The 50,232-nt window shown below is 71.0% G+C and carries 38 protein-coding genes, 1 tRNA gene and 2 pseudogenes; 20 read left to right on the top strand and 21 right to left on the bottom strand.

Features of this window, described 5'->3' with window-relative positions; all coding sequences use genetic code 11:
- Positions 1-2,052: FxSxx-COOH system tetratricopeptide repeat protein (gene fxsT / locus MXD61_RS14345; RefSeq protein ID WP_248813589.1), on the bottom strand; the 2,052-nt coding region annotated here is incomplete at its 3' end.
- 162 nt (positions 2,053-2,214) lie between these two features.
- Here fxsT and MXD61_RS14340 point away from each other — a divergent pair.
- On the top strand, positions 2,215-2,781 hold the full coding sequence (locus MXD61_RS14340) for a Uma2 family endonuclease (protein WP_374628946.1): 567 nt from the start codon (positions 2,215-2,217) through the stop codon (positions 2,779-2,781).
- 69 nt (positions 2,782-2,850) lie between these two features.
- Here MXD61_RS14340 and MXD61_RS14335 read toward each other — a convergent pair whose 3' ends face one another.
- The 4 genes from MXD61_RS14335 to MXD61_RS14320 form a co-directional block, all read right to left on the bottom strand.
- Positions 2,851-3,231 (bottom strand): VOC family protein, encoded by a 381-nt coding sequence (locus MXD61_RS14335; protein ID WP_248813585.1) that lies wholly within the window; start codon positions 3,229-3,231, stop codon positions 2,851-2,853.
- A 197-nt stretch (positions 3,232-3,428) separates the two neighbouring features.
- Positions 3,429-4,151: a YafY family protein gene (locus tag MXD61_RS14330; protein ID WP_248813583.1), complete on the bottom strand. Its 723-nt coding sequence runs from the start codon at positions 4,149-4,151 to the stop codon at positions 3,429-3,431.
- Between the two features lie 124 nt (positions 4,152-4,275).
- Positions 4,276-5,097, bottom strand: a complete 822-nt coding sequence (locus tag MXD61_RS14325; RefSeq protein ID WP_248813582.1) for a hypothetical protein — start codon at positions 5,095-5,097, stop codon at positions 4,276-4,278.
- A 280-nt stretch (positions 5,098-5,377) separates the two neighbouring features.
- On the bottom strand, positions 5,378-6,529 hold the full coding sequence (locus MXD61_RS14320; RefSeq protein ID WP_248813581.1) for an ATP-binding protein: 1,152 nt from the start codon (positions 6,527-6,529) through the stop codon (positions 5,378-5,380).
- 220 nt (positions 6,530-6,749) lie between these two features.
- Here MXD61_RS14320 and MXD61_RS14315 point away from each other — a divergent pair, with 220 nt between their 5' ends.
- From MXD61_RS14315 to MXD61_RS14300, 4 genes are all read left to right on the top strand, one after another.
- Positions 6,750-7,988, top strand: coding sequence for a sensor histidine kinase (locus tag MXD61_RS14315; protein ID WP_248813580.1), 1,239 nt, complete (start codon positions 6,750-6,752; stop codon positions 7,986-7,988).
- Positions 7,985-8,740, top strand: coding sequence for a response regulator transcription factor (locus MXD61_RS14310; protein WP_285223266.1), 756 nt, complete (start codon positions 7,985-7,987; stop codon positions 8,738-8,740). Before MXD61_RS14315 ends, MXD61_RS14310 begins: the two co-directional genes overlap by 4 nt.
- A gap of 78 nt (positions 8,741-8,818) precedes the next feature.
- Entirely contained in the window at positions 8,819-9,754 is a 936-nt protein-coding gene (locus tag MXD61_RS14305) for an ABC transporter ATP-binding protein (RefSeq protein WP_248813579.1), read from the top strand.
- Positions 9,751-10,596 carry an ABC transporter permease gene (locus tag MXD61_RS14300; RefSeq protein WP_248813578.1) on the top strand — a complete coding sequence of 282 codons (846 nt, stop codon included), beginning with the start codon at positions 9,751-9,753 and terminating at the stop codon, positions 10,594-10,596. Before MXD61_RS14305 ends, MXD61_RS14300 begins: the two co-directional genes overlap by 4 nt.
- 850 nt (positions 10,597-11,446) lie before the next feature.
- Here the strand turns inward: MXD61_RS14300 and MXD61_RS14295 are convergent.
- The gene (locus MXD61_RS14295; RefSeq protein WP_248813576.1) at positions 11,447-13,666 is read right to left on the bottom strand and encodes an MMPL family transporter; all 2,220 of its coding nucleotides are present in this window, start codon (positions 13,664-13,666) and stop codon (positions 11,447-11,449) included.
- Between the two features lie 306 nt (positions 13,667-13,972).
- On the opposite strand from MXD61_RS14295, the gene MXD61_RS14290 reads away from it, so the two are divergent.
- The 4 genes from MXD61_RS14290 (at position 13,973) to MXD61_RS14275 (ending at position 17,497) form a co-directional block, all read left to right on the top strand.
- Complete coding sequence (locus tag MXD61_RS14290) at positions 13,973-15,211, top strand: sensor histidine kinase (protein WP_248813574.1); 1,239 nt, start codon at positions 13,973-13,975, stop codon at positions 15,209-15,211.
- On the top strand, positions 15,204-15,890 hold the full coding sequence (locus MXD61_RS14285) for a response regulator transcription factor (protein ID WP_248813572.1): 687 nt from the start codon (positions 15,204-15,206) through the stop codon (positions 15,888-15,890). Before MXD61_RS14290 ends, MXD61_RS14285 begins: the two co-directional genes overlap by 8 nt.
- Positions 15,891-16,056: 166 nt before the next feature.
- A complete protein-coding gene (locus tag MXD61_RS14280) occupies positions 16,057-16,977 on the top strand; it encodes an SDR family NAD(P)-dependent oxidoreductase (RefSeq protein WP_248813570.1) in 921 nt (306 codons plus the stop codon).
- 91 nt (positions 16,978-17,068) lie between these two features.
- Positions 17,069-17,497 (top strand): cupin domain-containing protein, encoded by a 429-nt coding sequence (locus MXD61_RS14275; RefSeq protein WP_372512087.1) that lies wholly within the window; start codon positions 17,069-17,071, stop codon positions 17,495-17,497.
- A 142-nt stretch (positions 17,498-17,639) separates the two neighbouring features.
- Here the strand turns inward: MXD61_RS14275 and MXD61_RS14270 are convergent, their stop codons facing one another.
- From MXD61_RS14270 to MXD61_RS14260, 3 genes are all read right to left on the bottom strand, one after another.
- Positions 17,640-18,599: a hypothetical protein gene (locus MXD61_RS14270; RefSeq protein WP_248813567.1), complete on the bottom strand. Its 960-nt coding sequence runs from the start codon at positions 18,597-18,599 to the stop codon at positions 17,640-17,642.
- 441 nt (positions 18,600-19,040) lie between these two features.
- A complete protein-coding gene (locus tag MXD61_RS14265) occupies positions 19,041-19,541 on the bottom strand; it encodes a response regulator (protein ID WP_308222753.1) in 501 nt (166 codons plus the stop codon).
- A gap of 46 nt (positions 19,542-19,587) precedes the next feature.
- Positions 19,588-21,375, bottom strand: coding sequence for a hypothetical protein (locus tag MXD61_RS14260; protein WP_248813565.1), 1,788 nt, complete (start codon positions 21,373-21,375; stop codon positions 19,588-19,590).
- 282 nt (positions 21,376-21,657) lie between these two features.
- On the opposite strand from MXD61_RS14260, the gene MXD61_RS14255 reads away from it, so the two are divergent.
- Together MXD61_RS14255 and prpB are read left to right on the top strand one after the other, a co-directional pair.
- Positions 21,658-23,166: an MmgE/PrpD family protein gene (locus MXD61_RS14255; RefSeq protein WP_248813563.1), complete on the top strand. Its 1,509-nt coding sequence runs from the start codon at positions 21,658-21,660 to the stop codon at positions 23,164-23,166.
- On the top strand, positions 23,166-24,059 hold the full coding sequence (gene prpB / locus MXD61_RS14250) for a methylisocitrate lyase (RefSeq protein ID WP_248813561.1): 894 nt from the start codon (positions 23,166-23,168) through the stop codon (positions 24,057-24,059). Before MXD61_RS14255 ends, prpB begins: the two co-directional genes overlap by 1 nt.
- A 51-nt stretch (positions 24,060-24,110) precedes the next feature.
- On the opposite strand, the gene MXD61_RS14245 is transcribed toward prpB, so the two are convergent.
- Positions 24,111-25,085, bottom strand: a complete 975-nt coding sequence (locus MXD61_RS14245) for a carbohydrate kinase family protein (protein ID WP_248813559.1) — start codon at positions 25,083-25,085, stop codon at positions 24,111-24,113.
- 938 nt (positions 25,086-26,023) lie between these two features.
- Between MXD61_RS14245 and MXD61_RS14240 the strand changes: the two genes are divergently transcribed.
- Entirely contained in the window at positions 26,024-26,734 is a 711-nt protein-coding gene (locus MXD61_RS14240) for a hypothetical protein (RefSeq protein WP_248813557.1), read from the top strand.
- 91 nt (positions 26,735-26,825) lie between these two features.
- Here the strand turns inward: MXD61_RS14240 and MXD61_RS14235 are convergent, their stop codons facing one another.
- Positions 26,826-27,545, bottom strand: a complete 720-nt coding sequence (locus tag MXD61_RS14235; protein ID WP_248813555.1) for a helix-turn-helix transcriptional regulator — start codon at positions 27,543-27,545, stop codon at positions 26,826-26,828.
- Positions 27,546-28,416: 871 nt separating this feature from the next.
- Here MXD61_RS14235 and MXD61_RS14230 point away from each other — a divergent pair.
- Entirely contained in the window at positions 28,417-29,013 is a 597-nt protein-coding gene (locus MXD61_RS14230; RefSeq protein ID WP_248813553.1) for a hypothetical protein, read from the top strand.
- Here MXD61_RS14230 and MXD61_RS14225 read toward each other — a convergent pair.
- Positions 28,976-31,039, bottom strand: coding sequence for a SpoIIE family protein phosphatase (locus MXD61_RS14225; protein ID WP_248813551.1), 2,064 nt, complete (start codon positions 31,037-31,039; stop codon positions 28,976-28,978). The two genes, MXD61_RS14230 and MXD61_RS14225, sit on opposite strands and share 38 nt — an antisense overlap.
- Before the next feature lie 235 nt (positions 31,040-31,274).
- On the bottom strand, positions 31,275-32,714 hold the full coding sequence (locus MXD61_RS28495) for a glycosyl hydrolase (RefSeq protein WP_248813550.1): 1,440 nt from the start codon (positions 32,712-32,714) through the stop codon (positions 31,275-31,277).
- 857 nt (positions 32,715-33,571) lie between these two features.
- On the opposite strand from MXD61_RS28495, the gene MXD61_RS14215 reads away from it, so the two are divergent.
- On the top strand, positions 33,572-34,258 hold the full coding sequence (locus MXD61_RS14215; protein ID WP_248813549.1) for a hypothetical protein: 687 nt from the start codon (positions 33,572-33,574) through the stop codon (positions 34,256-34,258).
- Between the two features lie 51 nt (positions 34,259-34,309).
- Here MXD61_RS14215 and MXD61_RS14210 read toward each other — a convergent pair whose 3' ends face one another.
- From MXD61_RS14210 to MXD61_RS14190, 5 genes and pseudogenes are all read right to left on the bottom strand, one after another.
- Positions 34,310-35,509 carry an HAF repeat-containing protein gene (locus MXD61_RS14210; RefSeq protein ID WP_248813548.1) on the bottom strand — a complete coding sequence of 400 codons (1,200 nt, stop codon included), beginning with the start codon at positions 35,507-35,509 and terminating at the stop codon, positions 34,310-34,312.
- A 470-nt stretch (positions 35,510-35,979) separates the two neighbouring features.
- A pseudogene (locus tag MXD61_RS14205) lies at positions 35,980-36,490 on the bottom strand (YhjD/YihY/BrkB family envelope integrity protein); the annotation flags it as partial.
- 59 nt (positions 36,491-36,549) lie between these two features.
- Positions 36,550-37,326 (bottom strand): glycosyltransferase family 2 protein, encoded by a 777-nt coding sequence (locus MXD61_RS14200; RefSeq protein ID WP_248813547.1) that lies wholly within the window; start codon positions 37,324-37,326, stop codon positions 36,550-36,552.
- A complete protein-coding gene (locus tag MXD61_RS14195; RefSeq protein WP_374628939.1) occupies positions 37,323-38,000 on the bottom strand; it encodes an SAM-dependent methyltransferase in 678 nt (225 codons plus the stop codon). The genes MXD61_RS14200 and MXD61_RS14195 overlap by 4 nt, the downstream gene beginning before the upstream one ends.
- Positions 37,988-38,980: an acyl-CoA dehydrogenase gene (locus tag MXD61_RS14190; RefSeq protein WP_251079958.1), complete on the bottom strand. Its 993-nt coding sequence runs from the start codon at positions 38,978-38,980 to the stop codon at positions 37,988-37,990. Before MXD61_RS14190 ends, MXD61_RS14195 begins: the two co-directional genes overlap by 13 nt.
- Before the next feature lie 258 nt (positions 38,981-39,238).
- Between MXD61_RS14190 and MXD61_RS14185 the strand changes: the two genes are divergently transcribed.
- The 4 genes from MXD61_RS14185 (at position 39,239) to MXD61_RS14170 (ending at position 46,147) form a co-directional block, all read left to right on the top strand.
- Positions 39,239-39,751 carry a DUF6328 family protein gene (locus MXD61_RS14185; RefSeq protein WP_248813543.1) on the top strand — a complete coding sequence of 171 codons (513 nt, stop codon included), beginning with the start codon at positions 39,239-39,241 and terminating at the stop codon, positions 39,749-39,751.
- Between the two features lie 372 nt (positions 39,752-40,123).
- On the top strand, positions 40,124-43,504 hold the full coding sequence (locus MXD61_RS14180) for an AAA family ATPase (protein WP_248813541.1): 3,381 nt from the start codon (positions 40,124-40,126) through the stop codon (positions 43,502-43,504).
- Between the two features lie 157 nt (positions 43,505-43,661).
- Positions 43,662-45,248 carry an FAD-binding oxidoreductase gene (locus tag MXD61_RS14175; RefSeq protein ID WP_248813539.1) on the top strand — a complete coding sequence of 529 codons (1,587 nt, stop codon included), beginning with the start codon at positions 43,662-43,664 and terminating at the stop codon, positions 45,246-45,248.
- A gap of 5 nt (positions 45,249-45,253) precedes the next feature.
- On the top strand, positions 45,254-46,147 hold the full coding sequence (locus tag MXD61_RS14170; RefSeq protein ID WP_248813537.1) for an NAD(P)H-binding protein: 894 nt from the start codon (positions 45,254-45,256) through the stop codon (positions 46,145-46,147).
- Between the two features lie 58 nt (positions 46,148-46,205).
- Here MXD61_RS14170 and MXD61_RS28875 read toward each other — a convergent pair.
- Positions 46,206-46,271: pseudogene (locus MXD61_RS28875) on the bottom strand (hypothetical protein); the annotation flags it as partial.
- A 433-nt stretch (positions 46,272-46,704) separates the two neighbouring features.
- Positions 46,705-46,777 (bottom strand) — tRNA-Asn (locus tag MXD61_RS14160).
- A 142-nt stretch (positions 46,778-46,919) separates the two neighbouring features.
- Here MXD61_RS14160 and MXD61_RS14155 point away from each other — a divergent pair.
- Both MXD61_RS14155 and MXD61_RS14150 read left to right on the top strand, forming a co-directional pair.
- Positions 46,920-47,201 (top strand): hypothetical protein, encoded by a 282-nt coding sequence (locus tag MXD61_RS14155; protein WP_248813535.1) that lies wholly within the window; start codon positions 46,920-46,922, stop codon positions 47,199-47,201.
- Between the two features lie 433 nt (positions 47,202-47,634).
- Complete coding sequence (locus MXD61_RS14150; protein WP_308222751.1) at positions 47,635-47,961, top strand: winged helix-turn-helix transcriptional regulator; 327 nt, start codon at positions 47,635-47,637, stop codon at positions 47,959-47,961.
- A 678-nt stretch (positions 47,962-48,639) separates the two neighbouring features.
- Here the strand turns inward: MXD61_RS14150 and gltX are convergent.
- A complete protein-coding gene (gltX, locus tag MXD61_RS14145) occupies positions 48,640-50,070 on the bottom strand; it encodes a glutamate--tRNA ligase (protein ID WP_248813531.1) in 1,431 nt (476 codons plus the stop codon).
- Between the last annotated feature and the right edge of the window lie 162 nt (positions 50,071-50,232).

Below are 50,232 nucleotides of genomic sequence, written 5' to 3'. Positions count from 1 at the left end.
GGTCTGTTCGTACAGGCTGGTGGCGTCGGTGAGGCGTCCCGCGGTCTGGTAGGCGCCGGCGAGGTTGTTGCGGGAGGCCAGGGTGTCGGGGTGGTCGGGGCCGAGGATGCGGGTGCTGTCGGTGAGGGTCTGTTCGTACAGGCCGGTGGCGTCGGTGAGGCGTCCCGCGGTCTCGTAGGCGCCGGCGAGGTTGTTGCGGGAGGCCAGGGTGTCGGGGTGGTCGGGGCCGAGGATGCGCTCATTGAGAGCCAGGCTGCGGAGATGGTAGGGAAGCGCGGTGTCGGGTCGGCCGTGATGCTCCAGGTAGGAGCCGATGCGGTCAGCCAGGGAGGACACCAGCTCAAGCGCCTGATCGTCCCGGTCGGAGTCGGCGGTGCCCAGGGTGGACCGGAGATGCGGTAGGAGGGCCTGCCACCGTGGCCAGGTGGCGGGATCCCGGACGTGTGCGGGAAGACCGGCGGTCAGCAGGTCGAGCACGGTGACGTCGGCACTCGTCTGGTCCGCGGGGTCCATGCCCGCCCGGGTCGCCGCGGCGATCAGGCGGTGCACGGTGAGGGTCGGGCCGTCCCGGCGGACGAGGCTGTAGGCGACGAGGGCGCTCACCGTGTCCGCCCACGCCACCGGATCGGTCACCGCGCGGGACAGCGGGCCGTCGGGCGGCTCAGTCGAACGGCCAGCCAGCTCCGTGAGGCCTTCGGTGATCAGATCCAGCGGGATGGGATCGGGCGCGCAGAACGCACATAGTTCCAGCAGTTCGCCGGCGGCGGGTGACTCGTCGCGCAGGCGGGCCATCGACAGATCCCAGAGGTTCGCCACGGTTACTCCGGGTCGGCCGGCCACTGTTCCACGGCCGAGCATGTCGCCCAGACGGCCCTCCAACAGCGTGGCGTACTCGGCCGGTGGCATCCTGCTCTGGCGGAGGTATCCCACGGCCTGCTCGATCGCCAGGGGCAGGTGACCCAGCAGGTCGGCGATCCGCCCGGCGACGGTGGCGTCGATGCCGGCCACTCGCTTCGCCAGCAGCTCGACGGCTTCCGCCGGGCTGAAGTCGCCGACTTCCACGGGGGCGCCCGTGCCGTCCAGGCCGGTCAGGCGGGAGGTGGCCAGCAGCCGCCCACGCGGATCCGAAGGGTGGTAGTGGCTGGTCAGCTGGGGATCGTCGACGTTGTCCAGCACGAGCAGCCAGCGGCGCCGCTGCCGTGCCAGGGCCGCCGCGACGGCCGGCCAGCCCGCCTGCTCCGGCGGCAGGCCGAGTTCGGCACCGAGCGCGCTGATGTGGCCGGCGATCAGCTCCGGGTCCTGCGCGGGCACCCACCAGACGACGTCGTAGCGACCCTTGTGCCGGTGCGCGTACTCCACCGCGAGGGCGGTCTTTCCCACCCCGCCCGAGCCCTGCACGGCGCACACCGCCGCGCTGCCCCGTGCCGCCAGTTCCGTGGCGATCTCGGCCAGCTGCTCCTCCCGGCCGACGAACCGGGCCAACCGCGGCGGCACGTTCCATACCGGTGGCAGATCCAGCGGGAACACCGGTGCCGCGTTCGTCGACCCGGCAACCGCTCCGGCCGAGGTCTCCGGGTGCGGCCTGACGGCCACGCCCGGGAAATCCGGCGGCGTGGCGGGCTTGCGTCGGCTCAGGACGATCGCGTCCAACAGCCGCTCCCGGGCCGCTTCCGCCGAAACGCCGAACAGGTCGACGGACACGATCTGCTTGAGCAATCCTGGTCGTGCGCAGTCCTCCACGCGAAGCACGACCAGCTGGCGCTTCCGGCCGGTCGGATCGGCGACCAACGCGGCCTGCCATTCCAACGCGCCGAACACCGAATCCAGGTAGGCCTGCGACAGCACGACGACGAGGCGCCGTTCCTCCTCGGCCAGCGCCTGCTGCATCCCGGTCATGAAATGCGTACCCGGGCCGAAATCCCAGGCCTGGATCAGCGCCTGATGGCCCTCGGCCTCCAACGTCCACGCGGCCCACTCCGCCCAGCGCACGTCGACAGCCGTGTACGAGACGAAGAACCCCTGCACGGCCGATGCCGCACCCCCGACGGTCATACCACCATCATCCCACCGACAGCACCCGCTCCGACACCTACCGTCGGGGGAGGTGTCGCGTGATGCCAGGGCCCACGTCCGGGAGACATGCTGGCCGTTCGTGGGCCGATATCCTTGGGCCAGCCTGATCGGACCTGTCCGGTCGGCCCGGGGAGGTGCGCCATGGCTGCCGAAAGGGTGGCACCCGCGTGGATGCATGAGCAGATCACGGCGGAGCAGTACGACTCCTGGACGGCGGAGCAGTGTGCGGGCATCGAGATCGTCGATGGGATGGTGGTGGTGAGTCCCAGCGCGTCCAAGCGCCACAACCGACTCGCCCGAATACTCGCCAACGCGCTGGACACCGCCGCGGGGCCGGAATGGAACGCCGACATCGACTTCGATGTCCGGCTACAGGATGTTCCGCTGTCCAACCGTCGCCCGGATGTGGTCGTCTACCGGGCGGAGACGATTGATGTCGCACCGACCAGGCCGCAGCATGTTCTGCTGATCGTGGAAATTGTTTCGCCAGGCTCGGAGACAACCGACCGGATCGTGAAACCTGAGCAGTATGCCAAAGCGGGTATCGCCTTCTACTGGCGGGTGGAGCAGGTCGCGGGCGAGGCCCCGATGGTTCACACCTACCAGCTTGATTCTGCTGGTGGTGTCTACCGGGACGGCGGAGTGTTTGCTGGCGTGGTGACAGTCGCAGCGCCCTTCGCTGTCACCGTCGATCTACGCCAGATCTGATCCGCGAGGAATATGCCTGCTGTGGCCCGGATGTCTGCCGCCCGGGCCACAGCAGGTGGGGCGGGCCGGTCAGCCGGCCGGGGGAGTGAAGACGCCGAAGATGTTGCCGGTGGGGTCGGTGAGTTCGGCGAAGACGAGACCATCCGGGGTGGTGACCGGGGGGACGTGGACCTTCCCGCCCTGCCGCTCCGCTTCGGCGCACACCGCCGGGACGTCCCGGACAAGGACGTTGAAGATCGCGCCCTTCGGATGGCCGCCGTCGGGTGTGGTCAGGCCACCGCTGGGCTTGTCGGCCCCGGCATACCTGATCATTTCGTAGCCGCCGATGGCGTCGTCGGGGGCGAACCGCCAGCCGAACAGATCGCTGTAGAAGGACTTCGCGACGCCCGGAGTGTCGGTGCTGATCTGGAACCAGGCCACGGTGTTGAAGGGCGGTGCCGCGTCGGACATGGGGTCTCCTGCCGGTCGAGGAACGTGATGACCCCACGTTCGCAGCGGCTGGCGACAACCCTGTGTCGGTGTTTCCGAGGCATTTTCTCGGCGCGTTCGGCGGCGCCCCGACCGGCAGCGCCTCCGACCGGTGGCGCCTCGATCGGCGGGGACCCGAGCGGCAGCGGTCCGACCGGTGGTGGCCCGCCTGGTGGACGTCAGGCCAGCAGCGGCGTGGACTGTGGGATCCCGTAGCGGCGGGCCACCTCGTCGGCGGGGATCCGCTCGGGGGCGGGTAGCCCGGTCTCCCGGGCGCCGGCGATCCGGTCCAGCCGGAAAACGCGCAGGTCCGCCCGCAGCCGGCACCACGCGACGAGATACCAGCGCTGTTCGAGGACCGTGAACGTCACGGGTTCGACCTCGCGCGTCGTCGCCTCCCCGGACTTGTCCAGATAGGACAGCTCGAGTACCTGGCGTCCGCGTAGCGCGCGTTCGATCACCCCCGGTATCGCCGTGGCCGTGGGTGGCTGAGCGGGACCGCCCGCGCTGGCCGGCCCGAGGAACCGCACCCTTGCGGCGAGCTGCTGGGTGGGTGCCGCGTCGCCTGGAGCCATCACGGCGAGGATCTTGCGGATCGCCTCCTGGCCGGCGCGGCCGAACGGCCCGAGGTCGGCCTGGCGCAGGGCGACGGCGATCGCCACCGCCTCCGAGGGCGTCAGGTTCAGTGGCGGGAGGGTCATCGCCGGATCGATCGTGTACCCGCCGAGGCGCCCCACGTCGGCGAAGACGGGCACGCCGGCCTGCTGTAGTGCGCTGATGTCCCGTTCGATCGTGCGGACACTGACCTCGTAGTGCGCGGCGAGCTCCCGGGCGGAGCGCCGACGGGGAGCACTGGCCCGCAGCTCCTCCACCAGCGCGTACAGCCGTTCTGTCCGGTTCACCGTCGCATCGTAGGTTTCGCCACCGACATTTTCCGCCGGGCCGGACCTCCCCCGCGGTCCCGGAGACGCCATCAACCCATGACGCTGGGATGTGCCATCAGATCGGGACCCCGAGGGAGAACTGTCAGGCTCCGGCCGGTGCCGGGGTAGGCGTGGGGGCGTCCGTGGGCACGGTGCAGTCGGTCGGGACGGCGACCTGGCCGGTGACGAACTCGCTCCACAGAGCGAAGCGGTAGGGCCCGTCCGGATCGCTGGTCTGCAGGTAGCTGACCGGGCGGCCGGCGACCGTCGTGGTCGCGCCGAAGGTGGCGGTGAACCGGACGGTGCCAGGGCGGTCCTGCGGCGGAGTGGCGTTCGGCATGAGCAGTTCGTCGATCGCCCACCGGTAGTTCTGCCGGTAGGCGCCGGTCACGGGTTCCAGGGTCTGTTCCAGAACCTGGCCGGTGGCCGGAAAGACGAGCAGAATGCCGGGCCGGTCGGCCACCCGGCTGTTGACCGCGGTCGCCTGCACCCGATTGCCGTTCAGGTAGGTGCCAACCGCCGATCCCACCACCGAGGCCGGCGGGCAGGCGCTGACACCCGCGGTGTCGACCGTCTGTCGGGTGCAGACCGGAAAGGCCGACGGGTTGACCGTGAGGGATTTGTCAAGCAGGAAGACGAACCGGCGGGCACCGGCCGGGACGCCCCCATCGGCGGTGCGGCTGGTGCGGTCGAACGTCACGTTCAGCCCGCCGCGCACCCCGTTACGGGTGGCGGAAGAGGTGAGAGTGTCGAGGTTCTCCGGGCCCTCGACGTCGGGCTCCACCGGGCGCTGTGGACCCAGGGGCGTCGGATCGGCCGCGGCCACGGCGACCGCGGGAGTTGTGATGGCAACGACCGCGACCGTACTGGCAGACAGCACCGTGAAAAGACCGGCGAGGAGCCGGCCGAGCGTACGGGCAGGCATTGTTCGAGAGGTGCGGGACGTTCGGCTACGTCGGGCCCGCGGGTCGGACGGCGTCGGATCGTTCCGGTGGGGCGCATCAATGTGCTCCATGTCAGGGAAGACGAATGATCCGGCCTGCGTGTTCCCGACTGGCCAACCCGGAAATATTCGCCGATCCGACAACCAGAAGTCATTTCTACCCGTCCGGTGGAACACCAGACACTGCCCGTGCCGGGTCGCTGTCCAAGCCGCGCCGTGCGGTATCGCCGCAGACCTTCGCCCTCAGGGGAACTCGAAGGGGTCACCGCGCGCTGCCCGGAGGCTTGGCCCGCCGGTGGGTGGTCGCTCGTCCCTGACCACCGTCCTGGATGGCCAGGCCACGTGCACGCAGATCTCGAAGGATTTTGCGGAGGTTCGGAGCGGCCAGGCCAAGCGTGTCGGCGAGCTCACGGACGGTACGTCCATGTTCGGTCAGTGCCTGGTGGACGCGTCGCTGGGTAGCTGACAGTGCTGCCTCGCCGGCCTCGGCCGCTTTAGCTGTCGTTGATGTCGGTGAACTTCCGGCGGTCGGGGCGATCGTGGAGCTGGCGGCAGGCGAGAACTGATGGAGGACAACGGTGAAGCGGATACCGCTGTCGACATAGTGGGCTGGCGGAAGCCCCTGGTTGGCGAGGGCCTCGGTCACGGCGGGGATACCGGTGGCGAGGCCTTCGATGACCCGAGCGCCGGTCTGGGGGGATCGAACGTGCTGGCAGATCGCGACGAGCCGGGAGTTTCGGGGCGAGGTGACGGCGTCGCGGCCGAGGCGGTCGACGGTGATGCCGAACAGTCCGCCGGGATTACCGACGATGAGACGGTCCCGCAGCAGGCGCACCTCGACGGCAAGCCCGGTGGACCAGTGGTCGAGATCGCGGTGGATCAGTGCGTTGGCGACCAGCTCGCGGAATGCGATCAGCGGGTAGGCCAGCCGGTCGTGGACGGAGCCGTCGAGTTCCGCGACGATTGCGGTGTCGAAGGTTCTGCGGGCCCACGACAGCGCTCCGTCCAGCATCCGCGGGATCGGCCCGCTGAGGGTGACCTGGTTGCGCGCCCTGGTAGCGGGAGAATCGTCAGCCAGTGGATGTGCCGCGGCCTGAATAATATAACGCGGGAACCACTGCTGGGGGTAGAGGCCGAGGGCGAGAATGCCTGCCACGGTGGGCTTTTCGTTGGAGTCCACGACCCCGGACCGACGAAGAAGTTCGCTGTCCTCGTCGAAGCGGCCAAGCCCGAAGGGGTCGCGCTCACGGACGGAATTCAGGTACGCGTCGACAAGCTCGTTGTCCAGGTCGTCAAAAGTGGCGTCATCTACCGTCGAACGATCGAAGAGGGGCGGCTGCCGAGCCGCCGACTTGACCTCAACGTCGGTGGTGTCTCCGCCAGCGGCACGTAGGGAGGCGATGATCTGGCTCACGTCACGCGGCACCTCGCACATGTAACCACTGCGCAGTTACATTTGGTCGCGCGAGTTACATTTGGCGCCAGGGCGGGTCTGGATGAGACCACAGGCGGCTGGGCGGTGCGAACAGCGGAGCGGTGGCGGTCGCGTAGTGATCACGCGAGCTGATCGGGCTGACGTGGGCCGGCCCGGTCGGGGGGCTTCGCGGTCGCGGCGGTGGCGGCGGGCCGGGAACGTGGCGCTGCCGGTGCTGGTGGGTCTGTTTCTGGTGGCGCTGGCTTTTGACCGGCCTGGGCTGTGGGCGCCGTGGTGCCTGGTCGGCGTCGTGGTGGGCCTCGGGCAGGGTGCGGCGTTGTGGTGGCGGGGGCGGTATCCGGTCGCGGTGATGGCGATCACCCTCGTGGGTGGCGCGATCAGTCAGCTCGTCAATCCGGAGATGACCTTTCCCTACGCCGCGATGGTGGCGATCGTGTCGTTGGCGGCCGCCCGGCCGCCGCTTGTCTCCCTGTCGGCGTTGGCGGCGTTGTGCGGGGTGGCCGCGCTGAACTTCTTCACCGCGTCCGCCGTCGACACCTGGTTCGTCATGGCGATCGCGGTGGTGCCGTGGGCGCTGGGGGAGGCGGTGCGTAACCGGCGGGCGGCGCTGGTGGTCGAGGCGGCCCGGGCTGTTGCCGAGGAGCGGATGCGTATCGCCCGTGAGATGCACGACGTGCTGGCGCACAGCATGTCGGCGATCATCGTGCAGGCCAGTGCCGCCGACGACGTCTTCGACGTGGCGCCGGACAAGGCCCGTGCCGCGCTGCGCACGATCGAGACGACCAGCCGCGACGTGCTCGCCGAACTGCGCCACCTGCTGGCCGCCGTCCGCCCCGGCGACCAGGACGGGTCCTCGAATCCCGCCGCCGACGTCCCATGGCCCGCGGACCCCGCGGACCCCGCGGACCCCGGGCATCCCTCGGAGCTGGTGAACCCCGTGGACCCCTCGGACCCCGCACGTCCGGTGGCGCTCCCGAGGCGTCCACAGCCGGGGCTGCGCGAGGTCGAGGAGCTCGCCGCGCCGCTGCGTGCCGCCGGGGTCGCCGTCGACCTGCGGGTGGACGGTGCCGCCCGGCCGCTGCCCGCCGGCGTCGACCTGGCGGCCTACCGGATCGTCCAGGAAGCCCTCACCAACGCCCTGCGCCATGCCGCGGCGACCCGGGTTGTCGTGACACTTCACTATGATCGTGACGTGCTGGAGCTCCGCGTCGCCGACAACGGCACCGGCGGCCCGGCCTCCGACGAGCCCACGCAGGTCACGGCATCTGACGAGTCCGCGCGGGGCCCGGCGAGCGCTTGGCCCCTACCGTCCGCCGGGCATGGGATCACCGGGATGCGTGAGCGGGCCGCGATGGTCGGCGGCCAGCTGGAGGCGGCTCGGCAGGCGCGGGGCGGCTTCCATGTCCGCGCCACGCTTCCCCTGGGCGGCCCGCGATGACATTCCCCGCCGACGGTGCGCACCCGCGGCCCGACCCGCGGCCGTCCCGTCACCCGCGGCCGGACGAGGCGGGGTCGTCGTCCGAGCCGGCCGTTCGGGTGCTGCTGGTGGACGATCAGGCGCTGGTCCGCGGGGGGTTCCGGATGATCCTCGAGGCGCGGGCGGACATCGAGGTCGTCGGCGAGGCGGCCGACGGCGCTGCGGCGGTCGAGCTCGCCGGGCGCCTGCGGCCGGACGTCATCCTGATGGATGTGCGCATGCCCCATCTGGACGGGGTCGAGGCCACCCGGCGGATCGTCGACGCCGGCGGGTCCGCGCGGATCATCATCCTCACGACCTACGACGTCGACGAGTACGTCTTCGCGGCGCTGCGGGCGGGTGCGAGCGGGTTTCTGCTCAAGGACGTGCGCCCGGCGGACATGGTCGAGGCGGTGCGGATCGTCGCCCGCGGCGAGGCGCTGCTCGCGCCCACGGTCACCCGCCGGCTGCTGGACCATTTCCTCGACACCCTGCCCGAGCGGCCCGTCCGACCGCCGGACCTGGCCGCGCTCAGCGAGCGTGAGGTGCAGGTGCTGCGGCTCGTCGCGCTGGCGCTGTCCAACGCCGAGATCGCGGCGCGCCTCGTGCTCACCGAGGCCACGGTGAAAAGCCATGTCTCGGCGGTGCTGCGCAAACTGGGTCTGCGCGACCGGGTCCAGGCCGTCGTGTGCGCCTACGACGCCGGCCTGGTCCGTCCCCGCCCCCGCTCCTGAGTCCTCCTCCAGGAGGAACGCGAAGATCCGTCCTGCGCCGGATGCGGAGCCATCGGCCTGATCGCTAGCGTCCCAGGCATGATCGAAGCTCGTGGTCTGACGAAACGGTACGGCTTCACCGCCGCCGTCGACGATCTCACCTTCACCCTGACGTCCGGCTCCGTGACCGGCCTGCTCGGACCGAACGGCGCGGGAAAGTCGACGCTGATGCGCATGATCGTGGGGTTGGACGCCCCAAGCGCCGGCACGGTGACCGTCGGCGGCCGGTCGTTGCGGCAGGCACCCGCCCCCATGCGTGAGGTCGGCGCGCTGCTCGACGCGCGGGCGTTCGACGGTGCGCTCACCGCACGCGCCCACCTGCGCTGGCTGGCCCGCGCCGGTGGGCTGCCGGCCGCCCGGGTGGACGAGGCGCTGGCCGAGGCGGGCCTGACCAGTGTGGCCCGCACCCGGGTGCGGGGTTTCTCGTTGGGGATGTCCCAGCGGCTGGGGATCGCGGCCGCGCTGCTCGGCGACCCCGCCGTGCTGATCTTCGACGAGCCGGCGAACGGCCTCGACCCGGAGGGCATCCGCTGGATCCGGGTCCTGATCCGCCGCCTGGCCGGGGAGGGCCGCACGATCCTGGTCTCCAGCCATCTGATGAGTGAGATGGAGGGCACCGTCGACCAGGTGATCGTGATGGGGCGCGGCCGGATCGTCGCAGACGGCAGCATCCGTGATTTCACCCGCCGTGGTTCGACCACCCACGTCGAGGTCGTCTCCCCGCGGGCGGACGAGCTCGCCGCGCACCTGACCGCGGCCGGCGCCCAGGTGAAACCGGCCGATCCGGGCGGCCCGGGTGGCCCGAGCGGGACGGTACTGAAGATCACCGGGCTCACGGTGGAGCAGGTCGGGGACCTGGCACTGACCGCCGGGATAGCCCTGCACACCCTGGTCGAACGCGCGGCGAGCCTCGAGGAGGCCTTCATGGAAATCACCCAGAACAGCGTCCAGTACCGCCCCGAGCCCGCGCGATGACCGCGGCCGAGGCGCCGACCACGGTCAAGGCAGCGACGACGGTCGCCACGGCGGACTCCGGGCCTCGCCTGGCCGACACCGTCCGATCCGAGTGGGTGAAGCTCGCCGCTCGGCGTTCCACCTATGTGATCCTCGGGACCGGGTTCGTGCTCGCGATCGCCGTGACGGCGCTCGTCGCGGTGGCCGTCGGTGCCACCTGGGAGCACTGGAGCGCCGAGGACCGAGCCGACTTCGACCCGGTCATCTACAGCAGTCTCGGCCTGATCCTCAGCGGAATTCTCGCCGTCCTGCTGGCGATCCGGGTCGTGTCGTCGGAGTACCCCAGCGCGATGATCCGGTGGACGCTGGCGGCCACGCCGAAACGCGAGCGGGTGTTCGCCGCCAAGATGATCGTGGCGGCGTTCGTGACCGCGGCGGCCGGCCTGGTGACGAGTCTGGCCGCCTTCGGCACCGGGCAGCTCGTCTTCGGCGCCTACGATCTTCCCACCGTCGGCCTCACCGACGAGGTCGCGCTGCGCGCCCTGCTGGTGGGGGCGCTGGTGACGCCGGTGTATCCGCTGATCGGAGCGGCCCTGGCCGTCCTGGCCCGCTCGGCCGTGGTTCCGCTGACCGGCGTCCTCGTCCTGCTGTTCGCCCCCGCCGTCATCGCCGCCTTCCTGCCGGAGAGCTGGCGCACGGTGCTGTACTACACCCCGGGTCCTGCCAGCGACAGCCTGTCGTTCGCGCATCCGCCCGATGCGTCGTCGCAGCTCGGCGTCGCCACCGCGGTGCTGGTCATCGTGGTCTGGCTCGCCATCCCGCTGGGCGCCGCCGGGATCCGGTTCGCCCGACGGGACGCCTGACCCGCCCCGGTGATGGCCAGCTCGCCGCCGCCCAGCGCGGCCGCGGCCAGCGAGGTGCCATACCGCACCGCCCCCGCGGCGAACACCGGGCAGGCTGTGGCCGCGGGCAGCGCTATCGGACAGAAGTGCACACCGTCCGGTCCCCGCACCACGACGGTGCCGTCGGGCCGGCACAGCTCGCCTGCCCTGCATGGCAGCCGGTCGGTCCAGCGCCCGGCGGCGGTGACGGCAAGCCCGGCCCGCGTGACCGATCCGGCGCCGACACTGGCGACGACCTGGCGCCACACGTGTTCCAGTTCGGTGGCGCCATCGGCGGACACCGGCTGGTCGCGACGGGGCGGTGCCACCGCGAACACCACGTGCGTGCCGGCGGCGGCCAGCCGGGATGCGGCCGTGGTCGCGTCGGCGCGATAGGCGGCCATCAGGTCACGTCCCCGCATGCAGGGCGTCGCCGCATTGCCCGAGAACGCCAGCACCGCGGTCGTCGGAGCCCACTCGCGGGTCTGACGGTCGATGTCGGTGAGCCAGTCGCACAGCGCCGTGCCCCCGAAGGTGCGTACCCGCGCGTCGGCACCCTCTGCCCGCGCGGCGCGCACGAACACCTCCTGGCTCTCCCAGGCGAGCGAGTCGCCCCACAGCAGCACCCGCGGACGGTCGGCGGCGGATCCGAGCGGTGCCCCGTCGCGGTCCGCACCGCCGTGTCCTGCGCTGACCGGCACCAGGCAGCCGGTCAGGACCACCGCCAGCCCTGTCGCGGCCACCCCCACCATCGCCGCGATCATGGCCGACCTCAGTGTCGACAGCAGCGCCGATCCCGGGGCTGTGGTTCCTGCCGTCGCCGGCACCGCGCTCATCCCGTCCCGACCCGAGGTACGTGCGGTTCGGGTGCGGGGTGGGCGTGCGGTCGCCGCAGTGGGCGGGGTGCCCACCAGGTCGCCCGGCCACACAGCCGCAACACCGCCGGGACGAGCACCCCGCGTACGACACAGGCGTCGAGCAGCACCGCCAGCGCCAGACCGAAACCGAGCAGTTTGATCGCGGTCACGGACGACGTGACGAACCCGGCGAACACGGTGGCCAGCAGCAGGGCCGCGAACGTCACGATGGCGCCGGTCCGGTCGATGCCGTGCAGGATGGCGCCCGCATGGTCGCCGGTCCGGTCGTGATGCTCCTTGATCCGGGCCAGCAGGAACACCCCGTAGTCCATCGAGACGCCGAAGGCGACGCAGAAGACCAGCACCGGCATGGCGGCGGGGATGCTGCCGGTCGCGGTGAAGTCGAGCGGGCCCGACAGATGGCCATCCTGGAACACCCAGACCAGCACCCCGAACGTCGCCGACAGCGACAGCAGGTTGACCATCAGCGCCTGCAGGGGGATCACGACGGAGCCGAACATGGCCAGCAGCGCCAGGAAGGTGACGACCGCGATGAACCCCGCCGCGTACGGCAGCCGGGACATCAACGTGTCATAGGTGTCCACATGATCGGCGGCCGGCCCACCGACCCGCACCGTGAACGGGCTCGGTACCGCGCGCAGATCGGCGACGAGGCGCTCCCCGGCGGCCGAGATCGGCTCCACCGCCGGAATGACCGTCCAGAACGCCGCGTCACCGGCGCGCTGACGGCTCGTGGCCGCAGTGGGTTCCCCGGCCCGCACGCCGTCCGCGAACGTTCCGGTTGGCCCGTCCACCCTGGTGACGCCGCGCACCTCGGACAGCGCCACCGCGTAGTCCGAAAGGCTCTGGTCGGTTCCGGCGGCCCTGGCGGTGCCGGTCGCGACGACGCGCAGCGGGCTGGACTCGCGGCCGTCGAAGCCCGTCCGCAAAATCTCCGCGGCCTGCCGGGACTCGCTGGAGGCCGGCAGGTTCCGGTCGTCGTTGACGCCCAGCGACACACCGCCCAGGGGCAGCGCCAGCACGACCAGAACAGCGGTGACCGCACCACCCCACAGCAGCGGACGCCGCCCGACCAGGCGCGCGAGGCGATACCAGGCACTGTGCGCCGGCAACGTCGTGTGCCGTTCGCCGGCAGGCCGGCGGCGGGGGAGCACTCCGGCGCCGAACGCGGCGAGCACCGCCGGCAGCACCAGCAACGACAGGACGGCCGCGAACACCGTGGCGGCGACACCGGCGAGGGCCATCGAACGCAGGAACGGGATCGGAAACACCGCGAGTCCCAGCAGCGAGACCGCGACCGTCGCCGCGGAGAACCCGACGGTCCGTCCGCTCGCCGCCCACGCCCGGGCAAGCGCGGCGTCCCGGCTTTCCCGCGTGAGCCCGGTCCCGGTCCCGGTAGGGTCGCGCGGGGCGGTGGGTCCGCCCAGTTCCTCGCGGTAGCGGTAGATCACCAGCAGCGCGTAGTCGATCGACAGTCCGAGCCCCAGCCCGACGACGATGTTGGTGGTGAAGGTCGACATGTCGGTCACGACGGCCAGCAGCCCGACCACGGCGACGCCGCCGACGACCGCCAGCATGCCCACCAGCACCGGCACGAGCGCGAGGCGGACCCGGCGCAGGAACAGGCCGAGCAGCAGCATCATCGCGGGAAAGGCGACCAGCTCGGCGCGCAGCAGATCGGCGGAGATCCGTTCGTCGGTCTCGGCGGCCACGACATCCTGGCCGGTCACCCCGACCGTGATCGGCCCGTCGGCGCCGCGCAGCTGCCCGGCCAGCGCGCCGGCCCGGTCGTTTCTGGTCGGGTCGTCGCCGTCGAGGGTCGCGAGGACGAGGGCGTACCGTCCGTCGCCGGAGCGCAGCGTGGCGGCCCGGGCCGACCAGTACGAGGTGACGGAACGGACGCCGGGTTCGGCGGCCAGGCGCTCGGTGAGCCGGGCCGCGGCGGCGGAGACCACCGGTGCGTCGACGTCTCCCGATCGGCTGCCGACCACGAGGACCAGGCCGGTCGCGACAACGGCGAACCGCTGTTCGAGGACGTCGGCGGCTCGCGCCGACTCGCTGTCCGGCGGTACGAACCCACCGCCGGACAGCTGTGCGCCGACGGCGACGCGCGTGCCGAGCAGGCCGATCAGGGCGAGCAGCGCCAGGGCGAGTACCTGTCGTCGGCGGAGCACCACCCACCTCGCGAGCCTGGGCGGAGGATGGTCGCCGCCGGCGTGCGGCTGCGGTGGTCGTACGGCTGTGCCAGTCACGATCGAGGTCACCTCGTCGGGGAGAAGGCCGGCTGGGACGTCGCTGGAGAAGCGGACGAACCGCAGGAAGGTGACTCCGAGTAGGCCATGTGCGGCGCAGGAGCACATCGGGTCGGCGTCCATCGCCGAACGGCGCGCGGACCAGCGGCGATGCTGGTCCGCGGTGCACCCCTGACCTGGACCGTGGTACGAGGCGACGGCCGCGACGACGATCTATCGTGGGCCGGTATGCGTGACAGCGACCGGACCGGCCAGCTGACGGCCGGCACCGATCCGATGGCCCGGATGGCTCGTTCCGCGAACGCCGTCGTGTACGCGATGGTGGCCGTCGCCGCGGGGCTGGGCGTGATGACCGGTGCGGACCCGTGGGCGCTCGCCCTGATCGCCGCCTCGGTCGCACCACTGGCCGTGGAGGGCGCGGGAGTACGGGTGCCGCCGCTGGTGGGCGGGCTGGTGACGCTCGCGGCGATCGGTGCCGCGCAGGGCGTCGGGACACCCAAGATGGTGCTGCTGATCCCGGTCGCCATGGCGGCCTGGGTCGCGTTGCGCTCGTCGTCGGCGCTGGTCAACGCGGTCTACCTGGTCGGAACGGTCGGCCTGTCCGTGCTGTGGTTCGTCTCCGTGGAGCCGGCACCCGCGGGGAACTACATCTCCTCTGGCAGCGTCGTGTGGGCGGCGGCGGCCGGATACGGCACCGCGAGCGGCTACATCCTGCGCCGCACCGGGGAACTCGCCGAGGAGCTGGCCCGCGCCCAGCACCGGATCGTCACCACCGCGGCGTCCGAGGAACGACGCCGGATCGCCCAGGACGTGCACGATCTCGTCGCGCATTCGCTTGCCGTGGCGTTGCTCAACGTGACCGGGGCCCGCCGGACGATGCGGCGCGATCCGGCGCTGGCCGACGAGGCGCTTGCCCGCGCCGAGGCGGTCGGACGGGAGAGCCTCAACGGCATCCGCCAGGTCGTCGGCCTGCTCCGGGAGGACGGCCACGTCGATCCCCGGCCGCCCGGCGCGACAGGGGCGGATGCCGGTCCGGGCGTGGGACCACTGCCCGACGCCCATGACCTGGTGGCCCTGATCGACGGATACCGGGCCGGCGGCCTGCCGGTCGAGCTGCGCATCGACGGCTCGCTGGACGGCCTGGACGCGGTGGCCGGATCGGTGCTGTTCCGTACCGTGCGGGAGGCGCTTGCCAACGTCTCGCATCACGCCGCGGGCGCCGTCACCGACATCGAGATCGGGGTGGCCGCCGGGTCCGTGCGGGTCGCCGTGACCAATCCGCTGCCACCGGGCTGGCAACGGCGTTCGCAGCGGCGCGGTCTGGGTCTGACCGGCGTCGTCGAACGGGTGAACGCCCTGGGAGGTACCGTCAGCGCCGGTGCCGACGACGGTGCCTGGCAGCTTGCCGCCGTGATCCCGCGCGTCCCGACACCGCTGGCGGCGGCCTCGGGTGACGCCGGTGGCTGACGCGTCGACCGTGCGGGTCCTCGTCGTCGACGACCAGGAGCTGGTGCGCAAGGGAATCGCGCTGATCCTGGGCAGCGAACCCGGTATCGAGATCGTCGGGGAGCGCGGCGACGGGGACGAGGTCGTCGCCGCCGTGCGTGACCTGCGCCCCGACCTCGTTCTGCTCGACGTGCGCATGGCCCGGATGGACGGGACGGACGCGATGCGCGCACTGCACCGGACAGGTCACGCGGTACCCGTCCTGGTGCTCACGACGTTCAGCGACGACGAGGTGCTGTGGGCGGCGATGGCTGCCGGCGCCGCGGGTTTCCTGCTCAAGGACCGTCCCGCCGAGGACATCGTGCGGGCGGTCCGCCTCGTCGCGGCCGGTGGTTCCTGGCTCGACCCGTCGGCCAGCCCCCGGCTGCTCGCGGCCCTGCGTACCACCCCACCGGCCGATCCGTCCCTGGCCCGTCGGCTCGGACGGCTCTCCGACCGGGAACGGCAGGTGCTGCGCGCGATGAGCCGCGGCGCCACGAACGCCGAGATCGCCGCCGACCTGCGGGTGAGCGAGCGCACGGTGAAGGCGCACGTCGGCAGCATCTTCAGCAAGCTCGAGGTGCGGGACCGGGCTGGCGCGATCGTGTTCGCCTACGACGCCGGGCTCACGACGGCCCGGTTCGGCCAGCACCGGCCCTGAACCGCGTAACGGCACCGCGCGACGGCACCGCGCAATGGGACCCTGGCACAGGGCGCGGGTCGTTCCGTCAGCCCACCCTCGATGGACCGCCGGCCGATGCCCACCCATGGCCGCGCATGACTCAATCGGGCTGTCCACATTCCGTTTCCTTCGGAAAGGCATCTCGATGTCGAGCTCCGAGCACGACCCGCATCCGATGGGCCGCCGTTTCCTTCTCGCGGGTGCCGCGGCGGGAACAGCCGCCGCGGCGACGACCTTCCTGGCAGCGCCGGCCGCGACGGCCGCGACCCCGGGGCCGGGGTCGGGGCGCCGGTTCGCGGGCAAGGTCGTCCTGGTCACCGGGGCGACGTCGGGTATCGGGCGGGCCACGGCCATCGCCTTCGCCCGGGAGGGCGCGAAGGTCGGGTTCTGCGGGCGGCGGGAGAACCTGGGACGCCAGGTGGAGCGGGAGATCCGCGCCGCCGCAGGAGAAGCCACCTACATCCGTGCGGACGTCCGCGTCCCGGCGCAGATGGAGTCGTTCGTCGCCGCGGTGGTGAAGAAGTACGGCGCGTTGCACATAGCGCTGAACAACGCCGGGGTGCAGACGGTGAAACCGCTGCACGATATGACCGTCGAGGAGTGGGACGACACCGCGCACACCAACACCCGCGGTGTCTTCCTCGGCATCAAGTACCAGGTGCCACCGATACGCCGGGCCGGCGGAGGAGTCATCCTCGTCACCGGGTCGGCGAACGAGTTCGCGAGCCGACCGGGGCTCGGCGCCTACTCGGCCAGCAAGGGCGGTGTCACCGGGCTGGTCCGCGCCGCCGCTCTCGACTACGGCGCCGACAACATCCGGGTCGTCGCCCTGTCCCCGGGAACGACGGACACCGGCCTGGTCGATGCCCGCCGGCCCCCGAACATCACCGACGCGCAGTGGGCGGCCGGCAAGGCCCAGTTCGGCCGGGACAACGTCGACGCGCTGCGCCGGATGGCACGGCCCGAGGAAATGGCCGCGACCGCGCTCGCCCTCGCCTCCCCGGAGCTGAGTTTCCTCACCGGGACGTCCGTCGTGGTCGATGGTGGCATGCTCGCCGGCCTCTGAGGACGTTGCCGGTGCGGTTGGCGAGTTCGGCGACCTCGAGGCCGTCCGAGTCATCTCGACGTCGCCTGGTTCCGCGGCTTTCTGTCGCATCATGGTCGGTATGAGGAATGTGGCCGAGTCGATCTTCGTCCGTCAGGTGCTGGACTCCTTCGATGATTTCTGGCATCCGCGCATCCTGGCGCAGGTCAACGACTACGATGTTCGCGTTGCGAAGGTGCACGGCGAATATCTGTGGCACTCCCACGAGCACACCGACGAGTTCTTTCTCGTCATCAGCGGAAGCCTGGACATCTGGCTGCGGGAGAACGGGTCGGAGCGGGTGGTGACCCTTCCGCGGGGCGCCGTTCATGTGGTGCCCCGCGGCGTCGAGCACCGGCCGGTCGCTGCGGGGGAGACGGAGATCCTGCTGATCGAGCCGACCGGCACGCTGACGGTCGGCGACCGGCACGACGAGGTTCCCGACCACGTCGTGGCCACGACCGGCGCGCACCTCGACGGTCAGAACATCGACCACGGCTGATCCGACGGCCGCCACCGGGTGCGGTTCGCATGGCCGGCACAAGATCTGGTCGGCACAAGATCTGGTCGGCACAAGATCTGGTCGGCACAGACGCACCGCACCTGGTGGCGAAACCCGGAGCGGTGCGCTGCGGTGGACGTCGTTACGAGATCGGCTTCAGGTCCGGCCCGTAGGAGTCGACCGCGCTACGCGTGTCGAGGTTCTGCAGCGTCAACGAGACCTGCCGCTGGGTGGCGGTCCTGGGAGCACCGCCGACACCACCCTGGATCGCGGTCTCCGAGAGATCGCCACCGGCGAGCAGACCGCTCGCAGGGCCGTTCAGCGCCACATGGTAGGTGGAGTGAACATTCGTGTCGACCCCGTAGCCGTTGAAGTAGTTTCCCAGGCCCTGGTTCTTGAAGTAGGCCTGGTTCGTCGTGCCCTTCCGGTCGACTCGCTCGAACAGCAGCACCTGGCCGGCGCTGTGATAGGTGGTACCGAGCAGGTCGACGTCGACTCCGGGCGTGCTGGTGACCTGCCCCACTCCGACGGTGGACGGGATTGAGGCGGGCGCACCGAACAGGCTGAAGATGTCGATCAGCTGGACCAGGTGGGGGTCGGGGTAGTCCTTGAAGATGGTGTTCAGGTTCCTCGCGACGTCGTTCTCACCGTTGAGCGGATACGTGTAACTGAAAGTCGCCGGGAAGTTGGGTGCCGCGGTCTGGATCTTCTTGAAGGGAATGGCTGGCTGGCCGGGCTGGGCGGCGTCCTTACTGATGTCCCGGAAACGGGTGTCAAGCAGCTCGACCTTCTTCGCGAGCGTGCCGTTCTGGTTCACGACGGAAAAGCGGACCATGGCTCGCACATCGGAGATCGTCTGCAGGTCAGTCACCCGGACGACCTGGCCGTTCTGGGCCTGCTGTGTCGCATAGGTGGCGGCCGTGGAGTCATAGAAGTAGGTGAACGACTCGCCTGCGCGGTATGCATGCTGGGTGACATGCGGATTCGTGGTGGCCGTGGCCGTGGCGGTGGAAGGGGTGGTCGCACCTGTCGCGACGGTGCGGTCGGATCCGGGTGCGCAGGCCGCTGCGGTGGCCAGTACCAGAGCCAGGCCGGTTGCCATGGTGCCGAATCGTGTCCGTCGGAGCATCTTGTTTCTCCTCTGAAGGTGTTGTCGTCGCGGTGAACCGGATCGACAGGAGAACGCACATGTTCTGGTGGACGCTGGAAAGACTTTCGCCGCGGTGCCGCCTGGTATCCCGGATAAACTCTCCGGCGACGCTGTCAATGGTGGCTCCAAAGTGGAAAGTCGCGCTGTTCTGGGCATGGCGACTCCCTGGTTATGTTGTCGGATGGTCTCGCCCCGGATCGCTCCAGTGGTCATTGATGCGATTTCTGGATTGGGTTGGACGAGTCCTGACGATAAAGCCTGCTGCGGGGGGGTGCTACCAGCCTCCACCACCTTCAGGTAGGGGCGACGCCGCTGTGACCGGGGCCCTTTTCCGCCTGCCGCCCTGCTCGTAGGGGTGTCACGCCGCCGGTGGGCGTGGTGGGTGGTGTTTCCTCATCGAGCGTGGCGGTCGAAAGGTGCGGTGGTGCGGCCGACGGTCGAAGACTGTTCGCTCGAGCCCTGTATCGGCAGGCGGACCTCGGTGAGAAAGAACCGTTCGATCCGTCGAATCACGTGTGCGAACTGGTGCAGGTCGGTCGGCTTCGTCACGAAGGCGCTGGCCTGCAGGTCGTAACAGGCAGTGATGTCCGCGCTCGATGCGGAGCCGGTCAGCACGACGACCGGAATGGAGCGCAGCTTGGCGTCCGCCTTGAGTTCGGCGAGCAGCGCCCGGCCGTCCTGCCGGGGTAGGTGGAGATCCAGCAGAATCAGGCTCGGTCGTGACGTGGGCGCGGCGCTGACCGCACCGCGCAGGTAGGCCAGCGCCGACACCCCGTCGGTGACCACCCTCAGGCGGGCCGGCACGCCCTGGTCCGCCAGGACGATCTCGACCATCAGGGCGTCGCCTGGATCGTCCTCCACCAGAAGAATCTCGGCGGGCGCCGAATCCGGCACTGCACCTCCCGTTACCCCGCGGCCACCACCGTTCTCGGAGACGGTCTTACCATTTCTGCGCGTGATCTCTCTCCGTCGCCGTCCCGGAACTGCCCGGGTGGGCGTCGGTGGCGCCCCGCTGCGTGGGCCATGCCGGCCACAGGGCGGGTCGTCGGGTCGCCGACGACGGTCCTCGTCCGCCCGTGGGCACCGCTGCGGCACCGGCCCGGACAGCCGGAACCGGCGGTGAGACCGCGCGGGATGTCGGGTGAGCGGCCACCACGCCCGGCTGGGAAGCGGACGCGGTGGCCGGGCGGATTCGGCGGGTGAGCATGGCCAGGGTCGCCAGCAGAAGACTCAGGATGCCCAGAGCGCGCAGGGAGGTGGCCAGCTGCATGATCGGCGGCGTGGCGGTGTCGAACGCCGCCTGCAGCACCATGATGCGCAGCGCGCACGCCGCCACCGATCGTCCCCGCCCGGCCGCGCGGAACATGGTGTCCAGGACCAGCACCCAGGCGCCGATGAGCAGCATCGCCCCCACCAGGCCCAGGTTGATCACACCGTCGCCGAACGCGGTGATCGTCGAGGAGGTGGGCAGGTCCGGCGGCAGGTCGAACACGGCATGGCTGAGGCGTCGTCCCTGGTCCGCGGTCGGCTTGTTCGGGTAGAGGAACCGGGGGACGAGAACACCCAGCTGGTCGTCCAACCGCACCGCGGCGCGGGCCCCGGGATCGTCGCGCAGTTCCAGCGCCCGCAGCAGGTACGGACGGTAGTCGAGCCGGCGGACGACCACCGTCCCGAGGGGCCCGGACGTCGGGTTGGACGCACCGAACTGGTACCCCGACGCGTCCGCGAGATCCGAGCGCACGATGCTGCCGGCGACGAACAGCCCACCGATCACCGAGACGGCGAGGACCGCGCGGCCCGCCCGGGACAGCCACACCGGGCATCGGCCGGTACGCTGCCCACCACGGGCATCGGCGAGGACGCCGCGGTCGGCACCAACGCCGGCACCGGCGAGTAGCGCGGCCAGGCACAGCTGCGGCGCCGCACCGCGGAACCCGGTCAGCACCAGCAACACCGCCTGCACGGCGAACATCGCCCAGGCCGCGGTGCGCAGCCCGATCGAAGGCATCCGCCCCAGGCCACCGATCCGGCGGGTGCCCGCCGTGCGCCCCGGACCTGCCGTGCGTCGCGGGCCAGTCGGGTGCTTCGGACCTGCCGTGCGTCGCGGGCCAGTCGGGTGCTCCGGGTCGGAGGTCCGGTCGGCGTGGGCCGACACCAGGGCGGCCCCGGCGAGTACCGGGCCCGCGGCGGCCAGCAGCCCGGGGTAGCCCGCACCCGACGTCCCACCGGCGTACTGCGCCGAGACGCCGACCGCCCCCGCCGCCAGCAGGAACGCCTGGCCAGCGGCGGCCAACGCCGACAGGGCCAGCACTCCCCAGGTCATCCGGAGCGCCGCGGCTTCGGCCGACGTCGCTTCGGCCGCGGCGGCGCCGCCCGTGGCGTGCCGCCGGGCGCGGCGGCGCCTGGCTCGGTGGGCGCTGATCGTGCCGGCGGTGGCGGCCACCGCGATCCACAGCGCGGCGCAGGTGTCGGCGAGATCGTCGCGGGGTGCCGGGATGGCGCTTGGGACCAGCAGCGCGTTCGCCGACACGATCCGGCCGGCCACGACCATCGTGATCGTCACGACGGTCACGTAGACGATCACCAGCCGGGACAGCGTCCGCAGCAGGGCAACGAAGCCAAGCAGGGCGATCACCAGGCAGACCGGCCCGGGAGCGCCGCCGCCCGCCGCGATCCCCACCCCGGCGAGACACAGACCCGCGGTCACCATGGCGGTGGCCGTTGACATGGCTCACCTCGTCGAGGACAGGGGCACGCGGCGCGGGGTCCGGGCACCGGCGCACACGGGCATCGGCGACGACCGCACCCTGCCCGATTGTGAACCCACAGTAGCGAAAGAATTTCTCGGTGTGTTTGTTTTCGTGCTCGTGCCGGAACGTGGCGGCCCCCTGGACGGGCCGATATCCTGGCCACGCCATGGTGGACGGGCCGTCAGGTCGCCCGCGCGCCCGGTCATCGGTGCGCACGACAGCGAACAGCGAACGTCGAGAAGGTCGGCAGGTACCCAGCCATGATCGAGCACCAGGTGCGCGTGTTCGGCAGCGGCGAGCAGGTCGCCCGGTCCGCCGAACTGGCCTGGAAGCTCGCGGAGGTGGCCGCCGATCCGGTGGCCGCGCCCGACGACGTCACCGAGATGGTGATCAACCGGGTGATCGACAACGCGGGGGTGGCAGCGGCGTCGCTGGGGCGTGGCCCGGTGGTGGCCGCCCGTGACCAGGCGCTGCGGCACGCCCCGGCGCCCGGGCGGGCCGGGGCGACGGTGTTCGGGCTGCCGGCGCGGGTGCGCGTCTCGCCGGAGTGGGCGGCGTGGGCGAACGGGGTCGCCGTGCGTGAGCTGGACTTCCACGACACCTATCTGGCCGCCGACTACTCCCATCCCGGTGACAACATCCCGCCGATCCTCGCCGTGGCGCAGCAGCTGGGTCTGGGTGGACGGGAGCTGGTGCGCGCCATCGTCACGGGCTACGAGATCCAGGTGGCCCTGGTGCGGGGCATCTGCCTGCACGCCCACCGGATCGACCACATCGCCCATCTGGGTCCGTCGGCCGCGGCCGGCATCGGCACGCTGCTCGGTCTGCCGGTGGAGACGATCTACCAGGCGATCGGGCAGGCGCTGCACACCACGACGACCACCCGGCAGTCCCGCAAGGGCACGATCTCGAGCTGGAAAGCGTACGCGCCGGCGTTCGCCGGCAAGATCGCCATCGAGGCGGTCGACCGCGCGCTGCGTGGCCAGGGTGCGCCCGCCCCGGTCTACGAGGGCGCCGACGGTGTGATCGCGCGGCTGCTCGACGGACCGGACGCCGCCCATGTCGTGTCGCTGCCCGCGGCGGGGGAGGCCAGGCGTGGGATTCTCGACACCTACACCAAGGAACATTCCGCCGAGTACCAGAGCCAGGCGCTGATCGATCTGGCCCGCCGGCTCGGCCCGGCGATCGGGGACCTCGCCCGGGTCACGTCGATCGTGCTGCACACCAGCCACCACACCCACGCCGTGATCGGCTCCGGGTCCGGTGATCCGCAGAAGTACGACCCGCGGGCCACCCGGGAGACCCTCGACCACTCGATCCCCTACATCTTCGCGGTGGCCCTGCAGGACGGCGACTGGCATCACGAACGTTCCTACGCCCCCGCGCGGGCCAGCCGGCCGGACACGATCGAGCTCTGGCAGAGGATCACCACGGTGGAGGACCCGGACTGGACCCGCCGCTACCATTCCTCCGATCCCGCTGAGAAGGCGTTCGGAGGGCGGGTCGTGGTCACCCGCACCGACGGTTCGACGCTGATCGACGAGATCGCCGTCGCCGACGCCCATCCACTCGGTGCCCGCCCGTTCGGACGCGCCGAGTACCTCGCGAAGTTCCGCCGTCTCGCCGGAAGTGTCCTGCCCGCCGAGGAACAGGACCGTTTCCTCGAGGTCGCCACCCGTCTGCCCGAGCTGCGCCCCGATGAACTCGCCGGCCTCACCCTGACGCCCGCCCCGCCGCTGACCGCCAGCGGCACCGACGGCATCTTCTGATGCTGCACGCGCGCGTCCCCGTCCACGAGCGTCGTGCCGCGTTGCGGGCGGCGTTGCGCTCGGGCCGGCTGCTGCGGTTTCCCGGCGCGTTCAACCCGCTGAGCGCGGTGCTGATCACCGAGCTCGGTTTCGACGGGGTCTACGTCTCCGGCGCCGTGCTCGCCGCCGACCTGGCGCTGCCCGACATCGGCCTGACCACGCTCACCGAGGTCGCCACCCGCGCCGGGCAGATCGCCCGGGTCACCGACCTGCCCACCCTCGTCGACGCCGACACCGGCTTCGGCGAGCCGATGAACGTCGCCCGCACCATCCAGACCCTGGAGGACGCGGGCCTGGCCGGCTGCCACCTCGAGGACCAGGTCAACCCCAAACGCTGCGGCCATCTCGACGGCAAGACGGTCGTCCCGACCGAGGAGATGCTCCGCCGCCTGCGCGCCGCCGTCGCCGCCCGCCGCGACCCGAACTTCCTGCTGTGTGCCCGCACCGACGCCCGTGCCCTCGAGGGCCTGACCGGCGCGATCGAGCGGGCCCGCGCCTACGTCGACGCCGGCGCCGACCTGATCTTCCCCGAGGCGCTGGCGGATGCCACCGAGTTCGAGGCGTTGCGCAGGGCCGTGGACGTGCCGATCCTCGCGAACATGACCGAGTTCGGCAAAAGCGAACTGCTCACCACCAGCACCCTGGAATCGGTCGGGGTGAACCTCGTCATCTACCCGGTGACCCTGCTGCGCATCGCCATGGGGGCCGTCGAGGACGGACTGCGCCGCATCGCCACCGAGGGAACCCAGGCCGGCCTCGTCGAACACATGCAGACCCGCGCCCGTCTCTACGAACTGCTCGACTACCCCGCCTACACCTCCTTCGACACGAGCGTCTTCACCTTCCGGACCTGAACCTGAGCCGGCCGGGACGCCCCGGGCCAGGAACCGCCTTCGCCCCGGTGACTACCGCGGCTGGGATATCCGCGGGGTTTCCTCCGGCCAGCCCGGCTCGATGCCCAGCAGGTTCAGCACCTGCTCCACCGCGTCACTACCGCCGGCTGGCCGGCCTGGATCCGCGACCGTGGTCGCGGCCGCAGGTCGACTCGCGTGCCGCCCGACCTGGTCCCGGGCGATCTCCCGACTGAGAGCGACCGCCAGGCCGGCGATGAACCCGGCTCCCACCTCCGTCGAGACGAGGCCCTGCCGCGCTCCCGCACTGATCGAGATCGTTCCATCCGCCCAGGCCAGCACAGTGCTTCCGTCGCTGAGAGTGATGGCAGCCAGCGACGGTCCGCACATCAGAAGCGCGCGAGCCGCGATGACGGCCTCCGCGGCCACCCTGACGGGATACCCGACCAGGGTGGCCATGTCCTCGGCGTCGGCGCGGACGACGTCCGTCAGCGCAAGCAGCGCCGCCAGGCAGCGGGGGTCGTCCGGCGCGCCGTCGATGATGACCTTGGCGCCTCCGTCGCGGGCCGCGCGGGCGACGACCACGGCCATGGCGGCAGGCCCCGCCATGGAGATCACCACGACCCGGGCGTGGGCGAAGGCCGCTGCCGCCCCGGGCATGTCCGACACGGTCAGCTGGGCCTGCTCCGGCAGGTGTTCCAGGTACCGGACCGAACTGGTGTCGTCGACAAGGCTGAGCAGCAACGGGGTGGCCATGTCGGGCCGTCGGACCAGCGACCGGATGTCGATCTCCTCGGCGGCGAGTCGAAGACACAGATCCGTCCCCGCGGCGTCCTGCCCGATCACCCCGATCAGCGCCACCGAGGCACCACGGCGGGCGGCGGCGACCGCGACGTTGGCCCCTGCACCGCCCGGCATCCCTCGTCGTCCCCGAACCGGGGCCGAGCCGGCGGCGTCGGGCATCGCGGGGACGAGAAGCTCCACCTCCCAGCCCACGACACCTACGGACACGACGTCGAATGATTTCATGGCTGGTCGCTCCTCAGATAGCTGTCGTGGACCGACCGGCGCGGTCCTTTCGCCGGTCGGGCGCGCCCGACCGGCTGGTTGGATCTGGATCCGACATTGTTGGCCTCGCAGTCGTGACACCTGACTCGTCGAGAAGGCTCTGTCCGGCGGTGCGGCTCGATACGGATCGACATCCGTGAACGGAACTGCGCGGCCCCTCCCTTCTCCGACCGTCACCGAACGACCACGGACGCACGCGATGCGCATACCGCAGCGTCCACATTTACCTGTCCCGCGCTATCGACCTGGCACTGGGAGGCATCGTGGATTCAGGCTACGATGCCTCGTCAAGGCGGGTCGGCGAACGTGACCATAGCGAAGAGGACGCGCGTGGGCAGGGCGCCACGCGGGTGAGTTCATGAGCTTCCGGCCGGACTCCTCCGACCGACCGGAGGCGGATCGCGGAACATTGTGGCCGCGGCCGGATCCTTGCTTTTTCCCTTGCCTCCCATGGGAAGCAAGGCACTTCGTGTTTGACGGAAGGGGGTTGTACGGGGTGGTGGCCAGGCTTTGACCAGGCTTTGGTCGGAAATTGGCGAGCAGGTGTAGGTGATGATGCTGGCCGCTCGCTGTATATCCGGTGCCCGCTGCTGCGGGCGGGCGGGAGAAGGGCGGAAACATCTGCCGGAACAGCAGGCGAGGTGAAAGCATCCCGGTGGGTCGGACTCCCGTCGGGGGATCACCGGTGAATTCGTGGTCCCGGTGTGGTCCGTCTCTGGAGTGGCAGTGATGACTGGCTACTCTGGCGAAAGAGATGATCACATGGAGGTCGGTGGGATCGACGGCCGGCAGTGGTGTCCTGGGCAGTCCGGACCGTCCATCGACCGGACCTTTCTCCCGGGTGACCTGGGACCAAAGTCCTCACGGCCTGGGCCGATCGGATGCGGAAGGAACGGTATATGGCCGAGGAATCTCACAAGAAAAGGGCGGATTCCGGATTTGTCCGGTTGAACGAGCGTGACCTCCTGGCTTTCGAATGGATCTTCAACATGGGGGCGATCTTCGAAATAGACATACAGTTCATGGTCAGCCCGAAGCGGTCCCTGTCGCGCAACGCGGTGCGCTCGGTGGTCCGCCGGTGGGAGAAGGCGGGCGTCGTACAGGCGGATCCGGTGCTCGCGGGAGAGGGCCGTCTCGTGCGGTTGACCGCGGAGGGCGCCCTCCTCGTCAGCGATGACACCGCTGGCGGCCTGCTCGCCATGGCCGAGACGCCCACCCGCGCCGTACGCCAGGCGCTGGCGAGTCGGGTGCGGTTGCGGATCGAGAGATCAGGTGTTTCCACACTGCGGGCGCACGGGTGGGTGAGCGAGCGCCAGTGGCGGCTCGAGAACGCCGCCACCGTGACGGCCGGTGACCATGTCCCACACGGAATCGCGTTGCTTGACGGCGGTGTTGCCGCGATGGTGCACGTCACCCGCACAGCTGTCGAGCTGAACCGGCTCCGGTTGCTGCTGGCGGAGATCCACCGCCGGTATCCCTTCGTGATCGTCGCAGTACCAGCCGACCTGACGGATGTCACCCGCCTGTTGGCGATCGCCTCGGCCGACAAGGCGGCGGGGTCGGCGGGATCGGCGGGATCGGCGACCCGACTCGAGGTCATCCGGTTCTGAGCGCGACGCCAGCCACCCGGTCGGCATCGGGACGTCGCCGGCCCGCGTGCCGGCTTCCGCGTTGGCGCGGCGTGGGACCGCGGGTCCCGACTCAGCCGCGCAGTGTGTCGCTGGGGGCCTGTCCGAAGGTGTCCCGGTAACGGGCGGAGAAGCGGCTGGGACTGACGTAGCCCCAACGGGAGGCCACGTCCGTGACGGTGGTGCCGTCGCCGGGGTTGGCCGCGAGCAGCTGCGCGTTGGCGCGGTCCATCCGGACGCGGCGCAGACAGGCCATGGGCGTCGTGTCCAGGTGACGGCGAAAGGCAAGCTGAAGTGCGCGGACGGTGACATGTGCCGCACGGGCGATGTCGGTGGCGCTGATGTCGAGATCGGCGTTGGCGTCGATGAACGCGACGGCACGGGCCAGGGTGGCCGGGGTGGCGTCGGTGCGGTCGTAGTGCCGTGGCTCGGTGATCCAGTTGTTGGGGAACGCCGAAAGCATGGCGGCGGCCAGCAGCCGGCTGGCGGAGCCGGCCAGCAGGGGCTGGGCCATGGCCTCGGGATTGGTACGCAGGCTGTCCGTGACATAGGCCGCGGCCTGCAGCCAGGTGCGGGCGCCGGCTGGCCCTGCGGGCCGAAGGGCATCGAACCGTAGCGGGGGCAGCGGGTCGTGGGGACCGTTGCGGGCGACGTCCACAGCGGCCTGGATCGTGACGAGTACGGAGGTCGACGTGATGTCCGTGCTCGTCGAGTGGTGCGGTTCGCCCGGCTGACCGTGCAGGACCACGTCGCCGGCGCCGTAACGGTCGTCCGTACCAACGACGGCATGCATCCCGTGGTGTATGCGGCTGACAGCGACATCGCCAGAGGGTGGCCGTCGGCACTCGCTGACCGCGCCGTGGTGAAGGAGAGCGAGGCGTATGGGCCCGTGGCCGAACGCCTGGCACCGAAACCGGTACCTGGCGCGGTCCCCGAGGATCCTTATCCCGGGGTCGAAGAGGTCCGCCAGATATCGCTCGGCGTGCTCGGGATCGGTGGTGGTGAACTCCTCCGGTTGGCTGCTCCGCCGACCGGCACCGGCCCGGGCGACCGGCCCGCCCCCGATCCCGACGGGATCACCACGATCCGGCATGGGGCAACCGACCTGGCCCACCGACCTCGGCGAGGAGACCGACACGCCGGCCATGATCGTATGGCCGGTGCGGATGCTCCCCTGGACCGAAGGCGGCCGGGGCCGCCCGACAACGGATCTGGACGGGCATCGGCGACTCCCTTCCGAGCCGGACCTGCATGGTCGACGCACCTGCGTGCACTATCTCATGGCGCCGAAAAACATGTGCGGTGGGAGTGGTCCCGGCTACCGCGCCAACGCCGGAAGAACCGGCGCGTCACGGCGTCGACGCACAGGAGCAGGAATCATGTGATTCCAGCAGAAGCTGGAACTGTGGTCGAGGTCCGCTTCGTTTTCGGTCCTTCCGTGCGGTCGGATCGTTCGTTCCATGATGTATCCCATCCTTCGGAAGCCGCGGATACTGGGTCACAGGCTCGAGGGTGCGACTCACCGACCAAGACCGCCGCTGTTCCGGAGATCGATCCTCGAGGAAGGGAAGCGCGTGGTCCTGGTACCGCCCGGCAGAAGAACGGATGTTGGGCACATACGGCTCAACAGACGTGACCTCTGTGCAATCGAATGGATTTTTGACATGGGTGCGGTGTTCGAGGTGGACATGCCCGCGCTCTTCAGTCCGGGCCTGCCCATGTCGGTGAGTTCGGTCCGCTCCGTGGTGCGGCGGTGGGAGAAGCTGGGAGTGGCCCGGGCGGAGCCGATGATCGCCCATCAGGGTCGGCTTGTCCGCCTGACCGCGGAGGGCGCGATCCTTGTGACGGATTGCGATGAGGATGCCTATGTGGCGACGCACGAGGGATTCACCGTCGCCGTGCATCGGGCGCTCGTGAGCCGTGCGCGGCTGCGCATCGAGGGGTCGGCCATGGCGGCGGGGCCGGTGGACGGATGGATGAGCGAGCGGGCATGGCGACTCGAGAACGCCGGCGCCGTGTCGTCGGGTGACTATGTTCCGCACGGCATGGTCCTCCTGGTCGACGGTGACCCGGGAGTGGTCTACGTCGCGCACACCGCGGCCGAGCTGGTCCGTTTTCGGCTGCGGCTGGCCGAGATCTGCCGCCGTCATCCGTTTGTCGTCGTCGTCGCGCGATCGGATCTGCTCGACGCGGCGATCACCACCCAGCTCGGCGACCTGGCGGTCAGCACGGGTGGTCGTCTGGAGTTCGTGGATCTGTGAACGGGCCGGCGGTCGAGGGTGGACCAGGCTGGTCGGCCGCGGTGACATGGGGGTCGGTCGTGGTGTGGGGCAGGTCGACCAGGCTGAGCACGATGTGGGCCGCACTGCCGACGGGGGCGAACAGCCGAAGTGGATAGTGCCGCGCGTCGCTGTGTGGGTCGGCCCGGTAGAACTCGGCCACCGCGGCACTGGCGATGTGGGTGACCGCGGTCAGATCGACGACCAGGTCGTGGGTGCCACCGAGCGTGAGCCGGTCGAGCTCCGCGCCCAGTTGCTCGACGTTGCTCGCGTCCAGGGCGCCGTGGACCGCGATCCGGCTACTGGGCGCCTGCGGCTGTTCCAGGATGATCAGCAGATGCGACGGCTTCGCCGGCGCCCCGATGACGTGGCTCACCACCTGCCTGGCGGTGAGCAGCCGGACCGGGCGTGACAGACGGCGGCGGAACGTCGCACGTGTGCCCCGGTCCTCGCGTTCGATGTCGAGGCGATCGGCGAAGGCCGCGGTCATCGCCAGTCCGAATCCGTGACCGCCAGATGGCTCGTCGCTGCCCGGCCTGGCCCGTTCGCGCCATTGGCCGTTGTCCGTGATGGCGACCCATGCCTCGCCATCGTCACGTAGATCGGCGGTGAGGGTGACCGTGCCTCCGGCGGCGGCCGACCGGCCGTGTTCGTACGCGTTGGTCGCCAGCTCCACGACCGCGTGCGTGAAGGCGATCCGATCCCCCTCATCCACGTCCAGAGATCCCAGCCAGGTGTCCAGGCCGGCGCGTAGGACGCTGATGAGCGAGACGGACGCCGGTCCCCCCAGCTCCAGCGGCGGCGCCGGAGTGTGGCGCTGGGCGACCAGCAGGGTGATGTCGTCGGTGTGTCCGGTCTCCCGGACCAGCAGCTCCAGGGTCTGCGCGCAGACGCGCTCGACCAGGGGAAGGACCGTGCCGTGGAAGCCGCGGTCGGCGACGGCGTCGCTCACGACCTGGGACAGTTCGAGGGCGGACTCGGGCAGCGTGCGGCCGGGTCGTTCGAGGATGCCGTCGCTGTAGAGCAGCATCACCTCGTCCGACCCGAGCCGGTCCAGCAGCACCGTGTGCGTGGCTCCCACACCCAGGGGCCCCTGCCCGGACGAGGGAAGGAACCGTGCGCCGTCCGAGGCGGCGATCAACGGTGGCGGATGTCCGGCCGAGCAGTACGTCAGGGCGCCGTCGACCGGATCGAGCAGGACCACACACACCGTCGCCCCCCGGGCACCGGGCACCCGGGGGGCGATCCGGTCGGCGGCCGTCACCGCACTCAGGATGTCGCCGGTCGCGTCGAGCCGCTCCTGGACCACTGACCGCAGCTGCCCCATCGCGACCGAGGCCGTCACGCCGTGTCCGACCACGTCGCCCACCACCAGCGCGACGCGACCACCGGAGACCGGGACCGCCTCGAACCAGTCGCCGCCGGCCGACTCGTCCGCGTCGGCCAGCAGGTAGCTCGCCGCGAGGCGCACCGCGGGAAGGATCGGGAGGCCCGGGGGCAGCAACTGCCGCTGCAGCGCGGTGACGACATCGCGAGCTCGTTCGTAGCGCCGGATCGCCTCGGTGGCCTGCCGCTGTACCCGCTGCTGCGCCAGGACCCGCTCGGTCGCGTCGACGGAGTAGCCGTTCAGACCGACCACCGTGCCGTCCGCGCCGCGCCGCGCCGTGATCGTGAAGTCGATGATGAGATTGGTGAACTGGCCGGATCCCGGTTCCCGCTCGACCTGCAGGCGCCAGCCCCGCCCCTCATACGTGTTGCCGCTCCGGTAGACCCGGTCGCACAGCGCGGACAGCTGCTGGGCCACGATCTCGGGAAACGCCTCGATCATCGGCAGCCCCGTCACGTTCTCCCGGACCAGCGCGCGGCGATAGGCCGCGTTTATCGCCACTATCCGATGGTTCGGGCCCGCCAGGCCGATCATCATGACGGGCATCGATTCGAAGATCTTCGCGACCGTCTCGGAATTGTTCGCCTGAACGTTCGGATCATCAACCGGTTCAAGCGTCAAGAAAGCCCTGCCTTCTGCTCTGCGACGCCGGGGACCTGCCGTGCTTCCGGTTATCGGCCATACCCGCCGTATGGTCCGGGATATCGACACCCGGCGGGAATCCGGTGGCGTGTGCTGCCTGTGGTCTGCTGACAGCTACCCTGGCGCGGCCGGTGGCCCCGGCGCCGTCGAGGCTGAGGTTCCAGCCCATGACACCTTCGACACGAGGGCGGATGATCTCACGGCGGGTCGCTCCTCACGGTGTCGAAGGCTGACCGCCGGCACCACCCCACAGGGCCCTGTACCGCGCGGCCGACCGGGGGTTGGTGAAGACGCAGTCGGCGCCCGGCGGCTGGTTGAGGTTGGAGCCGACGTTGTCGGGCTCGCAGCTGTTGAAATACGCGTCGTAGAGCAGGGTCTGACCGGCGTGTGCCTGGAACCAGTCCCACATCCACCCGATGTAGCTCTGGTTGTCGCCAGCTCCGTTGGAGCCGGCGCCGGAGGCCACCCCCCATTCGCCCACACCGAACCGCTTGCCGTGCTGCTGGGCGAAGTCGTAGAGCCAGGTGATCCCGCCCTCGGCCTGTGCCTGCTGGTTGAACTGCGCGAGGGTGGTCGACGGGGGGTAGGCGTCGTAGCTGTCGATGCCGATGCTGTCGACGTACGCGTCACCCGGATAGAGGTCGAGCGGGTGGTGGCTGGCCGGTAGCTGCGAGTAGTGCGCGTTGATCGTCCAGTCGAGAACGGGATCGGGGTTGGCGGTGGACCGGATCGCCGTCGCGATGTGCTGCCAGCAACCTCGGTACGCGGCGGCGTCCGTCGCCTGCCACTGGAACCAGTTGCCGTTGGCCTGCCAGGCGAGACGGATGATGGAGTCCTGGCGGGCCGTGGTGTTCAACGTGGTGCCGAAGGTTCGCCAGTTCGTGTCGTAGGCGCCGGCGGCGCAGGCCTGCAGCGAGTTGCCGGAGTTCTCGGGGAAGGGCGGGACGGAGATCAGCAGCCGGCCGGGCCAGTTCTGGTAGTTCAGCTGCGCGAAGCTGGGCGCGACGATGCTCGCCCAGTTGTCGCGGGCGACGAACACGTGTGCGAGATCGCAGGGGGAGCCGCGGAAGGCGCAGAACGCGTCGGTGTTCTGCGGGATCATGTTCGGGTTCGCCCACACCCCGGACAGCCAGGGCAGTCCGGAACGGAAGCCGAGCGCGGGCTCGGAGCTTCCGGTGGTCACCACGGCGCGGTCGAACGTGACCACCGTGCCGCCGCTGGCGGCGTTGCTGGTACCGGTGTTCGCCAGGACGGCGGTGTGACCTCCGTCGGTCAGCCCGGTGATGGTCCGCAGCAGCTGGGGTGCGCGGGTGGGCGCGTAGGTGTCGACGACGGTCGGCTGGCCGCCGTCGACGGCGATGGAAACCCGCCCACCGCTCTGGTTGGCGATGCCGTAGATCTGGATCCCGGTGCCGGTGAACCGGATCGCCGCGACCGCGCCCCGGTCCCGGGCATAGTGGTAACTGGTGTTCGGCGTGGGGGGAGTACAGCCGGCACACCGGATCCAGGCGCCGACGTACGCCACCCGGCCGGCCGCGTTGCCGATGTCGGTGTCCTCGATCGTCGAGGTCAGAGCGGATGCGGGCAGCGCCGTGCCCACCGAGGCGACCAGCATGGCCACGAGGACCGCCAACCCGAGCAGCACCCCGGACACCCCGTGTGCCCCGCTGCCCGGTGCGGTTTCCGTCCGTCGGGCACCGCCGCCGGCCGACCGCGACGCGCCGATTCCGGCTCGCCGGGCCACGGGAAGGTTTTCAGGGTGGATCCTCACCCGTGAGTGAAACTGTGCCATCGGTCCCTGCTCCGAACGTTGTCGGGCAACTGTCATCGCGCACAACGCGCCTGCAGGAGGTTCGCTTCAGCTGGCTCCGGTAATGTTCGCCTTGTGCTTTTCGAGGTGTCGAAAATGAAATCCTGGTCACCTCGTCCAGGTGAGTTCGCAAACGAGACCCTAGCGAAGGGGTGGGGTGGCGGCGCGGAACCACGCGGACGAGCTCGCGAGTTGTTGACGGGATCTTCCGGCTGGCCGAAGATGCATCTCGAGCACTTTCAGGGGTGATCTGGTCTGCGCCCTGTTCCTGTTGCCCCGCAGGCGAAGCGGGGTCTATGGCAATACGGGAAGGGGCACAGGCGGGTCGATGGCGAGGATTTAGCGAGCAGTTGATGGTGGCGCGGTACGCCTCTGGTGTGGTTCGAGTGACCAGCGCCATAACCAGAACGCCGGAAGGATGGGAAGCCCCGCCGGAACGGTCGATGTGGTAAATAAACTGCGGTTGGTCGGGGTCCTTTTGTGGATCACCGATAAATGTGTGGCCTCGACGTGATCTTTCGCCGTGATGGCGGGCATGGGAGGTTAGCCTTACCAAACAACAAGCATGTGAAGATCGGGTGATTGGCGGCTGATGGCACATCCTTGTGCGGTTCGGGCCTTTCACCTGAAAAGCTCACCTCCCGGCGGGATCGGAGCCGGGCTCCGGTCGATCGGACCGGATGGACGTGAACGGAGAAAACATGACCGAGCTGAGCGTGAAGAGAAGGGCGGATTCCGGACATGTCCGCCTGAACGAGCGCGACCTCAATGCCATCGAATGGATCTTTGACATGGGGGCGATTTTTGAAGTGGACATACAGCAGCTGGTCAGCCCGAAGGCGCCGTTGTCGCGTAACGCGGTGCGCTCGGTGGTCCGTCGGTGGGAGAAGGCAGGCGTCGTCCGCGCGGAGCCGATACTCGCGGGGAGGGGCCGGCTCGTACGGCTGACCACCGAGGGTGCCTGTCTTGTCAGCGAGGGCACCCTCGACGTTCCGGCTCAGGAGGTGACGCCGACTCGCTCCGTGCGCCATGCGCTGGCGGGTCGGGCGAGGCTGCAGATCGAGAGATCGAGCGTCGCCACCCTGCAGATGCGCGGCTGGGTGAGTGAGCGCCAATGGCGACTGGAGAACGTCGCGAGCACGATGGCCGGTGACCACGTCCCGCACGGAGTGGTTGTTTTCGATGCCGGTGTCGTCGGCATGGTGCACGTCGCGCACACGGCCGTCGAGCTGGGTCGGCTCCGGTTGCTGTTGGCGGACATCTTCCAGCGACATCCGTTTGTCATCGCCGTCGTTCCGCCCGAGCTGACCGCCGCCGCCCGCCTGCTGGTCGCCGTACAGGCAGCCGATACGGCTACGACGGCTCGGCTGGAAGTCGTGGAGCTCTGAGCGGGACCGACGGATCGACGCGTACCCGGGCGCGGCCGGCCGGCAGGTTACTCACGCGCCTGGATCCGGGGGCCACACCGCCGCGTGCTGGCTGTTGTCCACCGATGCCGAACTGCCCAGCAGCGCTCCGTTGACGGTCGTCGCCAGCACGGAGCTGTACGAGCCGCCCAGACTTCCACGCTCCCGCAGGACGCCCTGGTGCCAGGTGGCGGCACGGGATCCGCCGGCAGGCGCCTGGATCGTGCCGGCCACGAGGCCGTTGTCGGTGAGCCCGGCCGGTTCGAAGCCCTCGGTGGGCAGGGAGATCTCCGTCCGGCGGCCCGCTGTCCACACGAAGGCGCGCTGGCGGTCTCCGATGCTGTGCACCAGCACGTCGCCCTGCCGGTTGATGGCCACCGCCTCGCTGAACTGATCGCCGGGAAGCACACCGAGGTCGGTCATGGACCCCTGGCGCCAGAGGTAGGCGCGCAAGCCGCCCGAGGCGGTCGCGCTCGAGCCGACGACCCAGCCTGTGTTGTTCACCGCCCGCGCGGTGCTGCTGGAACCACCGAGGGTGCCCAGATCGTAGATCCGACCGTTGGACCAGGCGAACGCGTGTGTCGTCCCGTCGGGCCGAGCGCTGGCTCCGGCGACCTGCCCGAGATCGTTCACGGCGGTCGCCGTGCTGTAGTTCCCGCCCAGGGTCCCCAGGTCCTGCATCTGCCCGCGCACGATTCGCCAGGCGTGGGAGTTCGCGGTGTCGGTCGTGCTGCTGCCGGCGATGACGCCGCCGGCGCTGATGGCGGCCACCGTGCTCACCCGGCCGCCCTGACCGTCCGTTCCGCCGAGAAACCCCAGTGGTTGCAGGATACCGTTCGCCCACCGGAACGCCTGGCGGTCGTAGCGTCGGACGATCTCCCCGACCAGCTCGCCCGACTCGTTCATCTGGACGGGCCGACAGTTGCTCAGTGTCAGGCGAACCCTGCCTGCCAGCCATATGAAGCCGACTACCTCGTACGCCGAGATCTGCCAGTATCCGGCGTACAGGCCCTGCCGGTTTCCGCAGGTCACCACCCCTGGCCAGGGCTGGGGTGACGGGATCTGAATCGGCTTCGGTCCGGACGCCGCGCTGGCCTCCGATGTGACCACAGATGTGATCAGGGGTCCGGTGCTCGCCGATGCCACCATCGAGATCGAAGGGGTCGCCGCTGTTGCCTGCTCGGGCAGCAACGGTACCGCGGTGGTCGCGGAGGCCAGAAACTTCAGGAGCACGCGGCGATCGTTGTCGAACATTGGAAGATCCCTTCGATTCCAACCCGGGCCGTCGGTTCGAACATCGCGCCACAGCGGCCGGGTTGTGTGCCGATCCTGCACTGGTGCGGGCTAGAGGATGGCAGCGACAGGAGGCGGATCGAAGGAAACGACACGAAGAAGTACCACACCGATACCACGCTTGATCCAGCTTGTATCAGATCGTGCACGGATCGCGGGAAGAGATGGACGGGCGGTCGTTCGATATTAGGTCGCCGCTCGTCCCGAGAAAACACCGAGAACCGTCCCGACCGTGATGTCGAGATCGGTGTCGGCGTCGACTGCTCGCCGAGGAGTCGTCCGCCTCGACGGCGGCCTGCACGCTGGACGGCCGGCCGACCTGGGGTGGCTGGCCGGTCCCTGTGGAGGTTCCGCGGGCGGGACGACGGGTCCGAGGCACGAGGCGGCGCGGCCAGACCAGGAAGATGATGACGCACGTTCGGCGCCGACCAGTACAACAGCGCGATCATCAGGGTGACGAAGAGGACCAGGACCGGCCATTTCGCGTACGACCAGGCATCGACCGCGGTCTGTCCCAACCGCCCCGGCGAGTCCGACCAGGGCGACCACGCCTCCGGTGCCCCCGCTGTCGCGGATACCGTTCACCGCGTCCCGCGCGACGTCGCGGGCCGAACCCGGTGTCAACTGCTCGACATTGTCCAGAACCGCGGTGGTCGCGGACTTTCCGACCACACCCAGCAGCGAAACCAGAACCAGCAGCGCTGGGAAGATCGCCTGAATGGCGTAGTAGGTGAGGGCTGCGGCCCGGTCGGACGGGGCGTCGTCGTTGAACTCCGCGACGGTCCGCCGCAGAACCGCCCACCACGACCTGGCCGGTAACTCCCGCAGCCGGTCCGGCGGGGCCCGTTCCACCGCGTCGTCCGGTCCGGTGCCCACCGCGAGTTCCGTACGCTGACCGTGTCTTCTCCTGAACGCCACCATGTTTTTTTCGGTTCTCCGCCGTCGCGCGGTATCCCGTGCGTCAGCGCGTTCGGCCGGTTTCAGCTGGTGATGGGGTCGCCGTCGTCGAGGGGTGACCCGGTGGGAACGGGTGGCCCGGCCAGGGGGAGGGCCAGCGCCCGCAGGTGGTCGGCGAAGCCGCCCCGGACCCGTGAGCTGGCTCGGGCGCTCGTGGTGGCCCGCAGCGCGGTACTGGACACGACGCGGACGCCGGGCAGCGCCGTCAGTCGGGCGGCCAGCGCGTGATCCTCACCCACCGGCAGGCACGGCATGCCGCCGGCGCGAAGGTAGGCCGCGGCGGACACGGCCATGTTCGCGCCATGGACGTGCGGATGGGACCGCTCGGCGCCGTCAAGCCGGACGTACCCGGCCCGGTAACGCGCGGGCAGCGTCGAGGGCAGCTCGTTCCAGTCGTCGACCTCCACGATGCCAAGGACGGCGTCGGCACCGTCCCGGGCCAGACGGAGCTGGACGGCGAGCCAGTCGGGTGCGACCCGGGTGTCAGCGTCGGTGGTGGCCAGCCAGAGAGCACCGCCGCCGGGACCGTCGACGCCGATCAGCACGGCGAAACCCGCGCGGCGCGCCGCGCCGACGTTACGCAGCTCGATCCTGAGCGTCGGTACGCCGCGGGCCCGGCACCGCGCCGCCGTGGCGTCCCGACAGCAGTCCAGGACGACCAGGACGGTGACGGGAATCCCGGCCAGCTCCGCATGGGCGGCTGCCGTGGCCACGGCGTCCAGGCACGGACCGACGAGCTCCTGCTCGTCACGGGCGGGTATGACGACCCCTATCCGAGCGGGTGGTGACGGCCCGTTCACGTTCCTCTACCTGCTCGCGTGGGTGTGTCGGCGCACGTGGGTGTGTCGGCGCACGGTGGCGGCGTCCAGATGCCGGTGCGGGTGGCCACCGAGCGGGGGTCGTCCGACCAGACCTGGGCGAGCAGATCCTGGTCCTGGTAGGTGGCCAGCGCGGTCATCCCGGCAGCCGTCGCCGACCGGTCGAGGGCCGCGTGGACCTCACGGGCGCCGAGCGGGTAGTCGGCCACCGGGTGGCGCCAGTGGACGGCGAGCAGGGTGGCGGCACCGGCGGTCGCCCGTCCGGCCAGCTCCGCCAGATCCCGGTCGTCGAGGTAGTACCCGACCTCGGAGAGCACCACCAGGTCGAAGGACGTCGACGGCCAGTCGGCCGGCACCGCGGCGACCTGGACCCGCACGTGCGGCAGGTCGGCCAGGTCGGCCGCGGCCCGCGCGGTCACGGCGGGGGCGATGTCGGTGGCGAGCAGCCGGTCACAGCGACCGGCCAGCAGCCGGGTCAGCACCCCGAGGGAGCAACCCGGCTCGTACCCGCTGGCGTAGCGGCGTTCGGGTAGCAGGGCCATGGTCACGGTCCGTTTGCGCTGCTCGTACCAGCGGGTCCGAAAACCCCACGGATCGGCCCGGTCCGCGTAGAGGGCGTCGAAGTAGCCGCCGGGCAGACTGGTCACAGCTGCCATCCCGGGTCCCCGGCGGCGACCGCGACGCCGAGCTCCGCGAGATCGCGCTCGGCATGGTCCTGGCGGATATAGACCTCCAGGTCGGCCACCCGCTGGGCATGCGCGGGGTCACCGGCCAGCGGGGCGGGCCCCAGCGCCCGTCCCACCCGGGTCAGTACGACGGCGGCGACCTCGGCCACCGTGGCGCGCACCCGGCGCGCCAACCGGCTGTGATCAGCCCGGGGGGCGGTGTCGACCGCGTCGGCCGCGCACCGCAGCGCGTCACGGGCCGATCCCAGCGCCACCTCGACCCCGCCCAGATGCGCGGCCGCGTGCGGGTCGCCGCCGGCGGCGACCCGCCGACGCAACGGGTCGGCGACCCCTGTCGCACCGCCGTACCAGCAGGCGGCGACACCGATGCCGCCGATCCAGAACCCGGGCCGGTCCAGGTAGTCGCCCGGTCCACCGATCGGCCGGGCCGGCACCGCGGCGAAACGGACCGCGCGGGTGTCGCTGCCCCACAGCCCGGCGCTCGCCCAGGCGAGCGGGCCAGGCCGCACCCCCGGATCGTCGAGCGCCACGGCGAACAGCCTGCGTTTCGGGGCCCGCCCCGGCTCTGTGTCCGCCTCGCCGGCCACGCTCGGCTCCGCGGTGGCGGTGAGCAGGGCGTGGGTGAGCAGGGTCGCTCCCGAACACCACTGCTTCGTCCCGGCCAGGCACCATCCGTCGGCCCCGGGACGGGCGGTGACCGCATGCCCCGGCACCTCGGCGGCCCAGACACCCCAGCAGGTCGCCGAGGGTTCGGCCGGTTCGGCCAGCTCGGCAAGCTCGGCGAGGATGGCCACCGCGTCGGCATGGGCCTCCACCAGCCGGGCGGTGACAAGGTCGCTGGAGGCCAGCGCGGCCAGAGCCGACCAGCGCTGCCGCGTCCGTCCCGCCGCCGGCAGTGGCCAGTGCGACGCCCGCGCGCACTGGCGGGCCACCTCGTCCCGTGTCGGCAGTCGCGGACCATGGCCGCCCGGCCGGTCGGGCAGCCCGCCGTCCGGATTGTCAGGGGCCTTCGACGTTGCCGCATGCACGCTCACGGGCTGTCAGGTACCCGGTGCGACCTCTCGAAATCCGCCGCCCGGAGCCCGGCCGGAGTTCGCACGCGGCATCACCGTTCGGCGGGCCACGCCCATCCGCGATGATCTGGATGTGGTGGGTCACCGATGGACGCATGCCCCCGGCTGTTCGGGGCGTGAGGTTACGGTGCGGCGATGACGCAGGACAAAACACCCGACAGCGAGGACGCCGCGCAGGCCCGGGGCGAGACGCCGGCCGAACGGGCCGACCGCAACTGGGGCGAACTGCTCCAGGAGCTGCGCGTCGCCCAGACCGGTGTGCAGGTACTGACCGCCTTCCTGCTCTCCCTGCCGTTCCAACAACGGTTCACGACGTTGAACCACGAACAGCGTGTGCTGTACCTGGCCATCGTCGTGCTGTCGGCCGGCGCCACCGGCCTGCTCGTGATGCCGGTCAGCATTCACCGGGCGGTGTTCGGCCGCCGGGAGAAGGGGACTCTGGTGCGGATCGCGAGCCGGGTCGCCCAGGCGGGTATCGCCCTGCTCGCCCTGGCCCTCTCCGGCGTCGTCGCGCTGATCTTCGATGTCGTCGAGGGACGCACGGCCGCGATCATCGCCGGTGCCACAGCCCTCGTGCTGCTGGTGGTCCTGTGGGCGGTTGTCCCGGTGGCCGTCCGGCTGCGCGGACGCCGCACCACCGGCCGTTAGGTCGCAGGGTGAACGGCGGGCCCTGCCTCCGAGCACACCGGCCCACGGACGTTCTCGCGGGATGGCTGCTCGGCCCCCTCCTGCCCCGCACCTGCCTACCGCCACTGGCCGGCAGCGCCGAATCGGATCGGGCCGGATCCGTCGGATCCGCCGCACAGCGACTGAACGAAACTCCGAAACATTGCCTCGTTGGGTCGTCGACGATCCTGCTGGCGCTGCTGCTCGGCCTTGTCGGGTACGCCCACACCCGACAGCGGCGCCAGACCGGTGCGGCCGGCGCTGTCGAGGTGGACGCGGCGTCGATCGGCGTCTCCTGATCCGTCGGTCGGTCGGTGCATCTCGGCACACCGCCGGTCGCGAGACACTGACACCGTGCCCGACGTGACCGCGCTGCCCGGCACGGTGACCCCCACCGTGCCGGTGCTGCACGTCCGCATGTTCGGCGAGTTCGAGATGGTCCGGGACGGTGGCGCCGCCGGCGGCGCCACCGCGATCGGGCTCGGGTCGGCGCGGGCCGCGTCGCTGTTGGCGTATCTGCTGCTGCATCGCGGGGTGCCGCAGAGCCGGCAGCGCCTCGCCTGCCTGCTGTGGCCGGAGTCGACCGATGCGCAGGCCCGAACGAACCTGCGGCACCTGCTGCACACCCTGCGGCGCACGGTCGACGGCCTGGCCGACGTTCTCACGGTGACGACCCGGACGTTGGCCTGGCGTCCCGATGCGCCGGTGTGGCTGGATGTCGCCGCCTTCGAGGATGTGCTGGCGCGTGCCGAGGCCGAGCCGTCCGACCCGGAACGGTTGCTGCGCGAGGCCGTCGAGCTGTACCGGGACGACCTGCTGGCAGGAAGCTACGAGGACTGGCCCCAGGCCGAGCGGGAGAGGCTGCGAAACCGTTTCCTGGCGGCGCTTCGGCGCCTCGCGGCCCTGGCCGACGAACGCGACGCGGCCGACACCGTCGACACCGTCGAACGTCTGCTCCGCCACGACCCGCTCGACGAGACCGGCTACCGGATACTGATGCGCCGCCACGATGCGGCCGGCGACCGGGCCCGGGCGGTCCGGACCTATCACGCCTGCGTGGCCGCCTTCGAGCACGAGCTCGGGACCCATCCGTCGCCGGCCATCCGCCGCCAGTACGAGGCGATGATCGGCCGATCGGCCGCTCGGGCCGGAGGTACTGCGACCGCCGGAGGTACTGCGACCGCCGGCAGCGTGCCGACCGGCGTGGGCGTTCCCACCGGCATGCGGCCGGCGCTTGTCGGGCGGGCCGCCGAACGCATTGTGCTCACCGACACCTGGCGGGCCGCCGCGGCGGGGCGCTCCCAGCTCGTCCTGCTCACCGGTGAGGCCGGGATCGGCAAGACCCGGCTGACCGAGGAGTTCCGGTCCTGGTGCGCGCACCACGGTGCGGTCACCGCCTCGGCCGGTGCCCATGCGGCGGAGGGTGTGCTCGCCTACGGGCTGATCGTGTCCTGGCTGCGGACCGAGCCACTCGCCGACCGGGTGCGCCGCGCCCGGCCCGAGCAGCTGGGCGAGCTGGCACGGCTGCTGCCCGAACTGCTCACCGAGGTGCCGGGGCTGGCACCGCCCCGGCCGCTGCCGGAGGACGAACTGCGCCAGCGGCTGTTCGACACGGTCGCCAGGACCATCCTGGCCACGGGTGCGCCGGTGCTGCTCGTCGCAGACGACCTGCACTGGGCCGATCCGGAGTCACTGCGTTTCCTGCACTATCTGCTCCGGTTCGCGCCCCGGGCCCGGCTGCTGGTCGCCGCGACCGCCCGGCAGGAGGAGATCGGGCCCGGCCAACCACTCGCCGCCCTGGTCACCGCACTGCGCGGCGGCGACCGGATGACCGAACTCGACCTGCCCCGGTTCGAACCAGCCGAGACCGCCGCGCTGGCCCGTCTGGTCACCGGGCGCGACGTCGACCCCGCCGTCGTCGACCGGTTGCAGGCGGACACCGAGGGAAACCCGCTGTTCGTGATCGAGGCACTGCGGGCGGCCGACGGCCATCCCGGAGCCGGCGGGTTGACCCCTCGGGTCCAGGCAGCGATCGAATCCCGGCTGGCCCGGCTGTCGCCGGAGGCGATCGAGCTGCTCGGCGTCGCCGCCACCATCGGCCGCGACTTCACCGTCGAGGTGCTGGCCCGGGCCGCCGGGGTCGAGCCGGGGAAGCCGGCCGACGGCGACCGGTTCGTCCAGGCACTCGACGAGCTGTGGCAGCGGCGCATCGTGCGCGAACACGGCGCGGACAGCTACGACTTCAGCCACGGCAGGCTGCGGGAGGTCGCCTACGCCCTGCTCCGGCCGGCCCGGCGGCGCCACCATCATCTGCAGGTGGCCCGTGCCCTGGAGTGTCAGCACAGCGCCGACCCCGGCCTGGTCGGCGCACGGCTGGCCCGCCACCTCGAGCTGGGCGGGGCGCTGGAGCAGGCCATCGGCTGGTACCAGCGGGCGGCCGACGCGGCGGCGTTGCTCTACGCCCACGTCGAAGCGCTGCGCCTGCTCGATCATGCGGTGGACCTGATCGGCTCGCTTCCCGGCGGGCCGGGTCGGAACGCACGAGAACTGGCCCTGCTGGAGGCGACCGCGGCTCATCTGGTGGTGGTCGAGACCTTCGCCTCGCCCCGGGTGGCGCAGATCCACCGGCGGGCCGCGGAGCTGTCCCGGGCACTCGGACGCGGGCTGCCGGCACCGCTGGTGTGCTCGCTGGCCCTGGCGAGCCTGACCCGCGGCGACTTCCCGGCGGCCCGCCGGCATGGTGCCGAGCTGCTCGCGCTGGGATCTGGTGACGGTGCGGGCGCGGGCGTGCTCGTCGTCGAGGCCGGGTACGTGCTCGGCATCGCGGAGTTCTGGCAGGGACGACCACCGGCGGCACAGCGGCATTTCGACGCTGCGATCACGGCGTACGACCCGGCGGACCGGGACACCTACGCCGTCCGCTACTGGTTGGATCCCCGGGTGGTGTGCACCAGCCGGCTGGCGATGACCTGCTGGCTGCTCGGGCGCCGCAAGGCTGCTCTGGAAGCCGCCGGGGCCGCCCTGGCCTGGGCCAGGCATCTCGGCCATCCCGCGACCCTGGCCTCCGCCCGGGTCTTCGGGGCCCTGCTCTGCCTCGAGCTGCGGGACGAGGCGGGCCTGCGCGCGCACGTCGCCGCGCTGTCGTCCGACGTCGACGAGCGGGACGTGCCGATCCCGGGCCGCCCGGATGATCCCGCGTTGCTGGTGGCTCGGGCTCTCACCGGCCATCTCGCCGTCCTGGACGGCCGCCGGGACGTCGGACTGGCCGCCATCCGTGCCGTGCTGGCACAGCTGAGCACCGTCGATCCGGCGCCCGGGGCACGCGCGATGGTGGTGCGTGTCCAGCTGGCGGCCACGGCGGTCGCCGGTGACATCACCGCCGGGCTCGCCGCTGCCGATCAGCTGATCGCCGCCGCCGACGGGGTGTGCACGTGGGAGTCGGAGGCACGGCGGCTGCGGGCCGAGTTCCTCGCCCGGACCGGCGTCGGCGCCGACCTGGTCGCTGCCGAGCTGGACGGCGCCCGGCGGGCGGCGCAGCATCAGGGCGCCCGGCTGTTCGAGCTGCGGGCCGCCGTGTCGGCGGTGCGGCTGGCGGCCCGTCCGGACGCCGCGGTCCCACCCGGGGCACGGGCCGCGCAGCGTGAGCGGGCGCGGTTGACCCAGCTCGTCGACGAGCTCACGACCGCGGCCGGGTCGCCGGACCACGACGATGCCCTGAGCCTGCTGGCGCCCTGAGCCTGTCGGTGGTCCGAGCCTGTCGGTGGTCCGAGCCTGTCGGTCGGTCAGCCGGGAACGGCTCGTGGAACGCCGTTGGAACGGTCGGTCCGCGAATCTTGCCCTCGACAGCCGCCGCAACGGTGCCGGCGGCGAGACGGTGAGGAGCCACGTGGTCATGACAGCGACCGACCACAGCAGGACCGACCACAGCAGGACCGACCACAGCAGGACCGACCACAGTGAGGCTGAAGACATCGGGATCGACCGGGCGGGAACGGTTCGTGAACCGGCCGGGCTGCGGCCGGCGTCCGCGCTGCGCTCCCGCTTCCGGGGCGCGTTGCTGCAGCCGGGGGAGGAAGGCTACGAGCAGGCCCGACGGGTGTGGAACGGGGCGATCGACCGACGTCCGGCGCTGATCGCCCGGTGTGCGGGAGCCGACGATGTGATTGAGGCGATCCGCTTCGCGCATGATCGTCAGTTGCCGGTGTCGGTGCGTGGCGGTGGCCATGCGGTGGCGGGCCATGCGGTGTGCGACGACGGCCTGATGATCGATCTTTCGCTGCTGAAGTCGGTCTCGGTCGACCCGGCAGCCCGGACCGCTCGGGCCGCGGGCGGTCTCGTCTGGGCCGAACTGGATGCGGCAACCCAGCAGTACGGCCTGGCCACCGTCGGCGGTGTGGTCAGTCACACCGGTATCGGCGGGCTCACCCTCGGCGGCGGCCTCGGCCACCTCATGCGCCGCCACGGACTCACCGTCGACAACCTGCTGGGTGTCGAGCTGATCACGGCGACCGGCGAGCGCCTCCGGGTCGATGCCGAGCACGAGCCCGAGCTGTTCTGGGGGCTGCGCGGCGGCGGTGGGAACTTCGGGATCGCCACCTCGTTCGAGTACCGGCTGCATCCGGTGGGCCCGATGATCCTGGGCGGGCCGGTGTTCTGGCCGATCGAGGCCGCCCCGACGGTGCTGCGGTACCTGCGCGAGTTCGCTCCCGGCGCCCCGGACGAACTGGGCCTCACCTTCGCGCTGACCAGCGCCCCGCCCATCCCGATCATCCCGCTGGAGGCCGTCGGCACGCCCGTGCTCGGCGTGGTGCTGGCCTGGACGGGGGACCCGGCGGCCGGGCTCGCGGCCACGGCGGCGCTGCGCGGCCTCGCCGGGCCGATCGTCGACGCCGTGCGGCCGATGCCCTACCAGGCTCTGCAGACCATGCACGACGGCGGATCCCCGCACGGCCGGCACTACTACTGGAAGTCGCACCGGCTGGCCACCCTGTCGGATGCCACCATCGACGCTCTCGTCGACCTGATGGCCTCGGCGACCAGCCCGTTTGCGCAGATCAACGGCTGGGCGATCGGCGGCGCGGCCAGCCGGGTGGACGCCACGGCGACCGCGGTCGGCCCGCGCGAGGTCGGCTTCGACGTCAGCGTCATCGCCGCCTGGCCACCCGCTGATCCCCGCGATCCCGACGATCCCGACGGCGACCAGCACCGGGCCTGGGCCCGGGCCGGCTGGGCGGCCCTCGGCCAGGAGAGCACCGGGGTGTACGCGAACTTCGTCTCCGACGAGGGTGACGCCGGGGTCGAGGCGGCCTACGGCTCCCGGTTGGGACGGCTGCGGGCACTCAAGGACCGGTTCGACCCGACCAACGTGTTCCGCCACAACGCCAACATCGCGCCGAGTCCGACGACCGGTCCGCCCGGCGGGAGCGTCGTCCAGGGTTGTTCAGCGCCAGCGGTCTCTCCGGGTGGTGGCGGACGATGACGACGGTGCTCGTGACCGGAGCGACCGGGACTGTCGGCTCGCAGGTCGTCCGGCAGTTGCGTCGGCGTCAGGTGGCGGTGCGGGCCTTCGTGCGGGATGCCGACCGCGCCGCGTCCCAGTTCGGTTCGGACGGTGACGGGGTGCGGTGGGCGGTCGGGGACCTGTCCGACCCGGCCTCGGTGCGCCGGGCGATGCGAGGCGTCGACCGGGTGTTCCTCAGCACCGCCAACAGTCCGGCGCAGCAGCCCCAGGAGACCACGGTGATCGACGCGGCCGCGGCCGGCTGGGTGAAGCGCATCGTCAAGCTGTCGGCGCTCGGCGCGCAGATCGGTGCGCCGCAGCTGTTCCTGGACGCGCATGGCCGGATCGAGCAGCAGCTCGCGACCTGTGGGGTGCCATCGGTCGTGTTGCGACCGGCCTTCTTCATGTCGAACCTGTTCGCCCTGGCAGAGCCGGTCCGCACCAGCGGAACGCTGTTCGCCGCGGCGGGTGACGCCCGGATCGCGATGATCGACCCGGCGGACGTGGCGGCGGCGGGCGTGGCCGCACTGCTCGCCGGCACCGGCCCGGACACCAACATCGGCGGGCAGGCCCACGAGGGACGGACCCATGTCCTCACCGGACCCCAGGCGATCACCTTCGCCGACGTCGGTGTGGCCCTGACGACCGCGACCGGGCGCGAGGTCCGCTACACCGAAGTCTCGGACCAGGCCGCCCGGGCGGCCCTCCTCGGTCTCGGCGCGCCGGCCTGGCTGGCGGACAACGTGGTCATGATCTACGCCCTGCTCCGCCAGGGCCACGCCGAGCACACCAGCAACGCCGTCCAGGCTCTGACGGGCCGCCCGCCGCGCACCATCGCCGAGTTCGCGGCCGAGCACCGGGCGGCGTTCGCCCGGTGACAAGATCACCGAGGGTTTCCAGTGCTTCTTCCACCGGCGTGTCGGCATCCACGAAGTGCTGGTAGTAGAGGTCGATCCGGTCGGGGCCAAGCCGGTGCAGGCTGGTCTCGACGGCCTGCGTGATCCGCTGGCGCAGCGCGCCGGGCAGGTACGGCTCGTGCTTCGGTCGTGGCGAGAACTTCGTCCTTCATACCGAAGTTGTTGCAGCCCAGGCCGACCAGGGACAGCGACGGACCGGTCGACCCCACCTGTCGCAGTTCCGCAGCGTGACCCCCAGACCACTTCCGCGCATCCTGCCCTGTTCCGGTTGACCTTGGCCGTACCGACGTATCCGTCCTCGGCGAGGTGCAGAGCAGGCCGGATCGCCACTGGAGCTGCCCATGGCCATCCGGATCTGTAGGTTCGGAAGCAGAGGCTGCCCGGTGCGTTGCGCGGGTCTCCCCGGCGGGCGGGGCCGGAGCGGTCGGCAGGCCGAGTCCGATGCAGAGTTCTCCGAGGACATCCTGCAGATTTGATCTTGATGTGATCGCTGATCAAGTGCCCGAGCTGGGCAGAGGCTCCCGCGAGAGGACTCGAACCTCTAACCTGCCGGTTAACAGCCGGCTGCTCTGCCAATTGAGCTACGCGGGATCGGGTGCCGCAGCACCTGACGCAGTCAGCCTACCTGAGGTTCAGGCCGTCCTGGGCATGGGGTAGGAATCGATCTGGTGTCCCAACGCCAACCGGCCGGTAGATCACCGCCGGCACGTCCCTCGGTCTTCTGGGAGGCAACATGCGGATCAGGCCCAGCGTCGTCGTCGCACTTGGCGTCGGTTACGTCCTCGGCGCCCGAGCTGGGCGGGAGCAGTATGACGCGATTATGCGTCAGGCGCGGGAGATCCGTGAGCGGCCCGAGGTCCAGGGTGCGGCCGGTCTGATCTCCGCGCAGGCTGGTGCGGCCTTCCAGCGGGCGCGTGGCCTGCTCGGCATCGAGCCCGAGCCGCCCAGGACGCTCCCGTTCCGTCCGCTGGCGGCACATAGCTCCAACGGTGTCAGCTCCGTGAGTACCCATTGATGGTCGACTGACCCGACCGGGCCGCGGGCGGGGCCCCCGCCCAGGTGCCCCGCGGCGCTCGCCCCTTCCCCGCCGGCACCGCGATCGCTGTGACGCTGCGCACCCATCAGGACGGTCGCTCCCGGTCGAGAAGAGCGGCGGGCGGCTACCCGGGCCGTCGTGGGGGGGCAGATCGGACGCGATTGCCCCTGTCGCGACCCGCGTGGCTTTCTGCGACCATCTGGTCTCCGGAGATGCCGCACGCTCGGTGAGGTCGGTGGCCGGGAGCGGCGCTGGTGTCGGGACGGCGAGTAGGGATGGATGCCCGTTGAGTCCAGGTGGACGGGGCGGCGGACGCCGCGGGGGACAGGGCAACGCGGGGGAGTCAGCCGGCGGGAGGCCCTCCGCTGGCGGATCGCCCGCTGGCGGGCCGCCTGGTGGGGTGGGGGCGCCGGTGGCGTTGGCCGCCCTGGTGGAACTGCTGGGGCGCCGGTACGCGCTGGGCGTCTACTGGCGGCTACGGGCCGGGGCGGAGTCGTTCCGCACGCTCGAGGCCCGGTTGGACGCACCCGCGGCGCAGCTCACCCAGCGGCTGCGGGAGCTGCGCGAGGGCGGGATCGTCGAAGTGGACGAGGTCGGCGAGTACCGGCTCACCGCGCACGGCCGGCGGCTGCAGGGAGTCCTCGAGCCACTGGCGGCCTGGGCCGACGAGTGGGCGGCGCTGCGGCCTCGCCAGCGCGTCCCACGTGGCGCCGCTGATCGCGGTCACGACGAGCCCTGACGCCCCCCGGACGGTCCCCGGGCCGCCTGACGATCCCCGAGCCGCCGGGTCCGGGGCGTCGCCGGACTCCAGCGAGAGGTGTCAGTCGTGAACCCAGGATGCCCATCTGGCAACCATCTGTAGCTGATGGGGCACTGGGGGAGATCTGGGAAGCGCTCGGGAGCGGGGCGGCCCGATGGTGGTGCCCGGAAGGCGTGGCGCCTGCGGGCGTTATGACGGATTGCGTTCGCCTATTTGACGAACGGTGATGACGGGTTCACAGCTTGTCTTTCGATGATCTTAAGAATCCTTTAGGTCGCGGGAGATGTGCTGTGTCTGTCGGATTCGACGCGGGAGCGGCTGCGGAACCCCCAAGGCCATGACGCACTGGTGCTGCTCCCGTCGATCCGGCCGACCAGAGCTCCACCCGGCGAAGGTAACCCCGACCTTCGGTGGGTGTGCCCAGCCCGGGTCGCGGCCCGTCCCAGCCGCGACCCGGGCTCAAGTCCTTTCCGGCGGTCTTTCGGCATCGAGCCCCGATTGCCTTACTTGTTATGGAACGTTCAACACAGTCGGCGCTCGACTGTTCTCATGCGGTGACCAGTTGGCCGCATTGACGAACCATCCGGGTCAGTCAGCGCGCCCGGAGCGCGCCGCCGAACGATGCCCAGCCACAGCCACAGCCCTCAGGCCCTGGGCTCAGTCGGTGGTGGCGGCCGCGGTGTCGGCGAGGCGGGCGCGGGCGGTGGCGAGGCGGTCGCGGGTGGCGTCCCGGCCGAGGAGCTCGAGGGACTCGAACAGGGGCAGGCCGACGGAGCGCCCGGTCACGGCGACGCGCACGGGGGCCTGGGCCTTGGCGAGCTTCAGGCCGTGCCGCTCGCCGATCTCCAGCAGCGCCGACTTCAGCGCGTCCGCCGTCCAGGAGACGGTGCCGAAGTGTTCGTGGACGTCGGCGAGCAGCACCGCGGCGGGACCCTTCATCGCCTTCGCCCAGGCCGCGTCGTCCACGGGGGCCTCGGGGAGGAAGAGGAAGTCGACCATGGGAACGATCTCGGCGAGCACCGACAGCCGGGACTGCGCGAGCTCGGCCACGGCCGCGAACACCTTCGGGTCGAACGCGTCGGCCGGCCAGGGCGCCGCCGGCGCGCTCAGCCACGGCCGGACGGCGGCGGCGAACTCGTCCACCGTGAGGGCCCGGATGTACTCGCCGTTGAACGCCCGCAGCTTCTTCTCGTCGAAGAACGCCGGCGACGGCTTGACATCGGCCAGGTCGAAGGTGGTCTCGATGGTCTCCCAGGCGACGATCTCCTGGTCGCCGGGCGGTGCCCAGCCGAGCAGCATCAGGTAGTTCTTCATCGCCGCGGGCAGGTAGCCCTCGTCGCGGTAGGACTCGAGCGCCACCTTGTCGCGACGCTTGGACAGCTTCTGCCGCTTCTCGTTGACGATGACGGGGACATGCGCCCACACCGGCGGTTCGGGTGCGCCGAGGGCCGCCCACAGCAGCTGCTGCTTGGGCGTGTTCGGCAGGTGCTCCTCACCCCGGATGACGTGGGTGATGCCCATCTCGAGGTCGTCGACGACGTTGGCGAGCAGGAACACCGCCGAGCCGTCGGCCCGGGCGATGACGAAGTCCTCAAGGGTGTCGTTGGCGAACTGCGGCTCGCCGCGGATGAGGTCCCGCACGACCGTCACGCCCTCGTCGGGGGTGCGGAACCGCAGCGCCCGCCCGGGGCCGGCGGTCAGACCCCGGTCACGGCAGTGGCCGTCGTACCCGCGCTGGGGGTTGCCGGTGCGCTCGGCGAGCAGCTCACGGGTGCAGTCGCAGAAGTAGGCCAGGCCAGCCTGCTGGAGGCGGGCGGCGGCGTCCCGATGGGCCTGCGCCCGCGACGACTGCAGGACGGGGCCTTCGTACCGGCCGGGGCTGATGCCCAGCCAGTCGAGGGCGCTGATGATGCCGTCGGTCCATTCCGGCCGGTTGCGGGAGGCGTCGGTGTCCTCGACGCGCAGCACGAAGTCGCCGCCTGCGCGCAGCGCCACCAGCCAGTTGAACAGCGCCGAACGCGCCCCACCGACATGAAAGATGCCGGTGGGAGACGGCGCGAACCGGACCCGTACCCGCCCAGAACTCATGCCGGCGAGCGTACAGGGATCTCGTGGTCTCCCTCGCGCACCGCGGACGGACGACCACGCACCCGACACCTGCCCGGCGGGCTGGCTGTGGCGCTGTGTCCGCGGTGGCGCGGGTGGTGGGTGTTATTCGCCGAGGAGGTCGAGGGGGGTGGTGGGGTGGTG

It is taken from the genome of Frankia sp. AgPm24, assembly GCF_023243055.1.
Lineage (GTDB): Bacteria > Actinomycetota > Actinomycetes > Frankiales > Frankiaceae > Frankia > Frankia umida.
This window is presented reverse-complemented; position numbering and strand designations above follow the sequence as displayed.

What these genes read in the sequence shown, in the direction of transcription:
- MXD61_RS14340 (WP_374628946.1), top strand. Translation starts at nt 2,215, where the DNA reads ATGGCTGCCGAAAGGGTGGCACCCGCGTGGATGCATGAGCAGATCACG.
- MXD61_RS14335 (WP_248813585.1), bottom strand. Translation starts at nt 3,231, where the DNA reads ATGTCCGACGCGGCACCGCCCTTCAACACCGTGGCCTGGTTCCAGATC.
- MXD61_RS14325 (WP_248813582.1), bottom strand. Translation starts at nt 5,097, where the DNA reads ATGCCTGCCCGTACGCTCGGCCGGCTCCTCGCCGGTCTTTTCACGGTG.
- MXD61_RS14310 (WP_285223266.1), top strand. Translation starts at nt 7,985, where the DNA reads ATGACATTCCCCGCCGACGGTGCGCACCCGCGGCCCGACCCGCGGCCG.
- MXD61_RS14305 (WP_248813579.1), top strand. Translation starts at nt 8,819, where the DNA reads ATGATCGAAGCTCGTGGTCTGACGAAACGGTACGGCTTCACCGCCGCC.
- MXD61_RS14300 (WP_248813578.1), top strand. Translation starts at nt 9,751, where the DNA reads ATGACCGCGGCCGAGGCGCCGACCACGGTCAAGGCAGCGACGACGGTC.
- MXD61_RS14290 (WP_248813574.1), top strand. Translation starts at nt 13,973, where the DNA reads ATGCGTGACAGCGACCGGACCGGCCAGCTGACGGCCGGCACCGATCCG.
- MXD61_RS14280 (WP_248813570.1), top strand. Translation starts at nt 16,057, where the DNA reads ATGTCGAGCTCCGAGCACGACCCGCATCCGATGGGCCGCCGTTTCCTT.
- MXD61_RS14275 (WP_372512087.1), top strand. Translation starts at nt 17,069, where the DNA reads ATGGTCGGTATGAGGAATGTGGCCGAGTCGATCTTCGTCCGTCAGGTG.
- MXD61_RS14270 (WP_248813567.1), bottom strand. Translation starts at nt 18,599, where the DNA reads ATGGCAACCGGCCTGGCTCTGGTACTGGCCACCGCAGCGGCCTGCGCA.
- MXD61_RS14260 (WP_248813565.1), bottom strand. Translation starts at nt 21,375, where the DNA reads ATGTCAACGGCCACCGCCATGGTGACCGCGGGTCTGTGTCTCGCCGGG.
- MXD61_RS14255 (WP_248813563.1), top strand. Translation starts at nt 21,658, where the DNA reads ATGATCGAGCACCAGGTGCGCGTGTTCGGCAGCGGCGAGCAGGTCGCC.
- prpB (WP_248813561.1), top strand. Translation starts at nt 23,166, where the DNA reads ATGCTGCACGCGCGCGTCCCCGTCCACGAGCGTCGTGCCGCGTTGCGG.
- MXD61_RS14245 (WP_248813559.1), bottom strand. Translation starts at nt 25,085, where the DNA reads ATGAAATCATTCGACGTCGTGTCCGTAGGTGTCGTGGGCTGGGAGGTG.
- MXD61_RS14240 (WP_248813557.1), top strand. Translation starts at nt 26,024, where the DNA reads ATGGCCGAGGAATCTCACAAGAAAAGGGCGGATTCCGGATTTGTCCGG.
- MXD61_RS14235 (WP_248813555.1), bottom strand. Translation starts at nt 27,545, where the DNA reads ATGCATGCCGTCGTTGGTACGGACGACCGTTACGGCGCCGGCGACGTG.
- MXD61_RS14230 (WP_248813553.1), top strand. Translation starts at nt 28,417, where the DNA reads ATGGGTGCGGTGTTCGAGGTGGACATGCCCGCGCTCTTCAGTCCGGGC.
- MXD61_RS14215 (WP_248813549.1), top strand. Translation starts at nt 33,572, where the DNA reads ATGACCGAGCTGAGCGTGAAGAGAAGGGCGGATTCCGGACATGTCCGC.
- MXD61_RS14195 (WP_374628939.1), bottom strand. Translation starts at nt 38,000, where the DNA reads ATGGCAGCTGTGACCAGTCTGCCCGGCGGCTACTTCGACGCCCTCTAC.
- MXD61_RS14185 (WP_248813543.1), top strand. Translation starts at nt 39,239, where the DNA reads ATGACGCAGGACAAAACACCCGACAGCGAGGACGCCGCGCAGGCCCGG.
- MXD61_RS14175 (WP_248813539.1), top strand. Translation starts at nt 43,662, where the DNA reads ATGACAGCGACCGACCACAGCAGGACCGACCACAGCAGGACCGACCAC.
- MXD61_RS14155 (WP_248813535.1), top strand. Translation starts at nt 46,920, where the DNA reads ATGCGGATCAGGCCCAGCGTCGTCGTCGCACTTGGCGTCGGTTACGTC.
- gltX (WP_248813531.1), bottom strand. Translation starts at nt 50,070, where the DNA reads ATGAGTTCTGGGCGGGTACGGGTCCGGTTCGCGCCGTCTCCCACCGGC.